At 51.3% G+C, this 57,671-nt stretch carries 42 protein-coding genes and 1 pseudogene (2 of these 43 running past the window's edge); 9 read left to right on the top strand and 34 right to left on the bottom strand.

Annotated features, from left to right (window positions below; translation table 11 throughout):
* The 3 genes in view from AC0YNV_RS04530 to AC0YNV_RS04520 are tightly spaced (at most 21 nt apart) and all read right to left on the bottom strand, a layout consistent with a single transcriptional unit that may run on beyond the window.
* On the bottom strand, positions 1 to 722 hold the beginning of the coding sequence (locus tag AC0YNV_RS04530) for an NHLP family bacteriocin export ABC transporter peptidase/permease/ATPase subunit (RefSeq protein ID WP_475766209.1). It extends 1,453 nt beyond the left edge of the window; only the first 722 of its 2,175 coding nucleotides appear in the window; the start codon lies at positions 720 to 722; its stop codon lies off the left edge, out of view.
* A gap of 21 nt (positions 723 to 743) precedes the next feature.
* Positions 744 to 1,709, bottom strand: coding sequence for an NHLP bacteriocin system secretion protein (locus tag AC0YNV_RS04525; protein WP_475766207.1), 966 nt, complete (start codon positions 1,707 to 1,709; stop codon positions 744 to 746).
* Between the two features lie 15 nt (positions 1,710 to 1,724).
* The gene (locus AC0YNV_RS04520; protein WP_475766205.1) at positions 1,725 to 2,792 is read right to left on the bottom strand and encodes an ABC transporter substrate-binding protein; all 1,068 of its coding nucleotides are present in this window, start codon (positions 2,790 to 2,792) and stop codon (positions 1,725 to 1,727) included.
* 667 nt (positions 2,793 to 3,459) lie between these two features.
* Here AC0YNV_RS04520 and AC0YNV_RS04515 point away from each other — a divergent pair.
* Positions 3,460 to 4,338, top strand: coding sequence for a GNAT family N-acetyltransferase (locus tag AC0YNV_RS04515; protein WP_475766203.1), 879 nt, complete (start codon positions 3,460 to 3,462; stop codon positions 4,336 to 4,338).
* Between the two features lie 60 nt (positions 4,339 to 4,398).
* Here the strand turns inward: AC0YNV_RS04515 and AC0YNV_RS04510 are convergent, their stop codons facing one another.
* Complete coding sequence (locus tag AC0YNV_RS04510; protein WP_475766201.1) at positions 4,399 to 5,502, bottom strand: DNA alkylation repair protein; 1,104 nt, start codon at positions 5,500 to 5,502, stop codon at positions 4,399 to 4,401.
* Between the two features lie 308 nt (positions 5,503 to 5,810).
* Between AC0YNV_RS04510 and AC0YNV_RS04505 the strand changes: the two genes are divergently transcribed.
* Positions 5,811 to 6,185, top strand: a complete 375-nt coding sequence (locus AC0YNV_RS04505; RefSeq protein WP_475766199.1) for a winged helix-turn-helix transcriptional regulator — start codon at positions 5,811 to 5,813, stop codon at positions 6,183 to 6,185.
* A 274-nt stretch (positions 6,186 to 6,459) separates the two neighbouring features.
* The gene (locus AC0YNV_RS04500) at positions 6,460 to 7,626 is read left to right on the top strand and encodes an MFS transporter (RefSeq protein ID WP_475766196.1); all 1,167 of its coding nucleotides are present in this window, start codon (positions 6,460 to 6,462) and stop codon (positions 7,624 to 7,626) included.
* Between the two features lie 58 nt (positions 7,627 to 7,684).
* Here the strand turns inward: AC0YNV_RS04500 and AC0YNV_RS04495 are convergent, their stop codons facing one another.
* The 13 genes and pseudogenes from AC0YNV_RS04495 to AC0YNV_RS04435 form a co-directional block, all read right to left on the bottom strand.
* Positions 7,685 to 7,879 carry a hypothetical protein gene (locus AC0YNV_RS04495; RefSeq protein WP_475766194.1) on the bottom strand — a complete coding sequence of 65 codons (195 nt, stop codon included), beginning with the start codon at positions 7,877 to 7,879 and terminating at the stop codon, positions 7,685 to 7,687.
* Positions 7,880 to 7,888: 9 nt separating this feature from the next.
* Positions 7,889 to 8,092, bottom strand: coding sequence for a hypothetical protein (locus tag AC0YNV_RS04490; RefSeq protein WP_475766192.1), 204 nt, complete (start codon positions 8,090 to 8,092; stop codon positions 7,889 to 7,891).
* Between the two features lie 141 nt (positions 8,093 to 8,233).
* Entirely contained in the window at positions 8,234 to 8,641 is a 408-nt protein-coding gene (locus tag AC0YNV_RS04485; RefSeq protein WP_475766190.1) for a MerR family transcriptional regulator, read from the bottom strand.
* A 162-nt stretch (positions 8,642 to 8,803) separates the two neighbouring features.
* The gene (locus AC0YNV_RS04480) at positions 8,804 to 9,898 is read right to left on the bottom strand and encodes an oxidoreductase (protein WP_475766188.1); all 1,095 of its coding nucleotides are present in this window, start codon (positions 9,896 to 9,898) and stop codon (positions 8,804 to 8,806) included.
* A 104-nt stretch (positions 9,899 to 10,002) separates the two neighbouring features.
* Entirely contained in the window at positions 10,003 to 10,584 is a 582-nt protein-coding gene (locus tag AC0YNV_RS04475; RefSeq protein WP_475766186.1) for a TetR/AcrR family transcriptional regulator, read from the bottom strand.
* 99 nt (positions 10,585 to 10,683) lie between these two features.
* Positions 10,684 to 10,869 carry a DUF2524 domain-containing protein gene (locus tag AC0YNV_RS04470; RefSeq protein WP_475766184.1) on the bottom strand — a complete coding sequence of 62 codons (186 nt, stop codon included), beginning with the start codon at positions 10,867 to 10,869 and terminating at the stop codon, positions 10,684 to 10,686.
* Between the two features lie 286 nt (positions 10,870 to 11,155).
* Positions 11,156 to 11,788: pseudogene (locus AC0YNV_RS04465) on the bottom strand (spore coat protein).
* A 120-nt stretch (positions 11,789 to 11,908) separates the two neighbouring features.
* Positions 11,909 to 12,607, bottom strand: a complete 699-nt coding sequence (locus AC0YNV_RS04460) for an MgtC/SapB family protein (RefSeq protein ID WP_210044044.1) — start codon at positions 12,605 to 12,607, stop codon at positions 11,909 to 11,911.
* Between the two features lie 373 nt (positions 12,608 to 12,980).
* Positions 12,981 to 14,705, bottom strand: a complete 1,725-nt coding sequence (gene cysI, locus AC0YNV_RS04455) for an assimilatory sulfite reductase (NADPH) hemoprotein subunit (RefSeq protein WP_475766182.1) — start codon at positions 14,703 to 14,705, stop codon at positions 12,981 to 12,983.
* A gap of 36 nt (positions 14,706 to 14,741) precedes the next feature.
* Positions 14,742 to 16,577, bottom strand: coding sequence for an assimilatory sulfite reductase (NADPH) flavoprotein subunit (locus AC0YNV_RS04450; protein ID WP_475766179.1), 1,836 nt, complete (start codon positions 16,575 to 16,577; stop codon positions 14,742 to 14,744).
* 156 nt (positions 16,578 to 16,733) lie between these two features.
* Positions 16,734 to 17,468 (bottom strand): MOSC domain-containing protein, encoded by a 735-nt coding sequence (locus AC0YNV_RS04445; protein WP_475766176.1) that lies wholly within the window; start codon positions 17,466 to 17,468, stop codon positions 16,734 to 16,736.
* Between the two features lie 41 nt (positions 17,469 to 17,509).
* Positions 17,510 to 17,959, bottom strand: coding sequence for a YdeI/OmpD-associated family protein (locus tag AC0YNV_RS04440; protein WP_475766173.1), 450 nt, complete (start codon positions 17,957 to 17,959; stop codon positions 17,510 to 17,512).
* A gap of 272 nt (positions 17,960 to 18,231) precedes the next feature.
* Positions 18,232 to 19,431 carry a serine hydrolase domain-containing protein gene (locus AC0YNV_RS04435; RefSeq protein ID WP_475766171.1) on the bottom strand — a complete coding sequence of 400 codons (1,200 nt, stop codon included), beginning with the start codon at positions 19,429 to 19,431 and terminating at the stop codon, positions 18,232 to 18,234.
* 299 nt (positions 19,432 to 19,730) lie between these two features.
* Here AC0YNV_RS04435 and AC0YNV_RS04430 point away from each other — a divergent pair, with 299 nt between their 5' ends.
* Complete coding sequence (locus tag AC0YNV_RS04430) at positions 19,731 to 20,804, top strand: M42 family metallopeptidase (protein WP_475766169.1); 1,074 nt, start codon at positions 19,731 to 19,733, stop codon at positions 20,802 to 20,804.
* 113 nt (positions 20,805 to 20,917) lie between these two features.
* On the opposite strand, the gene AC0YNV_RS04425 is transcribed toward AC0YNV_RS04430, so the two are convergent.
* From AC0YNV_RS04425 to AC0YNV_RS04365, 13 genes are all read right to left on the bottom strand, one after another.
* The gene (locus tag AC0YNV_RS04425) at positions 20,918 to 21,649 is read right to left on the bottom strand and encodes a hypothetical protein (protein WP_475766167.1); all 732 of its coding nucleotides are present in this window, start codon (positions 21,647 to 21,649) and stop codon (positions 20,918 to 20,920) included.
* A gap of 21 nt (positions 21,650 to 21,670) precedes the next feature.
* Positions 21,671 to 22,321, bottom strand: coding sequence for a hypothetical protein (locus AC0YNV_RS04420; RefSeq protein ID WP_475766165.1), 651 nt, complete (start codon positions 22,319 to 22,321; stop codon positions 21,671 to 21,673).
* A 386-nt stretch (positions 22,322 to 22,707) separates the two neighbouring features.
* Entirely contained in the window at positions 22,708 to 23,514 is an 807-nt protein-coding gene (locus AC0YNV_RS04415) for a response regulator transcription factor (RefSeq protein ID WP_475766162.1), read from the bottom strand.
* 14 nt (positions 23,515 to 23,528) lie between these two features.
* Positions 23,529 to 25,367 carry a cache domain-containing sensor histidine kinase gene (locus AC0YNV_RS04410; RefSeq protein WP_475766160.1) on the bottom strand — a complete coding sequence of 613 codons (1,839 nt, stop codon included), beginning with the start codon at positions 25,365 to 25,367 and terminating at the stop codon, positions 23,529 to 23,531.
* A 189-nt stretch (positions 25,368 to 25,556) separates the two neighbouring features.
* A complete protein-coding gene (locus AC0YNV_RS04405) occupies positions 25,557 to 32,927 on the bottom strand; it encodes an Ig-like domain-containing protein (protein ID WP_475766158.1) in 7,371 nt (2,456 codons plus the stop codon).
* A 259-nt stretch (positions 32,928 to 33,186) separates the two neighbouring features.
* Positions 33,187 to 34,863 (bottom strand): extracellular solute-binding protein, encoded by a 1,677-nt coding sequence (locus AC0YNV_RS04400; protein WP_475766156.1) that lies wholly within the window; start codon positions 34,861 to 34,863, stop codon positions 33,187 to 33,189.
* 142 nt (positions 34,864 to 35,005) lie between these two features.
* Complete coding sequence (locus AC0YNV_RS04395) at positions 35,006 to 35,881, bottom strand: carbohydrate ABC transporter permease (protein ID WP_475766154.1); 876 nt, start codon at positions 35,879 to 35,881, stop codon at positions 35,006 to 35,008.
* Positions 35,882 to 35,898: 17 nt separating this feature from the next.
* The gene (locus AC0YNV_RS04390; RefSeq protein WP_210043914.1) at positions 35,899 to 36,852 is read right to left on the bottom strand and encodes an ABC transporter permease; all 954 of its coding nucleotides are present in this window, start codon (positions 36,850 to 36,852) and stop codon (positions 35,899 to 35,901) included.
* A gap of 431 nt (positions 36,853 to 37,283) precedes the next feature.
* Positions 37,284 to 41,906: an Ig-like domain-containing protein gene (locus tag AC0YNV_RS04385; protein WP_475766151.1), complete on the bottom strand. Its 4,623-nt coding sequence runs from the start codon at positions 41,904 to 41,906 to the stop codon at positions 37,284 to 37,286.
* A 197-nt stretch (positions 41,907 to 42,103) separates the two neighbouring features.
* Positions 42,104 to 43,669: an extracellular solute-binding protein gene (locus AC0YNV_RS04380; RefSeq protein WP_475766149.1), complete on the bottom strand. Its 1,566-nt coding sequence runs from the start codon at positions 43,667 to 43,669 to the stop codon at positions 42,104 to 42,106.
* Positions 43,670 to 43,756: 87 nt separating this feature from the next.
* On the bottom strand, positions 43,757 to 44,647 hold the full coding sequence (locus AC0YNV_RS04375) for a carbohydrate ABC transporter permease (protein ID WP_475767299.1): 891 nt from the start codon (positions 44,645 to 44,647) through the stop codon (positions 43,757 to 43,759).
* A 57-nt stretch (positions 44,648 to 44,704) separates the two neighbouring features.
* Entirely contained in the window at positions 44,705 to 45,616 is a 912-nt protein-coding gene (locus AC0YNV_RS04370) for an ABC transporter permease (RefSeq protein ID WP_379112641.1), read from the bottom strand.
* A gap of 310 nt (positions 45,617 to 45,926) precedes the next feature.
* A complete protein-coding gene (locus tag AC0YNV_RS04365; RefSeq protein WP_475766146.1) occupies positions 45,927 to 48,170 on the bottom strand; it encodes a cache domain-containing protein in 2,244 nt (747 codons plus the stop codon).
* 239 nt (positions 48,171 to 48,409) lie between these two features.
* Between AC0YNV_RS04365 and AC0YNV_RS04360 the strand changes: the two genes are divergently transcribed.
* Both AC0YNV_RS04360 and AC0YNV_RS04355 read left to right on the top strand, forming a co-directional pair.
* Positions 48,410 to 48,904, top strand: coding sequence for a C40 family peptidase (locus AC0YNV_RS04360; RefSeq protein WP_210043918.1), 495 nt, complete (start codon positions 48,410 to 48,412; stop codon positions 48,902 to 48,904).
* A gap of 195 nt (positions 48,905 to 49,099) precedes the next feature.
* Positions 49,100 to 50,269 (top strand): MFS transporter, encoded by a 1,170-nt coding sequence (locus tag AC0YNV_RS04355; RefSeq protein WP_475766143.1) that lies wholly within the window; start codon positions 49,100 to 49,102, stop codon positions 50,267 to 50,269.
* Between the two features lie 188 nt (positions 50,270 to 50,457).
* Here AC0YNV_RS04355 and AC0YNV_RS04350 read toward each other — a convergent pair whose 3' ends face one another.
* Positions 50,458 to 51,291 carry a helix-turn-helix transcriptional regulator gene (locus AC0YNV_RS04350; RefSeq protein WP_475767296.1) on the bottom strand — a complete coding sequence of 278 codons (834 nt, stop codon included), beginning with the start codon at positions 51,289 to 51,291 and terminating at the stop codon, positions 50,458 to 50,460.
* A 350-nt stretch (positions 51,292 to 51,641) separates the two neighbouring features.
* Between AC0YNV_RS04350 and AC0YNV_RS04345 the strand changes: the two genes are divergently transcribed.
* From AC0YNV_RS04345 to AC0YNV_RS04335, 3 genes are read left to right on the top strand one after another with little or no spacing between them, the layout of a single operon-like run.
* A complete protein-coding gene (locus AC0YNV_RS04345) occupies positions 51,642 to 52,340 on the top strand; it encodes a response regulator transcription factor (protein WP_475766141.1) in 699 nt (232 codons plus the stop codon).
* On the top strand, positions 52,337 to 53,812 hold the full coding sequence (locus AC0YNV_RS04340; protein ID WP_475766139.1) for a sensor histidine kinase: 1,476 nt from the start codon (positions 52,337 to 52,339) through the stop codon (positions 53,810 to 53,812). Before AC0YNV_RS04345 ends, AC0YNV_RS04340 begins: the two co-directional genes overlap by 4 nt.
* Entirely contained in the window at positions 53,805 to 54,977 is a 1,173-nt protein-coding gene (locus AC0YNV_RS04335) for a WD40 repeat domain-containing protein (protein ID WP_475766137.1), read from the top strand. Before AC0YNV_RS04340 ends, AC0YNV_RS04335 begins: the two co-directional genes overlap by 8 nt.
* A 19-nt stretch (positions 54,978 to 54,996) precedes the next feature.
* On the opposite strand, the gene AC0YNV_RS04330 is transcribed toward AC0YNV_RS04335, so the two are convergent.
* The 3 genes in view from AC0YNV_RS04330 to AC0YNV_RS04320 are tightly spaced (at most 45 nt apart) and all read right to left on the bottom strand, a layout consistent with a single transcriptional unit that may run on beyond the window.
* A complete protein-coding gene (locus tag AC0YNV_RS04330; protein ID WP_475766135.1) occupies positions 54,997 to 56,142 on the bottom strand; it encodes an efflux RND transporter periplasmic adaptor subunit in 1,146 nt (381 codons plus the stop codon).
* 45 nt (positions 56,143 to 56,187) lie between these two features.
* Positions 56,188 to 57,066: a carbohydrate ABC transporter permease gene (locus AC0YNV_RS04325; protein WP_475766133.1), complete on the bottom strand. Its 879-nt coding sequence runs from the start codon at positions 57,064 to 57,066 to the stop codon at positions 56,188 to 56,190.
* A 14-nt stretch (positions 57,067 to 57,080) separates the two neighbouring features.
* Positions 57,081 to 57,671 carry the 3' portion of a carbohydrate ABC transporter permease gene (locus AC0YNV_RS04320; protein ID WP_475766131.1) on the bottom strand. It continues 291 nt past the right edge of the window, so the window shows 591 of its 882 coding nt (coding positions 292-882); the start codon falls outside the window, past its right edge — the gene reads right to left on this strand; its stop codon occupies positions 57,081 to 57,083.

Here is a 57,671-nt window from a genome sequence, read left to right as displayed (position 1 = left end):
AAAAAAGCGCTGGACGTGCTTAGCGAAAATTTCGTTTCGAGCCGCAGCAGATAATATCTCTGCAGCCAGGTCAGCGCCGCCCGGACGAATGCCGTAATGGCCATTCCGACCAGCAGCGGGATCAGCCAGCTTTGATTATTTCCGAGCAGTATATTATCGATGAACATTTTGGTGAAAGTGGGAATGACAAGTCCCGGAATGATTAGGAAAAGTCCCGCCAGAATGACATAAAGCAGCGCCGTTTCCGAGCCTTTCAGCCGTTTCTTGAGAGACCCGGCAATACCCGTTTTCTCGCCATGGCGCTTGTATTCGGGTGACGGCTCAAAGCTTAGAACAATGCCGGTATAGGATTTATCGAATTCCTCATAAGTGACAACCCGCGGTCCCGAAACCGGATCATTCAGAAAAACCCGGTTCTCCTTGAAGCCCTCGAGCACAAGGAAGTGATTGAAGTTCCAATGAATTATCATAGGCCCCTTCATGCTGCGGAGCGCCTCCGGTTCCTTCTTCAGCCCTCTTGCCGTCAGCCCGTATTTCCTTGCTGCTTTCAGCACATTGCTGGCTTTGCTCCCGTCCCTTGAAACACCGCATTCCACACGCAGCTCCTCCAGAGGAACATAGCTTCGGTAATAGCCAAGAATAATCGCTAAAGCTGCCGCACCGCATTCCACCGCTTCCATCTGCAGAACGGTCGGCGTCTTGACGCGTTTGGGTGCACTCACCTTAAGGTTCAACTCCATCTCTTACTTAATCTGAGGTATTACGGATGTAATCGGTTTTTGCCGCTTAATCGTTATGGATCCCGAGGTAAAGGTTCCGCTGTCTATCAGCTGCGGCGGACCTTTGGGCGTAGACCATTTGTAGCCGCTTATTGTTGACGGGTCCGGCACGAGATCGACCAGAACCTCAAGCAGCGCGGAGCCTCTTCCCGCAAGCTCCTGCACCAGCGCTTCGTTCCCGAGAGTGAGCAGCATGGTCTGCGCCGTTACCGGGAATTCCGAAACCGACGTTACGCGTCCAATCAAAAAGCCGTATTCCTCCTTATTTACGGAGCTGGGAGAAATATCAACCGTCATCCCGGGAATAATGGTCTTCCCTTCCTGGATCGGAACATACATCACCGTCTTCAAATCCTTGGCCTGCTCCTCGCCTGATTCGACCGTAATGATCGGCAATCCAACGCCGATTGAAGCGCCCTTCTTGACTTTCACTTCCAGGACCCGTCCTGTATAAGCACTTACGACTCTCGATTCGTTGAAGTATGCCGTCTTGAGCGCAGCTAACCCGTTCCGGATCTTGTTTATTTGCTCCTCTAATTCCGCTGACGGCGTACGCTGATTGGCCAGCTCGGCAGCCTTGAGGCTCTCTGCCAGCTGCTCAAGCTGCTGTACCATGGCCGGTTGTTCAATTCTTGCTATGACGTCACCCTTATGTACGTAATCATTCTCCATCACGCGAATATCGGTAATGGGGCCGCTCGACGAGGAATAGATATTTTGCAGCCCTCCTGGCCGGATTAAGACGCCTTGTGCCTGCATCTTGGTATTCAACGTACCGTAAAATCCCCAAACTATCGCGGAGACCAGCAGCAGTCCGAGGGCGCTCAAAGCGAGCCAGCCCTTTGGCGAAGTCACCTTCATTAAAGTGTCGAGCTGCTCGGGCGAAGATAATCTTTCTATGGATACCTTGCGAAAAACGTCATTGTTCATTCCCGGGTTGCTCCTTTATTTCAGGTATTCGAACTGTCCTTGTTTAACCTGTTTCATCACAATGTGCATATCATTCACATCTCCGCTCGCGTCAAACGATCTGTCACCGGACACGCCCGGCCATGTTTCCTGTTTTCGTAACGCAGCCGCAATATCGGCAGGCTTGCGTGAATCAGCCTCCGTCATGGCAGCGGCCAGAAGATGCAGAGAGTCATAGGCTTGCGCCGCATATTTATTCGGCTCTGCCCCGAACCTGCTTTTATAGCTTTCAACAAAATCACGAACCTTGGGATCCGTATCATTGGGGTTAAAGATAGATGCTACAACGACCCCTTCTACTGCTTTTTCACCTATTTCAATCAAGCTGTCTGAATCCAGGGCGTCCCCGCCCATCACCGGCAGGTTCAATCCTGCTTTGCGAAGCTCCAGAATGAAATTCGCTCCATCCGGCATCGCTTCCGCCACAAAGACAGCATCGCATCCCAAGGCGTTCCATTTATTGACCAGTCTGCGGAGATCATCGATGTCCTTATAGTCAGAGACACGATCTATGATTTGAATATCGCTTATTTTGGCGCTGTCTTCAAAAGAATTGGCCAAGCCGCGGCCGTACTCGTCATTCGCGTAAAAGACAGCAATGTTCTTATACATTTTGGAGTTGGCGTAATCCGCCATCTCTGCGCCGATTTGTGTATCATTCGGAATCAAGCGGAAAATATGGCTGACCCCGCCCTCCGTCAGCTTCGGTGAAGTCGACGTTGGCGCAAGAAACAATACGCCTGCTTGTTCATAGACCTTGGAAGCCGGCACCGTCACGGCCGAGCTGCGGTCGCCGATAACAGCTGTCACATTCAAATCATTGGAGAAGTTTTGGGCAATGGTCAGACCGTCCGTAACGGAAGATAGATCATCCTTTTGCTCCAGCTTTATTTTTGAGCCTATTACCCCGGTTTGATTGATTTCCTCCAGAGCCAATTCAAGCCCCTCTTTAAATCCGTCGTTCCGGCCGGCAAAAGGCCACGCCGCGCCGACTACAATTTCATCCGATGATTTGCCCAGCTTCATTGCTCTTTCTTCGCTCATACTCATGGAACTTCCGCACCCTGTTAACAGCAAAAACAGGAATGAAGCCAAGATGATCATTCTCAATCTCATTTGTGTATAGCTCCCGTATCATAGTTTAGTCGTGATATTATGTCAGTTATTGTATAAATTATAGACGCTGGTTTCAAAGTAACACGGCATTAAGTCAGGAATGTGTCGAATTTCGAAAATGATGTCGATCAACGGGCAGAAAACCGGGGCCAAGCCCTCTTTCAGTTCATGCAGAGGCAACCGTAGCGGTATAAAGAACCCGGCTAAATGTCGAATTGCGCTGCACTGGTTAGTTTTTACTATCCCGACAGAGACCAGGATGACAACCAACTTAAGTCTACCAGCGGCCAATAAAAGAATAATGAAAGATTTTAGCAAAAAAAAGCCCAAAACCGCGCAGCATCAAGCCTTTGCGGTTTTGAGAAAGATAAAAATTATTTTTCGCAGAAAATTTTCATAGTAGAAATTAGGAAATAAGGACCAGTTCCTTGGACGGATAATATCCTGTCAATAATCCGAGCTTTACCTCGTCTGAACGTGCCCGGCTCTTCGTTTTCCCTGCCGCCGGACTACGGATTGACAATTCAAATGGCCCAAACTATCCTTTTAAACAGGCAGGTCACGGATTGCATGCCGGTCATTAGGAGGAATCCTTATGCTGGATAGTCAAATGCTCAAGAATCAAAGTAAATATAGGGCAAGCTTTAATCGGTTAGCGGAGCTTGTATTTGGGATTCATTTTGAGGAATGGTACCAGAGGGGATATTGGGGGGATCGGTATATTTGTCACTCCATACTCCACGACAACGACGAGATCATTGCGAATGTATCAGTCAACAGGATGGATTTGGTTCTCAATGGGATCAATAAGAAAGGCATTCAGATTGGTACCGTCATGACTCATCCGGATTTTCGGGGGAAAGGTCTATCCAGCCGGTTAATGAGGTATGTGCTGTCGTTATACGAAAATAATTGCGATGTTCTGTATCTGTTTGCAAACAGATCTGTCCTCGACTTTTACCCGGGATTTGGTTTCACTCCGATGGCAGAATCACAGTTCCTCCTGCAGCTGGACGGCCCGCAGGCAAAGGATGGATCACTTCTTAAACTGGATTGTTCACGGAAGGAAGATATCGCATTATTAAAACGCTTGCTCAACTGCAGGATTCCGGTTTCCCGGAAATTTGGCGTCATAAATGACGAGGAGCTATTCATGTTTTATGCATTGAATGTTTTCTCCGGGCATTTATATTACTCTCCAAAGGATGATGCCGTTCTCGTATTCGAGCATAAAGGCGAAGCGCTGCATCTATATGATATTGTCAGCTCTGATATCATCGACTTTGACCGGCTGCTTTCCCGGATTTCCAATCCGGATACTAGAAAGATCCGCTTTTATTTCGTGCCTGAACGGTTAACCGCGAAAGCGGAATTGATACCCATGGATGAAACGGAAGATATTCTATTCGTAAAGCCTGTCTCTGCTTTCGATAATTTGAAGGATTTTTGCGCGCCCAAATTATCTCATGCCTAAAAGAGGCTCCGGCAATGCGGCTGCCTGGGTGAAAGGCAGCCTTTGTCTGATCGTTCATAATCAAGCTTCCAGCCTGATTACTGTTGATGCTGTTTCAACCCCATTCAAGGTCAGCGTAATCCGGTGCTCGCCCGGATAATGACGGCGGGTCGTCAGATCCGCCCAGCGGTGCTTCCTGGTGCCTGCAAGCCTCGTACCTCCCGGCACCACTTTGTCGGACAGCAGGAATAGCTTGCGGGATGTATGTCCTCCTGCCTTCACGAAGTCGATTCCGTATTCCATGCGAATACGCACCGGTTCGCCCGGCCGGATATGAAGCTCGTAGCTCAGCTCGCAGCTTCCGCCGATCGGCAGCACATCCGGCTCCGCCGACAAGGAGGCATAGGTTGTCAGCGCCGACTCTTCTCCCGCTTCCGCATAGCCGAACAGCGCCATGATCTCGGGATCGGCTTTGCGGATCAAATTACGGCAGGCATGCCTGATTATCCAGTCCGTATCCGGATGGACTCCCTGCCAGCGGCGGGCCGTATCCAGCACGATTGACGGGTGATCCTTGGCGATGTCATTCAGATTGTTGGCGACGCTCTTGCGCACATACAGCGAAGGATCCGCTTTCAGCTGCTCCAGCACGGGGAGCAATGGAGCAGGGTCCCGCTTGAAAAGCGGCAGCGCCTGTCCCCACGGCAGCCTGGGCCGGCAGCCCTCGCTGGCAAGCCGCCGGACATGAGCGTTCGGATGCCTGGACCATTCCTCCATCTGACGCATCATCCGCTCCGGCTCACGCAAAATAAACGACCGAACGGCGAACTCCGCCGAGGACTTCGAAGTAAACCGCTCCAACGCCTCCATAGACAGACCCCAATGCTCCTCTGACTGGCCGTACACTTCCACGAAATCAGGAAAAAATAAATAGGGGAAACCGACGCAGGCCGCGTCAATCGCATACAAAACGTCGAGCGCGTCCTTGTACCGTGGCGGCAGATATGTTCCGAGCACCATGGAGATCCGCCTGATCCGCTGCTTCAGCTTTAAATCATACCAGCCGTCCTCCATGACCGCCGCGACGAATGCCTCCGTATTGAAAGCCTTATAAACAGCATGCACTTTCTCGCCGAATTGACGCAGAAATTGTTCATGATACATATCTTTTAATGGTTCTGCCATTCTCTCTCTCCTCCTGGTTATAACCATTCAACGATGATTCCACGATAATCGCCGCCTTTAAACCGGTGCTTGCGCGCCTCGCTGATGCGATACACTAGACAGCGTAACATATTAAATATGCCAACTGTTTGTCATATTTATTTAGCGGATCAAACTTTTGAATATCGCAATTTCCTGCATACGCTCATCACAGGGCATTCGCGGATTGACATAAGCAAAGAAACAGGACCATAATGTAAGCATAGTATAGGCATCGGATATCCTTCTGCTGTTACGGCCATAGTCATTTTATAAGGAGGTTCATTGTAATGGACGAACAAACCGGCACGAACAACAACTGCAAGGAGAGCGCCGGCTCCAGTATTTGTGAAGTTCTGCAGATCCTGGGTGCCAAATGGGCTTTCCTTGTTCTTGAAGAACTGCTGAAAGGACCGCAGCGATTCAACCAGCTTCAGCGGAATGTATCCATCGTCAAGACCCAATCCCTTACGGATACGCTCCGCCACCTCGTGAATAACGGTCTTGTCCTCCGCAAGGTCTTTCCTACTGTACCTGTCACAGTGGAATATTCTCTGACGGAGAAGGGCAAGGATTTTCAAACCGCATTGCTGGAAATGGACAAATGGGTCCAAAAATGGGGTAACCTGGCGCAAACCGGTGAAATTGTCGTCCAATCCTCATAATCGCATAGCGCCAGATCATAACCAATTTAACCGCCAAGGCTCTTAGCCCTTGGCGGTTATTTGTCTTGGATGCGCAATTTGCAACTCACTATACAATAGGTTAGTTGGTCCAAATAAATGGATTACATCCAAATGATTTGCGTTCTTACTTAATGGAATCAGCTTGATTATAATTCGATTAAGCCGCTTAGCCGGACGCGGCCAAGCGCACATACAATCGCAATGGGCTCCGAACAAGACAGAAGCCCAGGAAAACGGAAAGGAATGGTTGTTTATGAACCGAATTGTCATTTACATTTTAATGATAGCCGTCTTCTTCACGGCTACTTCAGAATTGGTCGTGGCGGGCATTCTGAATGTGCTGGCTGAAGAGATGCATATCTCTGTCGCACTTGCCGGACAGCTCATAACCGCCTATTCGCTCGCATTCGCGATAGGAACTCCGGTTATTGTGTCTCTGACGGCGCGAATGGGCCGGAAAAAATTGCTGCTCATTGCCTTATCCGTCTTTATTATCGGCAATCTCTTCTCGTTCGCCAGCTCCGGCTTCATCCAGCTGATGGCTGCCCGCATGATATTGGGCATGAGCTCCGGCGTATTGATGGTAGCCGCCTTCAGCGCTGCAGCCAAGATGGTGCCTCCCGAGAAAATCGGCAGCGCGATCGGCACCATTATTCTCGGCTTCAGCAGCGCCATGATTCTTGGCGTGCCCGTCGGGATTGCGCTGACCGGTATGTTCAGCTGGCAGACAATCTTTCTCTTCCTCGCCGCCGGCAGCCTCATCATTCTGATTGGCATGGCCCTCCTGCTGCCGGAGATCGAAGGCGATGCTCCCGTAGCCTTCAAGCAGCAGTTCGCGGTGTTTGCGAATCCGGTCATTTTGTCCGCGCTGCTGCTCGTTCTGTTCAGGGAAATCGGCAACTCCGTCATGTTTACGTATGTAACCTCTTTTCTCGGAACAATCCTGCAGCGCAGCGCTTCGGATATCGGATTCATCATGCTCGTCTTCGGAATTGCCGGCGCTTTGGGTTCACGGCTGGGCGGCTCCGCTATCGATAAATGGGGAAGCGTAAGGATCATCGTCATCAGCTTGACCGGTCATGTCCTGACGCTGGCTCTGCTTCCGCTGGCCGTTCATTCATTTCCTCTTGCCATGGTGCTTCTGTCCCTTTGGGTGATGTCCATGTTTATTATGGGCCCTGCTACGCAGACCTACTTCATCGAGAAGGCCCCGCAATCGGCGAATCTCATCATCAGCCTGAACACCTCCGTGACGCAGGTCGGTTTGGCAGCCGGTGCGGGAGTCGGCGGTATGGCTGTCACCTTGAATTCGACTGTCTTGTACAATCCATGGGTCGCCAGCATTGCGCTGCTTTTGTCCTTCGCCGCAGCCGCCGTTTCTATCCGGAAGAGCAGGAAGCCCCTGGCTGTCGCAGCCTGAGGAGAAAAATGCGATATGCGATATAATATTCCTTGTGTTGATTCATCCCATTCTTATATCATTCAGCGGACAGCATGTATTGTGTCGATCCGACATATTCACGGAATGAGCGAATCCTTTCATTCTCAAATTCAAAAAAAATCGTCAGCTCATTGTTGTAGGGCGCGCCGTTCAACGTTCCTTCCGCGCTGAATACCACGATCCCATGATTGGCATCCTCGAGCTCCAGCAAAGACGTTAACCGGACAGCCAAGGCTTCACGCTACATGAGTACCAATTCTTCAAATCGTTTCTTGCCGTACTGAATGCCCTTCCATTCGACGAAGGGCATTGGAACGGTGAAGCGCAAATCATCGGAAGCCATCAAAAGGAATTCTGTCAGCGATCCCTCCTCGATTGCATGGCGAAAAGCTTGAAAAGCCCTGCTGCTTCTGGTAACTCCAAATTGTTCCTGTCGGTCAGTCATCTAAAATTCCCGCTTTCTTGTTACCGTTTTTTGTTTCATGAGTGACTGTACCATATGAACTGGACAGCTTATGTCCTGTTTAGAGTTAACAAGAAAAAAACCGGACTCCCTTCATTAAAAGGGAATCCGGTCTTTCGGTTTTTAGCTTCTCGGCGGATTCAGCATCAATTCGTTCATGGGACTTGAATCGGGAATTTGACGGGTGTTGTATATCGACAATTTTTGATTAACCGCTTCAAATGCCCTGTCCAGCTCCAGCTGTCTTCGCTGAAGCTCCAGCTTATGATTTTCCAATATCGCTTTTCTTTCCGGTATCGTCTCATCGCCCATGATAGCAAGATCGACAATCCGTTTCAAGGCCGCTACCGTCATCCCCGTCGCACGGAAGCATGTCATCAGGTTGATCCAGTCCAGGTCCTTTTGTTCAAACAGCCGGTTCCCGTATTGATCCCTTTGTATAAAAGGAAGCAGCCCTTCTTTCTCATAATAACGGATCGTATGAGGAGGAAGCTCGAGCCGTTCGGAGGCTTCTTTGATTGAAAATGACAAATCTCCACACCTCCCTGATCATCAGAAATGATTTCTCGAGCTTTAACTATACACCTTAAAGTGGACTTTAAAGCAAGCATTATATATAATGCTGCAATTCCGCTTCTGGTATACAGGTTCAGTCCTTCATGCCAGAAACCAGGGCGATGCTTGCTTCTGTTTTCAGATCAATAATTCTTTTTCCTTCAGGGTTGGAGTCGGCGTCAGCACATCACCCGTGAAGGGTTCGATTGGCTGCCCGTTTTGCACTTTTTTCGGCCAGTCATGGTTAGACAGCGCCGCTTTGGCAAGCGCAATCAGATCGGAGCCCTTCTCCAGCATCTTCGCTGCATCAGTAGGCTGATCGAGTCCGCCGTTGGCAATGACAGCAGTATTGCCGTATTTCTTTGCCAGCTCGGCAAGCGTAGGACCAGACTCCCCGAAAGCAGGGTCCAATGCGCGGTATTCATACGTATGGATGTAATCGGCTTTGGCTGCTCCGATGCTTTTGAAAATAACACTTGCATCCTCTTCCCCATGCTCCCACTTGTAGGTAAAATTATTCACTTTCGCTTGCGAAATGCGGACACCGACTACAAAATCTTCGCCTGTTGCTGCTTTGACAGCTTCTATAGTTTCAATAAGAAACCGGAGGCGATTCTCCAGGGATCCGCCGTATTCGTCCGTCCGCTGATTCGTGTATCCGGTCAAAAACTGGTCCGGCAGACAACCGCTCGCAGAGTGAATTTCCACACCGTCGAAGCCGGCTTTCTCCGCATTCGAAGCAGCTTTCGCAAAGTTGCCGATCAGCTCCTTGATTTCTTCAATATCTAATGCTCTGGCAGTCGGAAATTCGCCTCCCTTGCCATAAAGCGGACTTCTCTCACCCTCCGGCTTCAAAGCGGAAGGAGCAACCGTTTGTCCACTATTAGGATTCTCTTGGGACAGCGCACCAGCATGAGCAAGCTGTAAAATGATTTTTCCTCCTTGTGCATGAACCGCTTCCGTAACGCCTTTCCATGCCTGGATATGCGAATCCTTCGTAATACCCGGCTGGTTCAGCAATCCTTGACTGAAGGTGTCATCCATGTAGCCGGATTCCGTAATAACAAGTCCAAAATCGCCAGAGGCAAAGCGGGCATAATAACGGGCCATATTTTCCGTCGCCCTGCCATCGGACTCTGCGGATCCCCTTGTCATGGGCGCAAGAACCACCCTGTTTTTAAGCGTGAGGCGGCCTAATTGATACGTGGACAAGATTTGGGGGAAAGTAGACATGATGAACAGCTCCTCTTGTATAGTTTTGGTGTTTTTATTGACTGCGAAGTCAATAATTGAACAAAAAATTTTTGACTACGAAGTCAAAAATCAGACAAAAAAAATTAGTTTTTTATCAAATCGAAAGCCGTGTTCAGCACCATTTCGATCTGATCTGGAGGCGCGCCTGTTTTCTCTAATATTCGGATGCCGCGCAAAGTATTGGCCAGGTGGGCCGCTAATTCCTGACTTGTAAACCGGTTCGTGATTTCTCCTGCAGCTTGTCCGTTTCGAATGACCTCCTCAAGAACAAGCCGTACTTCACTGAACATAAGGTCGAACTCGGTCGCAACTTCCCGATCATCCATGCCAAACTCCATAGCAGAGTTAACCATGAGACAGCCTTTATGAGCCTCCTCGCTTGAGGAACAAAGCGATGCTGACTGCAGAGCGTCCAGAATACGGGTTGGCGAACCGCCTTGGTCGATCATTTCTCTAAGCTGTGAGAGGCTTTGCGTCCGATAAAGAGCGAGTGCCTTTAAAAAAAGCGAGCGTTTGTCCTCAAATACGCCATAAAGACTCTGTTTCTTCACATTGGTTTTGTTCGTCAGATCCTCGAAAGAGGTCGCTTTATAGCCTTTGGTCCAAAAAACCTCCATCGACTGACTCAAAACCTTATCCACGTCAAATTCTCTTGGTCTGCTCATGACGTAATCCTATCATATTCTTGACTATGTAGTCAATATCTAAAGTTCAGCATATAAAAAGCCGACCCCAAAGGCCGGCTTACAATGATTTCAGTTCAATTAACGAATATCGCATTTGTTATGGATAAAATGTATTTGGTTTTGAAGCCGGTTTAACGTTTCCTTTTCCCCGGTTGAGTGTTCGCTGCTGCTCTTGGACATCAATTGTTCCATTTCCTGCTTTAATTGATGCAGATCCTCGCCTGCATTCGAGCAATCATAATTGCTTTCCAGCTGATTAAACAAATGGAATCCCCCTTTCCTGGTCTATTTGTCTCCGCCTTTTTTGCCTTTGTTTCCCTTTTTATCGGATGTGCGGGTTGTTGTATTTTGTGCGGCATGCCCTTGTTGTTTAGCCATATAGATCCCTCCCTTCATATCTGCCCCGGTTATTTTCCGAAGATTGAGTTCTTTTTATTCACCTGAGCTTTAGACCTCAATAATAATCGGGAATGAGATTTTTCTAAATAAAAAAACGCCCGGTATGCATTTGCATATCCGAGCGCTCTTGGAAGCATTTATTGAATCAGGGTTAGTGCAATGCCGCTTTGTTAGGTTCCGGCATTTGCGGCGTTCCGGCTGCCGGTGCGTACATATTCAGCATTTTTTGCATATCGGCAGTATCAAACTGCGGCACCTGGTAGTAGCCATGTTTGTTTTGATACATGAAGATCTCGTAAGACATTTCGATGAACTGCTGTATTTGAGATGCCAGCACGCGGCGAACGACAGGATTTGTAACTTCTGCCGCTGACATGGTCAATAATGAAGCATGGGATTTAACCAACCCCTGCATATAATCGCATATGCCTGCATCCTTTACGTCAGCGAGAGATTGATTCGGTTTTGTCGGCTGGGTCTGTTTGATGCCGTATACCGGCTGTGTTACTTGTTTAATCATATAAGTAGCTGTTTTCTGGTTTGGCTCCTGCCCGGTCTTAAAGCATTCAGCCGTCAGATTTTATTGGGAGAGCATGAAATTATACTGCCGGTCCAGAATGTCCAAAAGCTCCTGATCCTGAACGAATTGCCTGAAAATCATGAATTGATCCAACGTATTGACGGCACAGGACAACACCTGATGCACATCAAGCAGTTCATGACCTCCATGATTCATGTTCATTCCGTTCTGCGAACGATTATTTGATGGTATTTGCTGCTGCATCGTCATATTCTCCTTTGTTGTAAAAACATTTTGGGCAACCTACTTTAATATGCAGGGTTGAGGGAGAATTTATGCAATCTGATGCAGCTTGCAAAGCAAAGCACCGGCTTATGACTCAGGTTATAACTCCTCGATTTCGACGGTGATGACGTTATCCGTCAGCTTCACCAGATTGTATACATCGGTAACATAATGTTTGTGGGTTGCGGATAGAATCAAACCGATTTGCCGGTTGCCGGATTCCAGATCCTTGAGTTTAATCTCACGGATATCCACGCCTTTTTTCCCTGTCAGCTCACGTTCGCTTTCGAGATTTTTAATGATTTGCGTCAAATCGCAGGTCGGATTCACGATAAGCTTGACGGAAATATCCTTTTGACTTAATTTTTCAGGTCCGATGCGCCGGATCAGGAAGGGCAATACGTTAACCGCAAGGATAATAATCAGAACAGAATAGGAAGCCTCCCAATAAAATCCTGCCCCAACCGCTATGCCGATTCCGGATGCCGCCCAAATCATCGCCGCGGAGGTCAATCCCGAGATTACATCATTGTTTCTTCTCAGAATAACGCCTGCGCCGAGGAAACCGACCCCGCTGACAATTTGAGCCGCTAACCGCATGGGATCACGGTTTGTCGTGAGAAGATCACCGAACTTTTCGATCGACTCAATGGAGATCACCGTAACCAGGCAGCTGGCCACTGATATGACCATACAGGTTTTCAAGCCAAGGGGCTTATGCTTTAACTGACGGTCAATGCCAATCAGCAATCCCAGAAATAAGGCAAAGGTTACTTTCAGAAAGAAATCTAAAGGAATAGTAACAGCAATCCCTCCTTTACAAATATTTCGGATAAAAGAAAATGACAGAGGGACTTTCCTGGCAACATACTGTGCGATTGCGGCATCAACGTCCGACCTAACCGGAATACTTCACTGGTTGAGTCGTTCATTCCATGCAGGGCGTCCACTATATTTCCATTTTTTGTATGTTATTTTCCTTGAACTGCGGCTATAGTAGATTGTATGCGGAGGCAGTCCTTTAATTTCCACTAGCTGGTGTTTCCCATCAATCTCCTCACCGGCACAAATCCATCGACAGCTGACTGTATGCAAATAGAAACAGCAGAATGACCGCCCTTTCAAGCGGTCGTTCTGCTGCCTTGATACCTATTCTACGGCGCAGGCACCTTTACGAGTGAAAATCCTGTCCGTCCAGAACCTCTTTCACAAAGCCGGCGCGAATGACAAAATCACCGAAGTGCTCGCCTCTTTGCCTTTCCTTTGCATACTGCGTCACAATCGGCTGGAGAGTACCGAGAATCTCCTCTTCCCCGATGTTTTCCTTGTACAGCTTGTTCAGACGATTGCCTGTAAAGCCGCCCCCCAAATACATATTGTATTTGCCCGGTGCTTTGCCGATGAACGCGATTTCCGCAAGCATTGGTCTTGCGCATCCATTCGGGCAGCCGGTCATGCGGATGACGATTTCTTCGTCGCGCAGTCCAGCTTCCTCAAGCATCGGCTCCATTTTATCAATCAGCGAAGGGAGATAACGCTCCGATTCGGCCATTGCCAGTCCGCAGGTTGGCAGCGCCACGCAGGCCATGGAGCTTCTGCGCAGAGCCGAATGATGGGCTCCATCGGTAAGTCCGTACTCCTTGATCAAACCTTCGATTTTTTTCTTCTTATGGCTGGTTACATTGCCAATGATCAGATTCTGGTTCGGCGTAAGCCGGTAGTCGCCTGTATGAACCTTGGCGATTTCCCTTAAACCTGTCATCAGAGGATAGCCAGCTTCGTCTTTGACACGGCCGTTCTGGACAAACAGAGTAAAATGCCATTTTCCGTTATTTCCTTTTACCCAGCCATAGCGGTCGCCATTGCTGTCAAAATGGTAAGGACGCGCTTCCTCAAGCTTCCAGCCCATCCGGTCGCTTAATTCATTAATAAACCATTCGATCCCGCGGTCGTCGATCGTATATTTGAAACGGGCATGCTTCCTGACCGCACGATCGCCGTAATCCCGTTGAATCATTACCGTTTTCTCGGCTACATCGATAATTTGCTCCGGTGTACAGAACCCGATCACTTTGGAAACCTGCGGATACGTTTTCGAATCGCCATGCGTCATTCCCATTCCGCCGCCTACCGACACATTGAAGCCCTTCAGCTTTCCATCTTCAATAATAGCGATAAAGCCCAAATCCTGGGAAAACACATCAACGTCATTGGATGGAGGAACAGCCATACCAATTTTAAACTTGCGCGGCAGGTAAACCGGTCCGTAGATCGGTTCTACTTCTTCCCCGTCATTTTGGCTGTCCAGTATTTTCTCGCCATCAAGCCAAATTTCATGATAGGCTCTTGTCTTCGGATCAAGGTGATTGCTGACTCTGCTGGCCCACTCGTACACCTCGGAATGAACCTCCGATTGGTACGGGTTCGGATTGCACATCACGTTGCGGTTGACGTCGCCGCACGCGGCGAGCGTCGTTAGCAGCGCATCGTTCACTTCCCGGATGGTCTGCTTCATATTCCACTTGATTACCCCGTGGAGCTGAAAGGACTGGCGCGTCGTCAGCCGGATCGTTCCATTGGCATTCTTCGTTGCGATGCGGTCCATCATCAGCCATTGCTCCGGCGTGACGACACCTCCAGCCGCGCGTACGCGCAGCATGAACTGATAGGCAGGCTCCAGCTTTTGTTTCTGTCGCTCATTGCGCAGATCCCGGTCATCCTGCATGTAGCTGCCATGGAATTTCATCAATCGGTTATCGTCTTCGGGAATGGAACCCGTAATGACATTTTCCAAAGTCTCTTCAAGGCTTCCCCGCAAATAATTGCTCCGGCGTTTGATGTCCTCAACATCGCTATGCGGCGCATTCTGTGGGTGAAGAAGTTGATTTTGTGCCATACTTGCTATCTCCTCTCGCAATCTTCGGGGCGCATCCTAGTAAACATCCCGCTGATAACGTTTCTGCTGCTGCAATTGAATCAAATAATCGGAAGCTTCCTCAGGGCTCATGCCGCCCTCCTGCTCAAGAATAGTCGCCAGAGCTGCATGTACGTCATGGGCCATTTTCTTCTCGTCGCCGCAGACGTATACGCAAGCTCCCTTCTGGAGCCACTCATAGAATTCGCGGCTCTTCTCAAGCATCCGGTGCTGGACATATACTTTCTTGTCCGTATCCCGCGAGAACGCGACATCCAGCCGTGTCAGCACGCCGTCCTTGAGCCACCGCTGCCATTCAATCTGATACAGGAAATCTGTGGAGAAATGCTGATCGCCATAGAACAACCAGGATTCCCCTTCAGCGCCCGTCTCTTCCCGTTCGCCCAGGAAGGCTCTGAACGGAGCGACGCCCGTACCCGGTCCAATCATAATGATTGGAGTAGCCGGATTCTCGGGAAGCTTGAAGTTCGAATTATGCTGAATGTAGACCGGAAGCGTATCGCCAAGCTGTATACGCTCCGCAAGCTGAACGGAGCAAACGCCGTAGCGGTCGCGGCCCTGTGCCTCGTAACGGACCGTCCGGACGGTAACATGCACTTCATCCGGGAAAGCTTTCGGACTGCTGGCAATCGAGTACAAGCGGCCGGGAATCTTCCGCAAATGGGATACGAACTCGCCCGCAGGCACACCCGCTAGGGAATAATCCTGCACCAGATCCAATAGGTCCTTGTCGTTCAGATAAGCCCGAAGCTCCTGCTCGCGTCCCGTGGCCAGAAGCTCTCTCATCACGCTGCCTGAAGGCAGATTAGCCAGCTGCTCGAACAGCGGCTTCGTCAGAACGGTTATTTCAAAATGCCGGAGCAGTGCTTCACGCAATGACCGTGTCTCGCCGCTCTTGTTGATTGCCACGGATTCATCCGCATTCCAGCCCATGAATCCGATCAACTCGTCCACAAGGCGGGGATGGTTCTCCGGATAGATGCCCAGGCTGTCGCCCGGTTCATACTGCAGATTTGATCCCTCAAGGGAGATCTCGAGATGGCGTGTTTCTCGATCCGATCCGCGCCCGTTCAAATTCAGATTCTCAAGAACCTCGGCCTGGAATGGATTCGTCCTGGAGTATTCGGATTCCGATTCGGTTACGCTCACAACCGCCGCAGCTCCATTAGCTGCAGATGCAGGTGCTGCAGAAGCCGTGCTCAGGGATCCCAGAACATTACTGATCCATTCCGCAGCAGGCTCGTCAAAATCCACATCGCAGTCGACACGGGGGATAATTCGCTTGCCGCCCAGCTCTTCCAGACGCGCATCGAGATCCTTTCCTGTTTGACAGAAAAACTCATAGGAGGTATCTCCCAAAGCAAGCACGGAGAAACGCAGATCCTCCAGTTGCGGCGCTCTCTTGCTGTGAAGGAATTCATAGAAAGAAATTGCGTTATCCGGCGGATCTCCTTCCCCATGGGTACTTACCAACAGAAGCAGGTCCTGGACCTTCTTCAGGTTATTCGGCTTGAAATCCGCCATGGAGGAGAGTGAGACCGTGAGGCCCTGCTCTTCCAGCTTCTTGGACAATTTCTTGGCAAGTCCATTGCAGTTCCCGGTTTGAGACCCGAAAAGCACGGTTACCTCCCTGGCGGCGACCGGCTCTGCAATCGCTGCCAAAGCTGCTGTCGGCACTGCTGTCGGCGCCGCAACTGCTGCTGCTGTCTGAGAAGAAGCCGCCAGATAACCGCTCAGCCAGATCCGTTGTGATTCTGTCAGCGAAGGCAGCAATCGATTGAGCAGCTCTGCCTGTTCCTCATTAAAAGGACTGTTAAATACTTGAAATTCCACCCATTTCCACCCCGTTAGCATGCAATGATATTCTTATTATCGTATCTGAAGCAATTTTCGCTCTCTTGAACTTATCAGAGCGGGAAGACCCGGTCAACAAGAATGATCTTATAACTTCTATCAGCTATTCTGATAAAGCATGAATTTATGACAATTTCACCCTGAAATGTACACCGGATCGCCGCTGTTTGCCTCGCCAGTCTGAACAACCGACGCGTACACGCCGAATTTCAGGTTCATCTCTTCTTTCACTGTCTTTAAAATCCCGACTTCCCGTTCGTAAGTGTCGGGATCAATGGTAATCACGGAACAACGCTCGCATTCTTGAGAGACCTCCAGAACGGCGCTCCCCACTGACAAACGTTTGCCTATCAAGGATGCATCATCCCGGCAGCTTTCATCATTCAAGGAGATCATCAGATTGGCTCTGAACCGGCGCGGATCCAGCTCCTTGCCCAGCAGCTTCTCCAGCTTACGCAGAGTGCGGTCCGTGATGATTAAAATTCCGCCCGTGTCCACTGCCAGCAGTTCCCGGCTGTCCGGTTCATGACGAATCATGGATAATCCGGGTCTGGAGGCGCTTTGGATCTCTTGCAGCAATTGGCCATCCCAGCTGAATTCACGGCCGTCAGGCGAGGTTATCCGCAATGGGGGAAATTCGTCCTGCGCGGTGCTTGCTGTAAAGCTTGCTTTGTATCCTAACAAAACGGGGAGCTGCCGTGCAGTGAAATACCTGTCCCAGCCTTCCTTGGAATCATCAATAAAAGCATGGCTCCGATCGCCATATAATCCGTAAGCTGCAATATGCGTGTGATTCAGATGCTCTCCGGCCATCGATTTTACCGGATATCTTGTGATCTGTGTGACATGCCCGATAGTCTGCGGGTTCATTTTCTCGCCTCTCTCTGCTCGCGCGATCGTATATGCAAACCTCAGGAAACAATTATTTTCTCAACAATGCCGGCGATCCGCCGTTCACGGGTTTCCTGCGTTTTGGCATCCTCCACCTGCCTGACAAATTCTTTGCGTTTCGAGTACGACAAAGCATTGAAGACCTCCACCGCTCCGGTCTGGGCTGACAGCGCCGTTGTGAGATCATGCGGAACGTCGACGGTCCGAGGCTCCAAATCAAGCTCAAGCGTCACTTCTACCCTGTCGCCGGCAGCTACTCCCGCCGCTTCCCTGTGAACCGCGTTCAAGGGGAGAAAGAACTCACTGCCGTAAACCGCGACAGTACTGCGATAGGTATAACCATTCAAACTGACTGTAACACTCGGTTTCATCTTCTTGCCAAGCGCAGCTACTGCTTCCGCAGGCACCTGAATTCCGGTAGCGTTCTTCCCTTCCGCTTTCATTATAATGGTGTTAAACGTTACAGCCATTCTGGATTGCCCCCTCATTCTGGTCATCGTTTGAAAGGTTGAACACGGAACAAAGCTAAAATCCAAAACCCTATTTTGTCATTATTCGTGAATAATGGCGATTATCCTGTCCAGCGATATCGTATTGTAAAATTATTTGCCGCGAGGGCAGAGTTCGATTCTTCCATCATTCCATAAGTTAAAAGGGAATGTCCCGAAAGCCCTATCTACAGCTTTCGGAATATTCCCTTGTTTGGCGAAGCATTTGAAAAGGCATGCCGTTTGAAACCGTCTCAATCGTCAATGGCCTGGTATGCCGAGGTCCAGAAATCGAGGAGTACATTGGGGGGACCCGGATTATCCATCAAACGCTGGGTCAACAAGAGCCCTATCAGGTCTTCCTTGGGATCCGAATATGCGGATGTGCCCATGCTGCCATCCCAGCCGAACCTCCCAGGGACCCCGGCCAGATCACTTCGCCGGACAGAGACGCCGACACCGAAACCCCAACCGCTGCTGCCGCCTAAAAAAACATGGGCCTCCGCCTTCTGCTCCGGCGTCAGATGATCCATGGTCATCAGTTCGACCGATGGGCGTGACAGGATGCGCATACGTCCGCTGCTCCCCTTGTTCAGCATCATCCGGCAGAAGGCCAGATAATCGTCAGCGGTTGAGACAAGGCCGCCACCGCCGGATGGAAAGACGGACGGTGACCTCCATAGACTGCTTTGCGGTTCGTCATGGACCATCAGCCCTCCCCTTTCACGATTGGTCATGTAGCTTGGGGGCAGCCTGTCCAGCTCGCTATCCGGCACATGAAATCCGGTATCCTTCATTCCAAGCGGCTCGAAGATGCGTTCGCGGGTGAAATCTTCCAGCGTCCGGCCGGCTGCCCGTGATATCAGGACGCCCAGGACATCGGATCCGGTGTGATACATCCAGGCTTCTCCCGGCTGATGGATCAGCGGCAGGCTGCCAAGACGCTTCATCCACTCATCCGGAGCGATGGATATCGGATTGGGCCCCGGAGCAAGTCCCGCTTGCGCAATCGCCTTCTGGATCGGGTACTTGCCGGGGGGAGCCATAACAGCTCCTATTCCCAATCTGAGGGTCAGCAGATCACGCAAGGTGATGGGTCTGCTCGCGGGAACAGTATCGTCAACCGGCCCGTCCAGCCGCTTGAGAACCCTGCGGTCAGCCAGTTCAGGCAGAAATTCATCAACCGCGTCGTCAAGCCTGAGCTTGCATTCCTCAACCAGAATCATGGCTGCTGCAGCTGTGACCGGTTTCGTCAACGAGGCGATGCGAAAGATCGTGTCGCGGCGCATCGGATCGCTTCCCCCAATCCCCTTCATTCCGATTGCTTCGACATGATGCTCTCCCCGCCGGCTGACAAGCGTAACCATACCGGGCAGTTCGCCACGTTCCACATAACCGGTCATGACGCCGCGCATGCGGCCGAGCCGCTCTTTCGATAATCCGCCATAGCTCATCGTTTGCTGCCCCCAATCTTTAACTGATATTTCCTGCTGTTCATTTTATCATAATGGCGAAGCACCCATTTCTCTTCAATTGCTGCCTTGGTCAACTGCAAGCTACATCACCGGTTCTGTTGCATAGGCATTATTCAATTGCTTACAATATAAAAAGCAAATGAAGAACCGGCTTCGCTGCACTCCGGCGGCCGAAGCAGGCTGCTTCCCGTCAATCTAATAGAAATTTATAGACGCGAATCTTAAAAATGCTATAAGGTTATAAGATAGCCCAACAATAAATGCGAGGTGGAATTGATATGGATAAGGACACATTGGAATTATTCCGTACCCTGACCGAAATGCCGTCCGCTCCCGGTTTTGAGCGCGAGCTCAGGGAGTTTGTGCGGGGGGAGCTGGGGAAATATACGGATGAGATCGTACAGGACCGGCTTGGGAGCATTTTCGGTGTGGTCCGCGGCGATTCGGAAGGTCCGGTCATTATGGTAGCCGGTCATATGGACGAGGTTGGTTTCATTATCAATGGCATCACGGACACCGGGATGCTCAAATTCCAGACGCTCGGCGGATGGTTCAGCCAGGTGCTGCCTGCCCAGCGTGTGCAGGTCATCACTGATCGCGGTCCGATTGACGGCGTAATCGGCACAACTCCTGTCCATCTGCTTAATGAAGCTGCGCGCGGGAAGCCGCTGGATGTCAAACAGATGTATATTGATATCGGTGCGGACGACCGGCAGGGCGCCGAGGACATCGGCATTCGGCTCGGACAGCCGGCGCTGCCTGTCTGCCCCTTTACCCCGCTTGCCAATCCGAAGAAGATCATGGCTAAAGCCTGGGACAACCGTTACGGCGTAGGGCTTGCCATAGAGCTGCTCAAAGAACTTCGTGGCGCGAAGCTGCCGAATGTGCTGTACGCAGGAGCCACTGTGCAGGAGGAAGTGGGCATACGCGGTGGACGTACTTCTGCTCGGATGATCAAGCCTGATTTGTTCTTCGCTCTGGACGCCAGCGCCGCGAATGACATGACAGGCGACCGCCAGGCGTTCGGGCGGCTGGGTGCGGGAGCGCTGCTGCGCATCTTCGATCCTACGATGATTACGCATCGCGGGATGCTCGAATTCGTCCGCGATACGGCCTCCACCCACAGGATCCCCGTCCAGCCTTTCTTTTCCGCAGGCGGGACAGATGCCGGTCAAGTCCATGTGGAGGGAATCGGCATTCCTTCCGCTGTCATCGGCGTCTGCGCGCGGTATATCCATACCGCAGCTTCGATCCTCCATGTCGATGATTATGCCGCTGCGAAGGAATTGCTCGTCAAGCTGGTGCAGACCTGCGATGCGACTACTTTCCAAACCATATTGGAGCGTTCATAATCAATACTTGTCCCTCACGCACAACAACAAGACCCCTGGTTGAAGAACCGGGGGTCTTGTTGTTGTGCAGTCAAACGAGTTCCTCGCAGCGGGTTGTAACGGACTGGGAAGATTCAAAGGACGTTCGGGCCTATTACCTCTCCGCTAAAATGAACCTCATTGATCGTCGGATTAGTGAAATTAGTAATGGTGGTGGGCGAACCGTTAATTCCGACACCGAAGCCTGAGGCTGGACCAGCTGCTGCTGTCAGATAATAATTTACAGAGGGGCCGGGCACTCCTGTATCGGTGCATTCAAATGTTGTAGTAAAAGTTCCGCTGACAAATGTTGTTCCCATTCCCTCCACATTAATTTGCGTTACGCTTCCAGCGTCAATGACGGTACTTACGCGTTCACCAATGAGCGGCGCATCGCGGAATATGCCAAAGCGCATCACTTGGCTCGCGACAGCAAGCTGGGGGGCTAATTCGGTTATAAAAGTAAAACTCCATACAAAGGTTGCTCTGAGTACGACCCGGCTGTTGACATTGACATTGGCCAGCCCAACGGACTGATTGCTAATTTGAAGTTCGGGTCCAATTGTAGCGGGAGCCGCCGGCAGCACAACTGTGGTGATTACTGGACCTCCTGCGACCATGGGATCAGGGATTTCAACGAAATTATAGGATGTCAGAAGGCCACCGCCAGGCGTCCCCGGCAAACCTTGTGGACCTGCTGGACCCTTAGGGCCTGCTGGTCCGGGAGGCCCTACGAGCCCTTGCGGGGCAACTACATTGATTTTTAGCGTACGGCGGGATTTTTTACGAGGACATTTTTTTTTGCGGCGCGGAACGCTGCATTTCATTACCTACACCTCCAGAATTAATCATCCGGGAAGAATAACCCTCCCGCTGAAATGAATTTCGTTGATTGTCGGATTCGTAAAGTTGGTAATAGGCACGGGAAATGCGTCATCAGGCACACCAAATCCTGAAGCAGTTCCTGCAGCAGCGGTCAAATAATAGTTGGCTGTCGGTCCAATCACTCCCGTATCGGTGCATTCAAACGTCGTAGTATAAGTTCCGCTTACTAATGTTACAGCCATTCCATCCAGGTTAATTTGCGTTACTCTCCCGGAGTCGATAACCGTACAAACGCGTTTCCCAACCAGCGGCGTATCGCGAAAAATACTGAACTGCATGATTTGGCTCGCGACAGTTAACTCGGGAGCTGTTTCTGTAACGAAGGTAAAGCTCCATACGATAGTTGCAGTCAATGCGATCCTGCTATTATGGTTAATGCCTCGAAGTGAAATGAACTGATCGCTGACTTGCAGCTCTGGCCCGGTTGCCGCAGGCGCTGCAGGCAGCGTCACTGTAGTGATTGCCGGACCGCCAGGAACCATAGGATCCGGAATTTCAAAGAACTGATAAAAATGGAGCAGACCGGCTCCCGGAGCTCCCGTGACTCCTTGCAGACCGGGAATTCCTGAAGAACCCGCTGCCCCTGCCGGACCGGAAAGACCTTGAGGAGCCAATATATTTATTTCCAGCTTGCGGCGCTTTCTTTTTATAGTAGAATTTTCCTCGCAGCATTTAAGGCGTTTTCTTTTTAGTTTTTTACGATGACATGGAACGGGACCGCTCAATAACTGCACCTCCTTCGGTAACAACTACTTTTTTCCACTTATCATATGTGTTACAGATTGATGAGTGATAGGCAGTTAACTAGATTCAGAGCCTATCCTGAGTGATTGCCTTCGGCGGTTTTTGACAATATGAACGAAATAACGCCAAAATACAACAAATAAACATCAGAACGGCAGGAAGTCATGACGACTCCTGCCGTTCTGATGTCTATGAATTTCCAATCGATTCAACCGCCGACGCGATACTGATTGCAGCAACGAGAGATTCATCAGGCTTACAAAAACTTGTTGCGGTACTCAGTTGGCGTCAAGCCGTACTGCTTCTTGAAGGTTTCCCGGAAATGATCCTGGTCCGCATAGCCGATCCAGTCGCAGATTTCGTAGATTTTATTCGCGGGTTCCTTCAGCAGCCGCGCCGCTTCTTCCATCCGAAGCCGGATAATCGCATGATTGATTGTCGTGCCGGTCACTTCCTTGACCAGCAGATTCAAATATTTATCGCTTAAGCCAACCGCGGCCGCTACTTCCGAAAGCGCCAGCTCCTTGCGCGTATACCCTTCCTTCACGTAGCGGATTGCCTGTTCCACCAGCTTCTTCTTCTTGATGCTGCCGGACCAATCATGGGGAGACAGCGCTTCCGAGAGATTGGGCAGCGTTTCTTTCACCGCCTGCTCCGCCAGCGCCATTCCCCGGCGTTCTTCCCGCTCTTTGCGAAGCTCCTGCACCGCAATTGACATCACCCGCTCGATCTCGGCAGGATCGATCGGCTTCAGAATATATTCCAGCACCTGCAGCTTGATCGCCTGTCTCGCATGCTCAAATTCATTTAATCCGGATAAGATGATGCAGCGGATATCAGGCTTTCTCGCTTTTACAGCTTCAATTAGCTCCAGACCGTTCATCCTCGGCATCCCGATATCGGTCAGGAGCAGGTCCGGCTCCTCCCGTTCCAGCCATATGAGAGCTTCCTCCCCGTTCTCCACGGCGCCGAGCAGCCTGATTCCAATTTCCTCCCAGCGGATGGAACGGATCAGAGCTTCGCGGACTGTTCTTACATCCTCCGCAATAAGCAGCTTGAACATGCCAATGCCTCCTATCATTGTAAAACCAGATCCGGTCGAAAGGGCATAACAGCTTCGACGCAGGTTCCTTCATTGACCTCCACGTAACGCAAACCAAACGGTTTCCCGCAGTGCAGCTGGATTCTCCGATGAACATTCATGGTGCCGTATCCGGTTCCGCTTTCGCTTAATTTACCGCCGGCATCACCGGCTGGCTGTTCCAGAAGAGCGTGGTTCATCCGCTGTGCATCGCAGCCCTTTCCGTTGTCTTCGACACGAAGTACGAGCGCTTTTCCTTCCAGTCGGGCTGAAATCGCAATCCGGCAGTCGGCCGGCTGGTCGGCAAATCCATGGATGATGGCGTTCTCCGCCAGCGGCTGCAGGCATAGATGCACGATTGTCGCGGATAAAAGCTCATCCGGCACATTTATGGCAACCTGCAGATTATCCATCATCATCTGCTGGATATGAAGATAAGCTTCCACCTGCCTGATTTCATGCTCCACGGTGATCCAGGCCTGCCCGCGATTCAAGCCGTAACGAAATACATTGGCGAGGGATCGGACAATCCGGCTTGCTTCCACATCTCCCGCCATTATCGCCCGGCAGTTGATCAAATCCAGCGTATTGTACAGAAAATGAGGGTTGATCTGGGCATGCAGCAGCTCAAGCTGGAGCTGGCGGCGCTCCATCTCTTCCACGAACGATTTTTCGATCAAACCGTGAATGGTCACTAGCATGGATGCAAATTTCTGGTGGAGCTCATCTACTTCGTAGATCCCCGAATTTTGATTGGGAAGCGGTTCTTTGAATTCCACTACCTCCGGACGCTGAACAGCGCTGACCAGTCTGGTGATCGGAACCGTGACCCGCACGACAATTCTGCGGAGCCAGAAGCCTGCAACAAGCAGAGCAGCAGCAGCGGTAGCGGCGCCGATGGCCGAAATCGCAATGGTATACCGGCTGAAATGGCTCTCCGGGACGACAGTCAGAAGCTTCCAGCCATTCTCCAGCGTTTCGAACATGACCCGGTCCTTTTCCCCGTCCACCTTCGCGACAAGCGACCCGCTTGCGCCTGTCAATGCCTGCACGTATGGAAGACCGCTTACATTTTCAAGAAAATCGTAGCGCTCGCTGAAGATAACCCGGTCGCTTTCGTCCAGCAGCAAATGATACCCTTTCTCCAGCGGAGCATTATCAAACACGCTCTTGATGCTCCCGGTATCCGCGCCGATGATGATCGTCCCAATGCTGCGCCCGTCCTTGATGCTGCTCTTCTTTCTCGCTGAATAAATCATGGCGGCGTTGGCCTGGCCTGACTTCTGACCCCACCAGACGGTCCGCTGCTCTCCTTCACCCAGGCTGCGGTACCATGGCTCGCTTTGCAAATCCCCGGATTTGAATATCCCGGTCACCGGGTAGAAGTGATCCGTCGCCATCTCATAAAGTCCGACGCCCGGATCGAGCGCCAGGGAGACCACATAGGACTGCTGCGCGTCTCTGCGGGAACCGAAATCATTGAGAAGCGACAGCAGAGACAGATTTTGAAGATTGGACTGCAGCGCGAAAAAATCGCCTACGGCCTCGAAGGATTCCTCATAATTGTTTTCCAGCAGGCTTTCAATCGATTGGTTCGTGGACACGAAAGCTGCCACATTATTCATCGTATCGAATTGATACCATACATTCCGGTAAACAAATTTCATCGACTGCTCCGCCATCTTGTGGGTATGGTCGTTCTGTACCCGTATAAGAATGTAGCTCGCCGCTGTTGCAAATAGCGCAATGAAGGTGACGATGAGTACAAAGATCGGAAGACTGAGCTTTGACAGCAAGCTCGAACTGCCGCTCCGCATTCGTTTCCTGATGAGCATTGTCCCCTCCTTCTGCCGGACATCAGGCCATTGCCGGGAAGAAGCCCCTTCAGACGGCATGCAAGTCCGAGGGGCTCTCCCTGATTGCTATGGCTTCTGTAAAACTTCGATAAATCCTGCTGAGGCCTAATAATAGGCATATGCGCGATCAGGATACCAGACTGATAGAACCCTTTCCGGCAATTCAGCCTAAGGGCTGATTAAATTGTACAAGACCTGTGCGGCTTCCGCACGCGTTGAAATTCCTTTTGGCTCAAAAATGCCCTCGGCACGGCCGCGGATCAAATGGAGTTCTGCCGCTTCCTGCACATATTGTGCGGCCCAGGCCGAAATCTCGGAACTATCCGCGAACAGCGCTGGTACGGACGGAGTTACTTCCGCATCTGGAAGCAATTTGTACGCCTTCATCAGCATAGTGACCATTTCTTCCCGTGTGATAAGGCCTTCCGGATCGAAAGCTCCGGCGCTCCTGCCTGTGACAATTCCGGCCTCATAAGCGATGGAAACCGCCTCCCTATACCAATCGCCCTCCGATACGTCGGCAAACTTCACCTCGCCCAGCTTCGACAGCTTCAATGCGTGGACCAGCATGGCCGTGAATTCGGAGCGCGTTATGGGACGGCCAGGCTCGAACAACATGCCGCTTGTTCCCTGAACGATTTGTTTTGCGGCAAGCTCTTCAATCACATTGTAAGCCCAATGACCCGCTGAGAGGTCGGAGAAATCTCTCTTTACTTCCAGAACCGCATATTTGCTAAGATGATGGATTTGCGCGGTCAATCGGCCGTCGGCATATTCCCCGCCGATGTACTCGAGCCTGCCTTCATCAGAAATGAAATAAATACCCGCCAGCCTTGGATTTATGGAATCATCGACCTTAAGGCTGATCGTAACCGGCTCATCCAACTGCGTGAGCTTCCCGGTCGTGCCGTCGGCAGCTGTGATGGTAAGGCTTATTTCATAGGTTTCGCCGCCCGGCTTGATCGCCATATTAGGGTCCTGCTGCCCTTTTGCCAAAATATCGTTCACCGCAGACGGCGTGAGCAGCTCCAGCTTCAGCGATATTACACTGCCCTCCAGCTTCTCCGCCGGGAGCTGGCCGGACAGCTTCCTGATCAGCTCGGACGGAATCTCAAGAACCAGATTATCCGTCTTCACTTCAAGCTTATTCTGCGCCAGCAGCTCGGCGGCATTGGCCGGCAGCTGGACTGCTGTTGTATCCGCCGGAACTTCCACTGTAACGGTGCCTTCAGATAAGTTTGTGAACGTATCCGGCGGTACAATTACAGTCCCGGCAGCTGGAGCAGCAGGCTCGACCGGTGTAACTGCCGCTGGCGGCGGAAAGTAGATATAAGCATTCGTCACGGTTACCGTGCTTACTGCGGTATAACCGCCATCTGCTGTCACGGCAGTAATAACGGCTGTACCCGCGCCTACCGCTGTCACATTGCCGCTGCTGTCTACAGCTGCGACATTCGTGTTGTCCGACGACCAGGTCAACGCCTTGTTCGCCGCGTCCGCTGGACTGACCGCTGCAAGCAATACGCCGGTTCCGCCAACAGTGAGCGGCAGCGAGCTTCGATCAAGCGCAACGCCTGTAACGCTGACTGCTGCTGCTGTCACCGTTACTTCGCTGGCTGCAGTGAAGCCGCCATCCTGCGTTGTTGCCGTAATTACGGCAGTACCTGCTCCCACCGCTGTTACATTTCCGCTGCTGTCCACTGCGGCAACAGTAGCGTTGTCCGATGACCAGGTTAGCGCCTTGATCGTCGCGTCCGCCGGACTCACCGCTGCAAGCAGCACTGCGGTTCCGCCAACTGTAAGTGACAGTGTGTCCGGATCAAGCGTAACGCCTGTGACGCTGACCATTGCCGCCTCCGATACCGTTACTTCGCTGGCTGCTGCGAAGCCGCCATCTTGCGTTGCTGCCGTAATTATGGCGGTACCTGCTCCCACCGCTGTTACATTTCCGCTGCTGTCCACTATGGCAACAGCTGCGTTGTCCGATGACCAGGTCAGCGCCTTGTTCGTCGCGTCCGCCGGACTCACCGCTGCAAGCAGCGCTGCGGTTCCGCCCGCCGTAAGTGACAGTGTGCCCGGATCAAGGGTAATGCCAGTTACGCTGATTGGCTCCGCAGTTACAGTAACGGTGCTGACTGCCGTCATGGAACCATCTGCCGTCGTTGCCGTAATGACTGCCGTTCCCGGCTCTACTGCCGTCACTTTGCCCGCAGGGTCAACGGTTGCGGCCGCCGTGTTATCCGAGCTCCACGTCACCGTTTGATTCGTTGCATCTGCCGGTTCGATGGCTGCTGTCAAATCAGCGGTCATACCGGGCACCAACGAAAGTGTCGATGGACTCAGCGTAATGCCGGTGACTCCAATCGTTAGAGGAGTTACGGTCACCACGCAGGCTGCGGAGAAGCCTCCATCAGCCGTTGTGACTGTAATAACCGCAGTCCCCGGTCCTGCCGCCGTCACTTTGCCAGCCGCATCGACGGCTGCGACGGCGGCATTATCCGAATTCCATGTCACCGCTTGATTCGCCGCATCCATGGGCTCCAAAATAACCGATAACGGGAATTCCTCTCCAGGCTTCAGCGCCAGCTCTGCGGAATCCAGAGAAACGCCGGTAACCGGTATCTGCGAGTCGTCATCTATGAAAGCAAACGAGTCATAGAAGGAGGTGTTCTTAGCATCAGCCGTCCCGTTGGTCCATTGGATAAAGTTATCTCTTCCGTTCTGGAAGTCCGCATCGTTAATAGCGATGTTAAAGCCTATGCTTCCGCCCGGCTCCGGATTCAAGTCCTTGACATGAGCCGCTGGAATCTTGAACTCATACAGCGTTTTGCCTGCCGCTTCATCACGAACCGCTTTGAAGGGAGTCTGGCCGCTCACCTCACCGCTTGGATTCGGCGGCGTCGAGTTAAAGATATTCGTAAGCAGCCTGCCGTCATCCGCCAGGGCAAAGCCCCATTCAACATCGTCGACTCCGTAAGGAGCCTCACGGTTGCCCAGAGGATCCAAAGTCACCTGGACCGAATCGTTCTTCCACATATTCGCCGCATTCTCGGATTGCTTGTGCACGTTATCGCGAACCGCTACCGCAAAATAGAGGCCATCCTCCGCCCACTTGGCGTAAGCGGTCGCTTCCAGATTGGCGGGATCGTGGAATCCGCTCGCATTCTGGGCTTTCGTGCGCAGGTGGAACGGAAATGCGTCCTGCCATTCGCCCAGACTGCCGTCGACCGTCACAGCCGACGCGTGCTGTACCAGGTTGAATTCAACCGGCATGAGCGAATCGTGAAAAATCATCTTGCTGCTTGCCGCTTCATCAACCTGCAGATCCACTGAATATTCATTGAACGGGGCTTGCGTATGGTACGTCCAATGGAAATCCATCCCGATGACATCGCCCTTCTTCAATCCGCTGAAAGCATCGGTCGTAACTGGCGCAAGCACTGTCCCGTCCGGACCTTTAACGGTCACCTTGCCGGATTTGACAGCTGATGAGGTGCCGGTCAGCTGTACCGTCAGCACATCCAGCTCTTGAATCGTCTTTTTGACGGGGACGAGCCGGACTTGAAGGCCATCTTCGACCGTGAGCTGAACATCCTTCGTGTCGAATACGGCTCCCTCATGCATGATATCGAAACCGATATCGTATCTTCCCTTGATCGTGCCTTCCGGTACGAGTACAGGATAAGGGACATCCAGCGAGCCATGCGCAGGAAGCGTCAATTCACCCGGCGTTGGACCGGTCTGTGCAGCGTCCCAGCCTTCCGGCAGCCTCGCCTCTATTGATACCTGCATGGGAGCATCCGTATCGTTAACGAGCGAAAGATTGAATGTGTTGACATAAGCCGCTTCTCCAGTTGCCTGCGTCGGTACGACGTTCACCATCACACCGATGAATTTGGGCGTCTCTGAAGCGGAAATCGCCCCAGCCGCACCGGCAAATTCCCGGGCCAGCAAATTATAGGCATAGCTGTTTGCGTAATCTCCCCGTGCAAATGCATCTTCCGCCAATCTGCTGTACCGGTTCATCCGCAGCACTGCAGACGCGGTTACGGGCATAACATTGTAGCCGCCTTTCTTGACATTGAATGAATCTGTCGCGGCTTGCGCTGCTGCAGCATAATCCAGAATATTGGCCCCGGATCCTTCATAGGCGTAGGACAACGCGACGGATGCATTTTCCGCCATATTATACAGCGTTTCCAATGCGACGTAGCCGGGAGACGGTTCCAATGATCCGGCACCGATCTGGCCGGCTATCTGTTCCATCAGCGCATAAATATCCTTGATCCCCTGCTCCAATCCCGCAGCCGGGAGCCCCCCGGCAGCTGCCGCCGCAAGAGATGAACGGATACGGCCAAGTTCTGTCAGATCAGCGTCTATAAGCTGAGCGTTCTCCGGCGTCCGCAGCTGCGTAAGCCTGGCTGCGGCTTCCTGTTCTTTTCCTTGAAGAAGCGTGACCGCTGAGTCGAACACAAAACCGGCAGGCGCTCCCGTAATATAAACGGGTGAGCCGGATACCGTAAGCTGAACGCTGCCGCCCGCTCCCGATACCGGAACTTCCACACCGTTAATATCCTTGACCTGCAGCCCCGCTGCTCCGAAAGGAAGCGTAATTTCGCTTGTCAGCGGCTTGACAGCCGGATTATCCTTGTGGTCGACCTTCTTCCAGGCCACAATGACCGGCTCGCCGTCATTAAGAAATACATGTACGGCCACATCCGGATTCCCGGTATCCATGGTTCCAATATAACGCGATTTATCCAGGGTGGTCATCAGATTATTGACAGCGGCGTAGGCCAGCTTCGGTCTGCCGTCGTTGTCCGTAATCCCCCAGAAGATATCATAGTACCTGTCATCCGTGCCATCGTTTTTGTAGTTGTAATATTCATAAGCCTTTACTTGATCTGTGATCAGGTAATTCAGGAAGGCGCGGACGACATAATCCCGCTGGGTTTCCTCCGTAACGGAAGGATATCCGGCATTGGCCGTCGGCCAGCCTCCCTCTGTCAAATAATAATCCTTCCAGCCCCCATAGGCGTTGACAAGATCCTTCACTCCGTCCATCATGCTCTGCAGATTGCCATCCGGCATGGAGTTGTAAACATACGGGTGATAGGAATACGCATCGGCATAGTCGTAGGAGCCAAGCTCCAATTCCTTCGGCAGCACGCTGCGCACGCTGGAGGTATGGTCACCGGCGAGCAGCATGGCGTCCGGGTCCGCCTTTTTCATATTCAGGTACGCGATCTTCTGCATCTGCACGAACTCCGCCGGAATATACGGCTTGGTGAAAATCTCGGGTTCGTTCGGCATCTCCCATTGACGGATCTTTCCTTTATAACGGCTGACGGTATTGTAAACGAAATCGCCCATCGCTTTCAGGCCAGCGGTCGTATTGACGGTACCTTCCTGATAGTACGGGTTTCTGTCAATGCCCAGCACTGTAATTTGATTAAATCCGTAGGAGAACAGCTTATCCAGCCTGGCATCGACATTCGTGTAATCGTACACCTTGTTTCCCGACGTATCCGTCACATTGCGGTCTGCCTCCTCCCAGGTAATGCCTGAGCGGTGATGACGGGCTCCAAGCTTGCGCGCACCGTCGATAATATCATCCTTCCAATTGAGCGCATAATGCGTATTGAGACCGAATTTGCTCTCGTTGTCGAGATCAAGATCCTGAACCTCTGCGGCTTTTTTCACAACGACGAGGCGCATTTTTTTCGCTTTGTCAGGCTGCGCCACCCCGTCCACGGTAAATTCGGCTGACACCTCATAGGTGCCAATATCATGCAATGCAGGGTCAAAAGGAAACTCATCCGCACTCTTCGCATACTTGGCCACGTTATAGGTTTTCGTTCCCGAAGCAACAACGGCCTTGTCTCCATCTGCCCTGCGTACGGTATAATCCATCCGGAACTCGCGCGCCTTGGCGCCTGCATCCAATGCCAGCGATAGTCCCGGTGATTCCTCTTGCGTGTAGATGCCGGCGTAATTGCCGGAAGGCTGAAGATCCAATACATAAGGCGCAGGTATCGGATCAATCGAAAAATTGTCAATCATCAGATTGATTCCGCCTACCACATTCCATTGAAAATAACCTTTCTGCAAAGCCAGCGGATCGGAATCGTCTCCGCTTGCCACTTCTACGCCGTCAATAAACAGCTCATGCGTGATGCCGCTGATGCGCAGCTCATAATCATGCCAGTCGTCGAGCAGCGACTTTACATGGTTGGCGATATAGTAGTTGCCTCCAAGCGTCGTCTTTCTCATCAGAAAGTACTTGGAGTTATGCGTAGCCCATTCCATCGCATTGTTGTTCATATCGTCTACAGCGCGGTATCGAAACCGCCATGTGTTCTGTACCGCCGTACTCGTCCGTTCATATTTCGCCTTGAATTTGACGACGAAATTATCTGCGTTCAGGTACATGGGAAGGTTCAGCTTGGCGCTGCCCGATCCATTCAGATTAAAGACTTTGCCGCCGCCGTCCGGCAGCTGGATCACTCTTGTATTGCCTCCGGTCGTCCAGCCTGCGGGAGCGGAACCGGTCGTCTCCCCTTCAAAATTATTCACATAAGGCTGGATCTCATCAACGATGACGGCAGCCTCCCCGGACAGCGGATAGCGGGCTGTGCTGCCGTCCTCATCATGCGCGGAAATATAATAGCGGATAAGTCCCGCCCGGTTCGTTCCCGGAATAACTGCCGTAAAAGAAGCGCTTCCATTTTCTTCCGCTTCAATAACTTGAGCAGGCGCATCCTCCCCGTAACCATAGTAGACCGATGCCGTCACGGAGGAAGTGCTCTCCCCCAGTGTGAAGGAAACAGGCAGGTTCGTATTGTATGGCACACTGGCAACCGGTGTATGATTGATTGTGAACGTGCTCGGAGTGGCAATCGTTCTGACCTCCACATCGCCGACACTCAAATTGACAGCGCCACCGACGCTTTTCAGGGAAAAGCCGACTCCGCCTGCCGTGAGATCGGAATCAGTGAAAACGGTTACGGGTGTCCCGTCGATAACAAGCTTGAATTCGGCACCTTTAACCGCCAATTCGTATTGATGCGAATCCGCCATGTTGAAGCTCGGCAGCACGGTCCTGATATCAAATTGGCTTCCTACCTGCACATTGGTTGAGGAATTGGAAAACTTCCAGAATTCAACCGATTTAGCATTTTTGAATTCCAGAAAATAATAATTCGTACTGGAGCTGTACCGGAACAGCGTACGGAAGCGGTCGGACCGGGCGTCAAACGACAAGGTATAATCCTGTGTGCTGTATGGCAGCGAAGATGCCTTCACGACCGCACGCTGCGGAGCCCCGGTCGATGTCGTTGTGCCGATCATGCGGGCTTCGGCGCCGCTGCCCTGCGTCTGCCAGGCCGTACTGCCGAACATATCCCATTTGCCGAGCCCGCCGGTAAAACTGTCCTCAAACAGCACTGTCGAATTCTGCGCTCCCGCCGGTGCGGGAAACAACTGCAGCAGCATAACTGCAATCAACAATAAGCTTATATTTCTGACCCTCATGACCATTCATGAATCCCTCCGAAAATGGCAATATAGCCCCCGCCAATACAGTTCACCTGTATTGGCGGGGGTTTTTAAAAGTTCGGTGATGAACCGGCTGAGCAGGCGGAAATAGTCTGGAGAAGCGTAAGCGTTCGCCTTTGTACCCCGAATTTACCATTTAAAGATATCCAAATTCGAAAATTCAGGGCTACAACAGCGATTAGAAGACGTTTCCGCATGCGCAGCCACTCTTTCTCACCGGGGCTTAAAAGACTAGCCGGCTTTACTTGCCCGATTTCTTCTTGAAGGATTCCTCGAGCTCCGCAAGAATTTGCGTACCGCCCTGGGATTTCCATTTTTCCACGAATTCATCGAATTTCTTGATGTCGCCGCCCATGATGATTTGCGTAAATACAGCGTCGCGCATCGTGTTCAGTTCAACCAGCTTGGCGATTTTCGTAGGTGAATCCAGATAGTTGGATGCGTCCGTGATCTGGTAAGGATTGTTGATTGCTACACCCAGCGCCTCGGAGAAGCGAAGCGGGAGAGACTCCAGATAACGCGGCCAGCCGTTTAATCCAGGTGCGAAGGTGTAAGCTTGTGCGCCCCGGAAATTGCCATTCTTATCCTGCTGTGTCTTGGGATCTACCAGTTCGGTTACCGTTACGTTTTTCATCTTGCCATCTACAATCGTGTAATCCTCGCCTTCGATTCCCCAGACAGTCAGCATCTGATTTTCCGGGGACAAGGATTCTTCAATAATGGACAGCACTTTCTTCGGATCCTTGGTCTTCGCGCTGATCGCGCTCATTTGAGAGAAAGGAGCGCCAGATGGTGCAACCGCCTTGCCGTCTGCCCCGACAAGCGATCCTGTCAGTGTCAGATACTTGAATGGCTGCTCGGCCTGGTTTTCCAGCTTGCCGTCTGCAGCCAGCTTGCCGCTTTTAATCAGCTCGTTCGTCTCGATCTGCATATCGTAATCATTTGGCGTTGACCACCAGCCCATGTAGGAGAACAGCTTGCCGCTGTACAGCTTCGCACGCAGCTGCTCTTCCTTGATGGTTGCGAACTCCTTGTCAATCAGGCCTTCCGCATACATTTTTTGCAGGAATAACAGCGCTTCCCTCATTCTTGGATCAATATCATAATTGCTGAACTTGCCATCCTGTTCGGTGAAATATCCAGGTGTTACGCTGAATGCGCCAAAAATATTGTCAAAGGAGTTGTTGGCATATTTCTGTTGCCCGATCTGAGCCGTATAGCCTCCAAGCGGAGTTACATCCGGTTTTGCCTCTTTAATTTTCTTAAGCAGGTTGTAATACTCATCAAGCGTTTTCGGCACAGTGGCGCCTGCTTCTTTCAGATAATCGGTACGCATGGCCAGATCCCAACGGTAGCCCGCGCCCGGTCCTCCTTGATAAGGAATCCCGTAGATCTTGCCGTTTACCTTCGCCTGCTCGAAAATTTCCATCGGCACTTCTTTCAAAATATTCGGCGTATCCGTAGGGTTGATCATATCGGTAAGGTCGACAAAAGCGCCCTGCTGCGCATATTTTTGGAAGTCATCGGCAAAATCGATACGGGTGACATCCGGAATGTCGCCGCTGGACATTTTCAGATTCAACTTGGTTTTATACTGCTGAACATCCACCATTTCAGGAATAATTTTGATATTAAGCTTCTTCTCGATCGCTTGCTTGATAACATCCTTCGATGGGTCGTACGGCAGAGAAATATCCTGGCCTTTCAGCCATTTGAGCTCGTAAGGCTGTGAATCCGCTGTGGCTTCCGGTGAATCTGTGGTTTCCGCTGCTGCCGCCGGTGTTGTTGTATTGGCCGGCTGATCATTCGTTCCACCATTTACCCCGTTGTTGTTGCTGCCGCACCCTGAAATTGCCAGAGTTCCGATCATTACGGCTGCAAGTACTCCGAATGACCATTTTTTCTTCTGCTTTGACATGAGCAATAATCCCCCTTCAAAATATCTGATCTATATTTACCCTGGAGAAGCCGTTCGAAAAGTCCAACCCTGTCATAGGTGAATTCACTTTTTGAGCATGCGTCTTTTAGGGGTAAACCGATGGTTATGGACGATCTTTCGTCTACCCTTTGACCGAGCCGATCAGCATACCCTGTTCAAAATATTTCTGGATGAACGGGTAGATGACCACCATCGGCAGAGCGACGATAATGATGGCGGCCATCTGGATGCCGATTGTTGGCGGCGGTTTGGAGCCAGCCGCTTCGAGCAGCTCCGGCGGAAGACTGGAGCTTGCGATTATGGTCCGCAGCACGAGCTGTACCGGCGCTTTGTGCCAATCCGTGACATACAGCAGAGCATTGAAGAAATCGTTCCAATAGGTCACCAGGTAAAGCAGTCCGACGGAAGCGATAACCGGCATCGAAAGCGGGAGCACAATCTGCCACAGGATTCTGAATTCAGAAGCCCCGTCAATGGAGGCGGACTCCTTCAAGCTCTCGGGAATGCCCTCGAAAAATGATTTCATAATGATCATATTGAAGGCGCTGTAGGCCATGACGAGAATGAGAACGTAATCGGAGTTGAGCAGCCCCAGATTTTTGATGGTCAGATAGGTGGGAATCATCCCGCCCTTGAACAGCATGGTGAATACAAAGAACAATATAATGATCCGCCGTCCGGGCAGCTTCTTGTCCGCCAGGGCATAAGCCGCGGTAGCGGTGAGAAGCAAAGCCAGCAGGACGCCGCCCAGCGTGTTGCGGAGAGTGATTCCGTAAGCGCCGTAAATCAGGGATCCTTTGCTCAGCAGGTACTCGTAATATTCGAAGCTGATCGAAGCCGGAAACAGGATCAGTCCGTCCTTTTCGCTGAAGATATGATAAGGCGTAATCGATACGGTCAGGACGTACCAGAATGGAATAATAATGATCAAGGTCAAGATGGTGAGCACGATATAGTTGGTTGTGACGAAGGCGGTCTCGCCTCTCGTGAGCTTCATAGTCCGCTTCCCCTTCTTTAGAAAATGCCGGAATCATTGATCCGCTTGGCAAGATGATTGGCAATGAGCACCATTGCAAGGCCGATAACGCCTTTGATGACATCTGCCGCTGCCGCCAGACTGAGGTTGAACTGTTCAATACCAACCCGGTAAATATAGGTATCGAGGATATCCCCCACTTCGAATACCATCGGGTTGTACAGATTGATAACCTGATCCAGCCCTGCGCTCATGATGTATCCGACTCTCAGGATGAAGATGACTACGATGGTCCCCGTAATTCCCGGCAGCGTGACATGGATGATTCGTTGAAACCTCGTCGCACCGTCCACAATAGCCGCTTCATAAACCTCCGGGTTAAGCCCGGCAATCGCAGCCATGTAGATGATAGCGGCCCAGCCCATCTCTTTCATCGCATCCGTGACGACGAGAATGGTCCGGAAGTAACCGGGTTCAACAAGCAGATAGGCCGGCTCCCCGCCGAACCATTCAATGATCTTGTTGATGACTCCCGTTTCAGGCGAGAGAAGTACGGTGATGATGCCTCCATACACAACCCATGACACGAATCTTGGCAAATAAACGGCGGTCTGCAAAGTCTTCTTGAACCATCTGGCCCGGATTTCGTTCAGTGAAAGCGCCAGCAAAATCGGACAAATGAATCCGCTTATCATCTTGTACAGACTGATGAGCAGGGTGTTCACGAAGGCATTGCGGAACATCTCGGATTCGAAGAGCATCCGGAAATATTTCAGCCCCGCCCATTCGCTTCCGGAGAAGCCTTGAATCACGTTGTAATCCATAAAGGCGATGCTAATCCCGTAAAGGGGAAGGTAATCAAATATGAAAACCCATACAAAAGCGGGCAGCAGCAGGATATAAAGCAATTTGAACTTCCAGATCCTTCTCAGCTGCCTCTTGAGAGGCGCCTCTCCTTTCTTCTTGGCAGTTACAGCAGTTGCCAGTTCCATCTTTCCCTCCTCCGATCCTTCTCTCTCTATCCACTTTCCTTCAAGAAAGTGCTTACATCTGTAAGCTTACTTGATATCTAAGGAGTGGAAAACCGGAGCAAAGTACAATTATACCCGGGAAAAGTCGCATTGGACGGCTAAATGGCTGAAGGCCATGGAAAAGCAAAGCCCGACCGCCGCACTGCGCGATCGGGCTTTGCTTTATTAGTCCGGTGAAACATGTTGGCTGCGCATGCGAAAACGTCTTTCGATCGCTGTTGTACCCTGAATTTTTTTAATTTGATACCGCTGGTGCAAAGCGATCAACAATAGATACCGTTGATCACTTTGCACCGCTATCTGTTAAATTCGGGGTACAAAGGCGAGCGCTTCGCTTCTCCAGACTGTTTCCGCCTGCTCCGCCAGTCAATCACCGGACTATTAAAGCTGTGCTAGCTGATTGGATTCACTTTCACGTCATCGATGTTAACCGTAACGGCTGGCCCTACGCTTTTGATGGAGAAGCCGACTCCGCCAAGCGTTACATCGGAGTCCGTGAAGACAGCCGCCAGGGCGCCGTCGATCAGGAGATTGAATACATTTCCGTCGACTTCGACGGTATAATCATGCCAGACGTTCAGATCGAAGCCCGGTATGGCCGCACTGATGTCCACCAAAGCTCCAACCTGCGCAGGAGTCGATGAATTTGGATATTTCCACATCTCTACTTCCTTCGTATTTTTGAATTCCAGGAAGTAATAGCTGGTGCCTGACGTATAACGGAACATCGTCCGGTAGCGGTCTCCCTTGGCTTTATAATTCAGGCTGTAGTTCTGGGAGGAATAAGGCAGCACGGATGACTTCACTACTGCACGCTGAGGGGAGCCCGCCGTCGTCGTTCCCCTCAATTCCCCGTTTTGCACCTGCCAGGCGGTCGTGCCGAACAAGTCCCAATTGCCCAATCCGCCCGCAAAGACATCCTCATACAGAGGCTGCAGCGTGACTGTTACGATGCTGGCTGCCGTGAAGCCGCCATCTGTCGTTACAGCCGTAATAACAGCCGTTCCCGGCGCGATTGCCGATACTTTGCCGGTCGGGTCAACGGTGGCGGCCGCCGGATTGTCCGAGCTCCAGATCACCGTTTGATTCGAAGCGTCCGCAGGCGCAAATAGAGCCGTCAGATTCGTGCTTGTGCCTGATCCCATGGAGAGCGTCTCCTTATTGAGAGTTATGCCGGTTACAGGAATATTGGCTTGTGTTATCAGCTCCGCATCATCAAACCAGACCGTTCCCGTTCCTTTCAGGCTCAAGCCAAGACTGATCCTGGCTGCGTCGGCAGGCGCCGCAGCAGTTACCACGATTTGTGTCCAACCGCTTGTTCCTTTCAGGCTGCCTGATGAATACGTGCTGCCGGTGACAGTCGTCCCGTCGCTCTTATAGTAGGTGATGTCCGCAGTCGCCCCATCGGTCTGGTTGACGCTATCGGACCTGGCCCATGCCCGGAGCGTATAGGCCGCTCCCGGATCAACATTGATCATATTGCTGCCTGACAAACTCCAGCTGCCGTTGTCTGCAGCATTTGCGCTGCTGATTTTCACAGAGCTTCCATAAGTTCGGGAGGTTACCGTGTCCTTCGTCAGGACGGGTGTTCCGCTTAATGTGCCTGCCGTCCAGTTATCGGGACTTGCTGCGCCATTCTCAAAGCTGTTGTTTGGAACAACCACGGGATCCCCTGTCTTGGTGGTCGTCCAGTTGGCGAAGTTATAGGTCCATACCTCGCCGCCCTGAGAGGCGGTAAAGATATCCGAGTTCTGGTCCTGCTGCAGCCAAGGCGTATCGAATAGCTTGAATGAAGCGTAATCGATCGGCGTATTGTTGATTTTATGTGTGCCGGTATATGCAGCCGCACCCTGATCAAAGGTAATATCCATGGCATCCCCGCTCAGGCTGGTATAGACAAGACGCGGGTTTGCGTCATTGATATGGGTGGCGTCCACTGTCGTATTGCTCAGAACGGAGTTCTTGAAGCTGTTCAAGTCGGCATACTCGGAAACGTCCGCGGTTTGGATAATCCAGCCGTTCGTGTCAGCCTGACTGCGAAGAATATTGTAGCTGTAGCTCAATTGATTGGTCGGATGCAGCCTCGCTGTTGTTTTGACTTTATTCGCCGGGTCGGTAGGCGTCTGGTAATACCAGGAGTACGGCTTCACCATTTTGAAGGCAAAATATATGGGACCCGTATCGCTGAATATCCATCCTGATTGTTCCTGCCTGCTTTTAATCGAACCGGTATCCGGGAACATCGCATTCACATAATTCATGGTTGGGCTGTTCAATAATTTATACACGCCCACGGCAGCTTTACCATCCTGCATGACGCGGTGATTGGCTGGCTGATCATAATTTCCTATCGGGAGGTCGCCCTGATCGGCATTCACTCTGAAAACAGAGGCAGGCGAATCCGATTTCCAGCGCAGAACCATAGGAAGATCCTCAATCCAGTTATCGACCCGGTTGTACGTCACCTCAGTGGAAAGGCCCCAGTCGGGTTTCACCAAAGCCTGACGGTAGGTCTTCAAATTATTGCCGCTTGAATTCTGCAGATTGGTCTTGCGGGAAGAGTAGTCCTTGTGCGTGGACTGCCCGATTCGCAAAGCCATCTCCGGTGGCGTGTAATCCATTCCGCGATAAACCACCATGCCCAGATACTCCAGGTAAGGACGATAGGCCGCCGGAACCATGGCGTCGGAATCGCCTATCCCCTGCTGTGCGCGGTGCTGGCCAAAATACGCCCAGGATAAAGCGGTGTGGTCCGCCCCTCTCCATGACGGGCCGTTCGCCGTAACGCTGTCCCCTTTTGCCCGGCTTGTAGTGGAGATGATATTGCCGTCCGTCCAGTCATTTGCCCACTCGAACCACATGACATCCATGGCCATTTTGACCTTCTGCTTCAAGTCCGGCTCATCCGTATACTGATAGATGGCATTCAGACAGAAATAGGTCATGAAGGTGTATTCGGCGCTTTCATATTCAGCCCAGCCTTCATGTACGGCAGCTTCGATCATTTCCTCAATATTCGCCCTGTTCATGCTTTTCAGAGCAGCTCCAGAGTTGCCGTTCAAGTCGACCAGATCCGGAAAATACTGGCCTACCAGATAGCCCGCCGTATAATTGCTCATCCGCAGGTTCTCGGTCTGCGACAGCTTGGTATAGGCATATTGGGAGAAATACCATTTTACATGCTCCAGCATCGTGCTGCTGAACAGATCGCCCACCATCAGATAGGCATACATTTTGGAGACGGTTTTATACTGCTCCCAGTCATAGGTCTGGTACATATTGTCCAGCTTCTGGAGGTTGCCCGCTACATTCTGCCCATCCAGAATCTGCGCGACATACTGGGCAATATTCAGAGGCAGGCCCCCCATTTCGGAAACCGCTTTCGTCTTATCCCACAGCCATTGCTTCCTGCTGTCAATTGTGCCGGGGTAAGGCGAATAGTTGCTTTCCTCAGGCGGAACCTCGCCGATTGTAACCCCGTCAAAACCAGCCGTGCTTAGCCGGGAATTCTCGTGGCTTGTAAGAGCAAGCCCGAAGTAGACGGTATTCGGCAGGTTAATCGTCTCTTTCTTGACCATCGTCCAGATTGCTCCGTCAGTCGACTCGTAAGCGCTGATCACATTGCCCACACGCGCCAGCTTCACCCAGGCCGGCGCCGGCGCTCTCATTCCTGCCGTCAGCGTCGAAGCTCCCCCGGCTTGCAGGCGATCCTGGAAATTAACCCCGTTCAATGGCGTTACAGCCATCATGGCATAGGGCGATTGTGCCGATATGTTCCCGCGGATCATAATGCCGGCCTTCGTCCAAGCCACCGAATTGCCTATGCTTGCAACGCGCGCAACGATCTGGCCGTCGCCCGTCCAAGGCCGGTACACATAATGGAATGCATCCGCCGTTCCGTAGATGTCGCTGCCGGAGCCTTGAACGGTGAATGTGCCGGTCTCCTCGTTATAGCTTGCGCCGCCTGGAACCGCAACCGTGCCGATATCCCGGTCGCCGAACGGCTCAGGCAGTCCGTTTGCCGATGGATCCGTCGTCACCGTTACCCCGTTGCTTGCATCTGACAAATTTCCCAGTCCGTCTCTTGCCTTTACGGTAAAATCATAGGCCGTATTCGGCGTCAATCCGACTACGGTATCAGCAGTCGTGGCACCGCTTACAGAGGATGCCAGAATACCATCCTGGTAAATGTCGTAGCGGGTAACCGCCACATTGTCTGTCGAAGCCGTCCAGGACAGGGTGACGTCAGTATCCGTCTTCCCGGTTGACACCAAACCTGCAGGCGCTGTCGGCGCTTCGGTATCCTGCGCCGGTCCCGTATTGACTTCATACACCGCCAGATCGTCGACGATATAGGCTTCATCCGTCCCGTTGTTATTGACGCGGGCGGTGAACCCCAACCTGATATTCGTAATGCTGCGCTGCCCGCCATTTGGTATGACTTGAAACCGGTATCCGGGAAGATCGACATCATTAACCGTCTGCAGTGTATCCGGCACCGTGTTTAGATAAGCTGCCGTCCCCGTGATGCTCGGTGTGCCTGCCGGGAAACGGGGAATCAGGTTATTGTCGAAGTTGCCGAACTGAAGATAGGCATAAACATCCTTGTCTACCACCTTGTCGCTGGCTGCGCTCCGCCTGACCTTGTATTCAAAAACAAACTCGACCGGGGAACTGCCTGCCGGCATATTATAGATGGCGTTAATGCGGTCCTTGAGGCTGCCGCTGTTCAACTGGTAATAGAAGCTGCTTGCCGCATTCGTGCCGAGCGAAGCGTCCCTGATCTCGAGGGCGTTGTTGCCGTTAACCTGGACAATTTGCTGCGACCCCCCGCTTGTGCTTGCATCCTGAGTAAAGGGACTGATACCGCTGTCAAATTGAGTATCCATGTCCGCTGCCAATAAATTGACCAGCTGAACTTCATCGTCCTCGTCTGCATGCAGGACGGACAAATTGCCCAGTGAAATCAGCAGAACCAGAAACAAACTTATGAGCTTTTTGCTCCTTACTGCCATCTTCTAATCAACCTCCATTCAGGTAAGCGTTTGCATTTCTTCCGAAAAAGTAAATCATGATTCATTTCAGACTCCTCCTTCGATAATGAAAAGCGATTTGTGATTCCATCCAATCCTCATAAAAAATCGCACCGGGCAAGCGCGATCAATGATCACCTCCTCTCCGGCTTGCCTGGTGCAACAGAATGAATCCTTATTTACTTCTTGGCCAGGAACGCATCAATTTGTTTTTGCAGCTCAACCTGGATTTTCTTGGCGTAGCCCTCGCCTTCGCTTTTCAGCTTGTTCCACTGCTCGGTCGGATCAAGAACGCCGTCGAACAAGGCATTATAATATTTGTCCTCAACGGCATTGTACAAGGAAATTTCATTCATAACCGGTCCCGGATCAAACGAGAAGCCGGTCAAAATGCTGGAGGTCAAGTTATCGGCATTTTTGTTGAATTCATAGTGCTTGAGCGTATCCTCATCAAACCCGGCATTCAGACGGTCCATCGTCGGATTCCAAATCCAGGCGTACGGGAAATAGGAATAGTTCGATCCGATCTGCTTGTATTGATCTTCGCCAACCGTTTCATAGTGCGTACCTTCGATTCCGTAAGCCAGGAGATCATAATTTTCTTTCTGTGCGGTCCAGTTCAGGAACATCATCGCGCGTTCCTTGTTTTTGCTGACTTTCGGGATCGCCTGGAAGTTCGCTTGCTTGAAGTTGGTGATGTTTTGGCCCTTTTCCATTTTAATGAACGTTACCGCTTCCAATTCTGCGCCCGGAACGTTCTGGGCTACAGCGCTGCCCAGACTGGACGGCACGCCGAATTCATTATAGACAGCCACCGCCACTTTACCGGAATTAATGACGGAGTCAATATCCTTCAGTGCGAGAATATCCGGGTGAATCAGCCCATCCTGATACAGCTTTCTGGCTTCTTCAATCCAGGACCAGATTCGCGGCTCCATTTGGTCAAACAGGTTGTAGACTTTGCCGTCGTTGTTTTTGTAATACAGGACAAGGCTTTGGCCCAAAGCGTCCGATCTCAGGAATTGGGGATCGTATTCCATGAAGGCTCTGAACGCGCCCCAGGAAACATCCTTCTGTCCAGGCTGGCCATATGCGAGAAGCGGAATAACATCCTGCTCGTTCTCTTTTACCTTGTAAGCAAATTTAATCAGATCATCATAGGTTTTAATGGGCGGCAAGCCATACTTTTCTCGCAGATCCTTGCGGACCACATACGTTCTTCCTGCCAGATGCGTGTTGCCAAGGGGCAGGGCATAAATTTGGCCTTGAAACTTGTTCGCATCAAACATCTGCTGGGATCTGACCTTTACAGCGTCCTGACCGTATTTGGCCAGCAGATCTTCCAGCGGTTCATAATAACCGGCACTGACCATCTGCTCCATATGAAGCCACGGCGCGTCAAAGATCAGGTCGACATTCTCCCCGGACGCCAGCATAACCTGTGTTTTCTGGGCAAGATCGGAGAACGGCACGAATACGATATCCAGCTTGACGTTAAGTGTATCCGCCATTCTTTTCTCGGCTTCTTTGATAATGAGGTCCATATCCGCCGGACGGTCCCCTGGCATCACAATCTTCAGCGTCACCGGATCAAGCTTGGTGCCCTCAGCCGGTTCCCCTCCCGTGTTCGCCGGTGCCGGATCGGCTGCGCTGCCGGATTCTTTCGCATTGGATGCGCACCCGACCGCCACCGCCATCATCAGCGATATAACCATAATCATTGCCAGCATCTTTCTAATTCCCATTGACTTGACCCTCCTATAATGTTTGTCTGACTCCCGTATGAAGTTTATCGGAAGTTGTATTCTTAACCGGAAGATTCCGGATCAAGACTATCCTTTCAACGCGCCGATCGTAATCCCCTTCACGAAAAACCGCTGAATAAACGGGTACAGGAAGATAATCGGCCCGATGGTCAGGCACACGGTCGCCAGCTGCACCCCATAAGTCGGCAAAGGCTGCGTATAAGTCGTTTGACTGCCGCCTACGTAAGCGCTGATGTTGATGCTGGAAATGAGCTGCCGGATCATCATTTGCAGCGGATGAAGCTTATAATTGTCGATGAACAGCAGCGCCAGGAAGAAATCATTCCAGTACTGAAGCGCGTAGAACAGCCCTACGGTGGCAATAACCGGTTTGGAAATCGGGATAATGATTATAAAGAATATCGTCAAGTCATTCGCGCCATCAACCGTTGCCGCCTCATTGATTTCATAAGGCAGAGTCCGGAAGAAGGATACCATGATGAAAGCGAAAAACGGGTTCAGCATATAGGGCAGAATTAACGCCCACAGGGAGTCCTTCAGACCTAGCCAATTGGCGATGAGGATATAGAAGCCGACCAGACCAGCCCCGAAGATCATCGTAAAATAAGTGAGAAAGCTCAGAATGTTGCGGTACTTCACCTTTGGATGAGCCAGCACGTAGGCATACATGGAGGTGAGCAGAAGAGCGAGAATCGTACCGCCGACCGTCACCGTTGTGGACACGACGTAGCTGCTGAACACCTGCTTGCCCTCGAGCAGAAATTGATAAGCCGAGAGCGAGAAGTCCTTCGGAATCAATTGATAGCCATGCTGCTTCATCGTCGCCTCCGTGGCGAATGAATTGATCAGCACCAGCCAGAACGGAAGCAGGCAGATTAGAGCAAATACGCCGGTGAAGGCATAAACGAAAATAATAAACAGTTTTTCGGAGAGGGATCTGTCCGTCTTGACCCTCATCGCTTTCATCGTTTTAACCTGACGGATTGAATTTTCCATTCGCTTACCTGCTTTCTTTTAGAACAAGCTGGAGTCCTTGTCGATTTTTTTGGCGATGGCATTGAAGACCACGATCGTAATGAGTCCCATAACGGACTGGTACAGGATAACAGCCGATGATTTGCTGAAATCTCCCAATTGGCGAAGCGCTCTGAACGAGTAGGTGTCGATAACATCGGTTGTTGGATACAGCGGAGCGTTGTCACCCACTATTCCGTAAATCATGCCGAAATCGCCATAGAAAATCCGTCCGACGCCAAGCAGTGCAAGAACAATGACGACGTTGCGGATCAGCGGAATCGTGATATGGATAATCTGCTGAAACCGGCTTGCCCCGTCAATCCGCGCGCTTTCGTAATAATCGCCCGAAATGCCCGTAATCGCAGCCAGAAAGATAATCGAGAAGTATCCGGCAAACTTCCAGATATAGATAATGGTTAGAATGGCCGGCCAAAGTCCGGGCTTCAAATACCAGTTCTCCCCTTCTACTCCGTAAGACATTAAGGTCCGGTTCAGTATGCCGTCCGACGTATTCAGAAAAGCGAACACCATCATGCTGACAACGAGCCAGGAAATAAAATACGGCATGAAAATGAAGGACTGGGCGATCTTCTTGAATACCAGATTGCGGATCTCATTCAGAAAGATCGCAAGAATCAGTGCGATTCCAAGTCCGCATACGATGAACAAGCCGTTCAGAAAAATCGTATTGAACGTAACCTTGTACCAGTCGCTGCTCATAAAGAAGAACTTGAAATTATCAAACCCGACCCACTCGCTCCCCCATAATCCATCGGCCAGGCGATATTTTTTGAAAGCAATCAAGTGCCCTGCCATAGGAATATAGGCAAACACGATCAAAAACAGCAATCCCGGCAGTGCGAGAACATACAAATACTTGTTCTTCACGATTTCTCTAAGTATGGCCACCTTTGCTTTCGTCTCCTCTCCTGGTGTGAGATGATTTGTTTTTCTACGACCAAGCTTATGATGCCGGCCTCTCCCCTGTATAGTTCTGATAATGGAATACGGGTACTGAAACCGCATGGAATCAAGGTTCTCAATACGGAAGTAAGGTGCGTAAACCGGAAATGACAGGCTGTCGGGGGCAGAACTGCACATAGGACCAGGCTCCTGCGTGATCGGATTTTATAGGCTTAAGGATACTTGTTTGCTGGTAACGACAAAGAAACCTCCGGCTTGTTCAGCCGGAAGTCCCTTGTCAGAAAGAATCGCATCATCACTGCTTCTCCCGGTATTGACTCGGCGTCATCCCGGTTGCTTTCTTGAATACCGTAAAGAAATGGCTTTTCGTCTGAAAACCGGACCGTTCCCCGATATCCGTCACCGTCCAGTCCGTCGATACCAGCAGCTCTTTCACCTTGGCAATCCGTTCCTGAAGGATGTAATCCGAAAGCGTCTTGTCGAATACCTCCTTGAACAGCTGCCGCACATGCCGTGTCGACAAGGAAAGATGCTCGGATATTTCTTCGATGGTCAGCATCGGATCATGGAGATGGTTCTTTACGTATTCCACGATTTCCGTAACGACCTCATCGCGGCGGCTCGCGCCCTTCTTGCTGCTCATATCGTCGATGATACCGAGCAGCTCCTGCTCCAGCCAGCCCCTTACTCCGCTGAGCTTGTCGAACGACTCCAGAATATTCTCAATACCCTCAACCGATTCCACGGAAGGCAGCTTATTGAACGTTTTGAACAGCGTGTAGAGCATTAAGGAAAGCTGAAATTTGCTTTGTGTATAATGCATCGTCTGCATATGGGCGAATATCAGGTCCAGGCTTGCCGCAATTTCCTCTGGCCTTCCCATTCGCACCTTCTTGATCAGCTCATCGAGCAAATTATCATCGGCCAACGGTTGAACGCGCTGCATATAGTCTTCAAAATCGCGCTCGATAAAAATCTTTTCCGCGCCCGAAACAAAATTGAGCATGGTGAGCTCATGAATATGCTGATAGATACTGCGCACATCGTCGCTTAACGACTTCTGACCGCTCACGGCAGCAGTGATGTGTATTTGCGTCCACTGTCTGATTTGCTCCCTGACTTCCTCCAGTACCCCGATCAATTCGTTCATGGGAACATGATCTCCCGATATCAAGAGAGCCAGGTGGTCGCCGCCAAGGTCGACCGATTCCGCATACCAGCTGCGGTTGATAACCTCTTCGGCAATATTGCCGATCGCATATTTCATCAGCTTTCTCGAGGCAAAATTATACTGCTCCTTGAACCGGCTGAATTCATTGATCCGGATGACGCTGACATAGAGCTCCTCGTGCTCGAACAGACTGGATTGTTCGCGGAGATAATGCTCCACAGGCGTGATCAGCTTTCCTTGCAGAATCCACTGCCTCAGATATTCGGTCTTAATGACATTCCGGTGCTCGCGCATGGAGGAGTCAAGCTGCCCCATCCGGTCTTCCAGCATCTCGATCCCGTAGCGGATGACTTTATACTCAGCCATGGAGCTGTCGTCTTTATGATTATTTTTCAAATGAAGGCCGAATTTCATCTCCAATTGATCGGCAATCTGCGAGAATGGCTTATAGGTGCGGCGGGAATTCCAGAACAGGATGGCAATCAGCACGACAACGAGGCAGGAGACAAATATGATCATTTTCAAACGGAAGGAAATAAAATCGGCCCGGATGCCTTCCAGCTTGGCCATATGATAGATATACCAGCCCTGCGGCTCGATCAGCGCATATTGAACAGACCAGGACTCGCCCTTATGATCCTTCGTGTAGCTGCCTGAACCCTTCACCGCAGTCGCAGCCAGCTCCATATTCAATTGCGTGGAGTCGGATGCTCCCAGCATGAGATTGCCTTCATTGTCCAGAATAAACGACTGGATCTCCGAATTGGCGTCCTCCTTGAGCAAATACTGCTTCATCAAGGCATCATTCAGGAGCAGGACCAGATACCCGAACGATTGCTGACCGGACGGGACGGTAGGAATGATCATCGCAAGCTTCGTTGTACCATTGACCTGATGAACGAAGAACCGCTGATAAGAGCTCCTTTTTTGTTTCGCCATCTCCAGCATCGGCTGGTCCCGGAATTGCTGAAACGAGGATAAGCCATATTTGAGGTCGATCGTATGCTCAGTCCGCATGTTAATTAAATAGACATTGTCCAGAAAGGGCTCCGTTGTCATATATTTATTGGCCGCCACAATGGCATCGACCTGGGTCCCCTGGGATTCTTCGCTTGCCATCAGCCAGGTGCTGATGCTTTTGTCCGCATACATATTAAATCCGTACGCAATCATCTTGTTGAAAATAAATTCGGCATTATCCCGTGAATGTGCTATCTCTGTCTCATTCACCTGATCAATTTGTTTCATCGCGTAGATGGAGAACTGATGGGTCATCATGTACACAAAAGGTACGGAGACGACCGTGAACAGAATGCATAAACTCAAGAAAATCCGGATGTACGCCTGCTTAGGAATAAAACGATTCATATGGCTCCCCCTTCGTCCACTCGATCAAATTTTATATTCAATAAGCTGTAAACGCAATCATTTTCGGCATGTCCGAAGAGATGAGAGGTTTTTCATTCTCTTCTCATAATCGGGTTTTTTCCGTTGAAGATACAGCGGTTTCCTTCTTTTTGGGAAATCCTGGTGAAAAATAAGTGTGCTATAGTAAGAAACAGTTTACAGTTTATTAACACCTACGCTTGGAGGGAAAGTATACGATCATGACCAAGAAAAATCTCAAGAAGAAACCATTCCTGAAAAACATTATGGTCACAGCCATTTGCGCTGCGATCGGATTCTCAGCTACCGCAGCCGTCCAAACACCATCGGCGCATGCCGCTACGCCCGCGGCTCTAAGTCTCATCAGCTCGGGTACCCAATTTCTTGGTGTTCCTTACCGTTTCGGCGCGCCGGCAGGCGTTACATACGCATTTGACTGTTCGTCTTTTATTCAATATGTGTTTAAAGCCAGCGGCATCAAGCTTCCCCGCACATCGGTCGCGCAAGCGACGGCAGGGAAGAAAGTGGCAAAGGGCTATCTCAGTACAGGCGATCTTGTATTCTTCAATACGGGAGGCGCCGGAATCAGCCATGTTGCGATCTATGCGGGCAACGGCAAAATCCTGCACAGCTCGAGCACCAAAGGGGTCACCATTGCGAGCATGAACACAACCTATTGGCAGAGCAAATACGTTACCGCACGCCGTGTGCTGTAACTTCAGTCTTACGTAGAACCCGATCCGTGCAGCGTTTGCACGGACCGGGTTTTTTTGTTGCGCCTCCCCGGCCTCCTCCCTGATCCGGCTCACTGGCGTAATTTTGTAGAGGAATCCTGAAACATTCATCGAACTACTCTAAGAGCCCGTCTTATAGCACCAGGATGAAGTCAATACGAGTAAAGGATGGAGAGCATGCCTGTTAATCTTGCGTATTTTCTGTTTTTCTACGTTTTTATCTATATGAGCAATGCGGTATACGGTACGTTCATTCCGCTGTACTTTCAACATGTCGGATTCTCGCAGTCGCAGATCGGAACGCTGCTCAGTCTCGGTCCGCTGATTGCCATTCTCGCCCAGCCGGTCTGGGGTACGCTGAGCGACCGTGCCAGAACCAAGAACAGCATCCTGCTGCTGCTGATCGCCGGAAGTGGAATATCCATGCTGCTGTATCCTTTGTCCAATCACTTCGTTTATCTTCTGATCATGATCTGTATGTTTACCTTTTTTCAGACCTCGATTTTTGCTGTCAGCGACGCCGTGACGCTGGAGGTTCTGGACAAGCGCAAGCGGGGCAATTACAGCCATATCCGGTTGGGCGGAACAGTCGGTTATGCGATCATGTCTATCCTGTTCGGTCTCATCGCGCAGAAGCGCATTGACCTGATGTTCGGCATTTACGCTGCCATTCTTGCAGTCTGCTTTTTGCTGGTTCTGCGTTTTCCCGCAATAGAGGGACATCAATCCAAAGGGAGGAAAATGAGGGTTTGGGTGCTGTTAAAGAACCGGAAGCTTGTGGTTTATATGGCCGCCAATTTTGTTCTTCAGATCACTCTCGGCTATTACTATGGATTCTTCCCCCTTTATTTCAAGGAATTGGGAGGCAGCAGCGCATGGCTGGGATGGTCGATGGTGATCTCTTCGCTTAGCGAGATTCCGTTCCTGCTTCTGTCGAACCGAATCTTCAAGCATGTCAAGATTCCTTATATATTGATGGGGGCTGGAGCTGCTGCCGCACTGCGCTGGTATCTGTTCTCCGTCATTCAGAATCCATACTGGACCCTGCCGGTTCAGGTTCTGCATGGACTGATCTTTATCGTATTGTCCGTGACCATGGTAACCGTTATTAACAAGGAAGTACCGAATGAGCTGAAAGCAAGCGGTCAAACATTTAACGGCCTGCTCAGCCTGGGAATTGCCCGGATCATAGGAAGCATTGCGGGAGGCGTTGCCAGCGAAGCCTTCGGCATGCGCAGCGTGTTCTTCTATAATTTCATTGTCGCGCTGGTCTGCATCGTCGTTTTCTCCGCTGTCTTCTGGCTGCAGGGCAATCGGGAGAAAGCCAGTATCGGCGCAGGCTCCTGAACGTAAGGATCAGCAAGCCAGCCGTAAGGCGCAGCTGATCCTTATGTCTTCCGGCATACAAAGAACGGTCTTCTTCGCATCCATGCGAACGAAGGCCGTTCTTTGTTTCGTTCGATGAATGCTGTGCGGATGCGCTGAGGATTATCAGGCGGGCTGTTGCGCTGAGCATGCAGGAAGGCAGCCTGGTTTTATTTGATATGGATTAAACCGGATTTATTGGTATTGTTTTCTTGTTGATCATTGTTCTGATGAACCCGATTGAGGAACACATTCATCAACAAGGGAAGGGAAATAAGAATGGGCGGATCGTCCAGACGGGGAACGTGGAGCATGACTTGCTGATGGGGGACGATCGTATTGGGGCCGACGAATATAGGCTTCTTCGAGCGGGTTCGCAGCGTAGCTTGAGGAAGCAGAAGATCCACTCCCTGCGTTCCCCAGGAAATCGTAGTTGCCATCAAATAATAGGTTCCCGGCTTGACTCCGGTAAAGCAGAAGCCCCCTAGTGAAGGCAGTACGGTTCCGTACAGCGGGAATCCTTCCGGAATAGGCTTGGCAAACAAGCCGATCAAAATGATGCCCTCAAATGGAATCTCCGCTTGAATGGACCCTTCTACCCGGTCATGCCGATCGGAAACAGGATGCGCCGTCTGCCAATCTTTAAGCTTTTCCAGGGAATTAAAATGGCTGTTCGCCTGCTGCGTCGAGTTGCGGAAATCGGACGGTGTCATGCCTACCTTCTCGGTAAAACGGGTGGTAAAGGTTCCCAGGCTTTGCTGTCCAATCTCCAGACTGATGTCGCGTATGCTCAAATTTGTGCGCAGCAGCAGATCCTTGGCCTTCTGAAGCCGGAGCGAGGAGACATAATATAAGGGCGGCAGACCGATTCTTTCCTTGAAAATGCGTGTGAAATGATATGGACTGTAAGCTATGTGGCCGGCCAATAAGGAAAGCGGAAGCGGATCATAGATGTTCTGATGTATGAATGCGATCACCTCGTCTATTTCTGCGTACCGATCCATTGCCATACCTGCATCTTCCTTCCGTTATTTATCCATCTCCTTGATCAGAACATTTGTTCTCATTAAATGATAACACATATTTTATTCCCTGGGAACTGTCTATTTTTAGTTTAATTGTAAAAAATGGAGGAGGCAATGGCACACCGCCCTAACCTTTCTCTAACTGTTGAACATGTATCCGGCTCCCGCTTACATGTATCCAAAATGTAAAATCAGCCGGTAAACTCTGTCAAAGAAGCTATGGCCTCTGTTCATTTGCTACAATAATAAAAGACAGACAACCCGATCATTTACTTCGGCACCTCGAAGGGTCCCCTCGCGAGGCGCCGAAATTAAGGAGTGCAGCATAAATGCTTAAGCAAAAGATTCTTGTCGTAGAGGATGAGGAGGCCATCGCGGAGCTGCTGGTCTATGCCCTGGAGAGAGAAGGATTCTCCGTCATGCGCGCAAGCACCGGGAATGAAGCTGAATCGATGGGCCGTTCCGGCCGGCCGGATCTGATCCTGCTTGATCTGATGCTTCCCGACGGGAGCGGATTCGAATTATGCAAGATTGCGGCGAAGGAGGACTGGAATATCCCCATCATCATGCTGACAGCGAAATCCGATATGGTGGACAAGATCCTGGGAATGGAGCTCGGAGCCGACGATTATATTACGAAGCCCTTTGACGTGCGCGAAGTCATTGTGCGGATCAAAGCGATCTTCCGCAGAATCGGGCTTGTTATCAAGCAATCCCAGAGCAATGCAGCGGAACGCCTCGCCATCGGCGGACAAATTGAAATCGCCAGAAGGCAGCGGAAAGCGTGGAAGAACGACGAGGAAACGGATCTGAAGAACAAAGAATTTGATCTGCTGCTGTTTCTCGCCGATAACCGCGGCATCGTATTCACGCGTCCGCAGCTGCTGGATCAGGTTTGGGGATTCGATTTTGCCGGCGATACCCGTACCGTCGACATTCATGTCCAGCGGCTGCGCAAAAAGCTTGACGACGGCGACGGGAATTCCGTTATCGAAACCGTGTTCGGCGTAGGGTACCGGATGCCATGAGCAGCACCGGCGGAATCCGGTTTCCCATCCGGCATAAGCTCCTGTTGTCTTTTACCGTCGTTATATTCGCCGGCTTGTCCGCCCTGCTCCTTGTATCTGTGAGAATCACGGAGCAGAATGTCTCGGGCATCATCAATCAGGACATGATTCAGGCCAACAAGACGATCGAGCTTTATGTCAAACAGTATTTTCTGACCCGAAATATCGCAATGGATCAGGACTCTATCCGTTTCGAAGCGGATGGTCTTGTCAAGGAGCTGGGCGCTGCCGTCGGCAGCCCGATATCGGTGTACGATCCCGCAGGCAAGGGTTTATCCGATCTGAACGCGGATTTGATGCCTGCAACCAACGACTTCGCCGAGTCCCTGCATGGCAAAATCGCCTATTCCCTGCGGCAATCCGGCACGGAAACCACTGTCCGTCTGTCAAGTCCCGTAGAGTCCGGCGGTAAATTGATCGGCGTTATCCATATGGTAAAGGATTACTCGGGCTTGTATGATTTTACAAGCCGCTTCCTGTCGACCGTAAGATGGTTTGCCGTCGGAATTTTCCTGCTTGTCTTCCTGACCGCCGCCCTGCTCGCAGTCCGGATCACGAAGCCCTTGGGCAAGCTTGCGCGCAGTCTTGAGCGTGTTTCCGAAGGGATCTATGAGACTGCACCCCCGGCCCTCAGCCGCGATGAGATTGGCGATTTATCCCGTTCATTTATGATCATGGTCAAGCAGATCAAAGCGCAAATCGCCATTATAGAGCGGGAACGGGATACGCTTCAGGAAACCCAGGCGATGAGCAAAACCTTTTTCGATAATGTAACCCATGAGCTGAAGACGCCTCTTACGACGATCCGCGGCTATGCGCAAATCATGATGGAGAACGGATTTACGGATCCCGTTTTTTTCAACAAGGGCATGAAATATATTCTGGACGAAAGTCAAAGGCTGAACGACAAGGTCGTGCAGATCATTGAATTTTCGACTGCCGCTTCGGAAGGTTTTGATTACCGGCTGGATGAGGTCGACTTATCCAATCTGGTAAGGGACGTCTGCGAAGACATGAGGGTCAAAGCCAGAAAATACGGCATCCGAATTGATTGCGCCGATGAGCCGGGTCTTCAGCTTATCGGCGATGAGGTCAAATTGCGGGAAATGCTCATTAATGTGGTGGATAACGCCATCAAATATGGAGGCGTGAACACGACCATTCATGTTACCGCCGAACATGCGGCGGATAACCGGGTCCGCATACGGGTGGAGGATCAGGGGCCGGGCATTGCCGAAGAGCATCTTCATCGTCTGTTCGATCCGTTCTATCGTGTAGCGGGCACCAAAAAAGAAGAACGCGGAAGCGCTGGCCTTGGCCTAGCGATCGTCAAGACGATCGCGGAACGTCATAACGGGCATGTAACCATTGACAGTCAGCTCCATCAGGGTTCGACAGTCACGATTGAATTGGGAGGTCATGATCATGAGTGAACGCAGCCGCGCACCTTTCTTCCGAATGATGGCGCTGGCCGTTCTGATGGCCGTCATCATTGCAGCTTTTCTGGGGGTGGGGGAGCTTGCCTTACGGACGATTGACGGCGACAAGACGGTCGTGCTGGACCCTTCGCTGTTTCAGGAAGCCGCTGGCGGAGGCCTGCGTATCGATACCATCATCAAACGCCATGTAGACAGCCCCATGAAGGAGGCCAAGCTGCTGGACGGGGATCAGATATTGTTCCACGCTTCCGGAAGCGGAGAAATGAATGACGCGACCGCACTTGCCGTCTTTAGCATCGACAACAACCAGATCCGCGATATCGTCCATAATCAGCCGATTCTATCCAGCAGCTTGTCCCCTGACGGGACCAGGCTTATTTACAGCACTGTCCAGGGCGGCAAAGACATCATTACCGTCTGGTATGATCTTGTGAACGACAAGACCATCGACATCTGGAATGGATACTCGTATTGGGCGACTTTGCTGAACGATAACCGGTATATTGATTTATCTGGAAACGGATATAAATCAGAAATCAGAATGTATGATTTAAAAACAGGACCAAAAAAGTATAAAACAATTGCCATGATAAACGACTCTATTTATGCAAAATACGCCCAATCGATTGACAAATCGATTGAATACCAAAAGAAGGTGGCAGCCAAAACTATAAAGCCAATGCTCTCCCCCAATGGCCATTATCTCTCCATACAGCTGATGGTGACATCGGGTCTCTCGGCCATTCATACCATTAACCTGGACGATAATACGGCATCTGATACGGTTGAGATGGAAATTTATGATTTTACAACGCTCCGGGACGGCAGACTGCTCATATCCGGCCGTATCGACGGTGTCGAGGGACTCTATCTCGCTTCCGGCGCTGACGCTCCCGTTCTGCTGAAGGAAGGCGTGTTCAGCAATCTGGCGGCAAGTCCGCAGATGGATGCCGTTTCCTATCTCACCCGCACAGGGGATGAGCGTCCGAAGCTATTGGCCGGAAAACTGGACGGCAATCGGCTGACCTCCGAAATTACCGTGTATGGCGATCCCGGCTATGTCGGGCTGCTGCAGTGGAGCAGCGATGGCAAAGCGTTGATCTGTACCGCAGAAGGCCTTGAAGGGACGGAAGTTTACAAGTTTCAATTCGCCTCCTGATCCCTCGCCTGCCGGCTTCCTACAATCTCACCCTGCTGCCTTCCTGAATCGGCTCGCTGCTCTCAATAATGATTTGCTCCTGGTCGAACAACCCGCTCACAGCGGTTTGAAATTCATTGGAATCGGTGACCTTGACGGACCTGCGCGCTGCGTAAAAAGCGTTCCCGAGCGGCCCCTGCCGTTCTTCAACCACATAGACATACGCTCCCGAGCTGTCCTCCCGGATGGCCTGGCTTGGAACGAGCTGCGAATCATCATCCTGGCTGGATTGTGAAATATCAACCTGAATCCGCTCGCCTCCATGAAGAGACTTGTCCTGAACCTTGATCACGAGCTGGTTTGCCACAGCGGGCGTCTGCGTTTCTCCGGAAGCGTCCTGGCCGCCATTATCCGGCACGACGGTGTCTTTAATTTCCGCGATACTGCCCTGGATGGCCCGGTTGTCATCTTCAGAGAGCTTCGCCTCAAGCTTATCTCCAAGCTTGAGCCCGGATGCAATACCAGCGGGCACCTGCAGTTCGAATTGGAAGCCAAGACCGGTGTTGGAGAGCTGGATATCCGGACCTGCAGGAGACCCGGACAGGCCTTCCATGGCGTTGACATGAGTTACGATCCCGTCGAATGGCGCGAGCAGCTGCTGATTTTCCCCTATGGTCTTCTGCAGCGCTTCCAGATGCTGCTCCTGTGCAGCGATATCGATTTGGGCGCTCTCCAGGGCGTTTTGAGCGTTCAGCTTGGCCGCCTGATCTTCACTTTGAGCAGCCTGAATATAGTTAAACTGCAGGATGCTGACGGATAGCTTCAGCTTCTTCATGGCGGCCTGCGAATCCTCAAGCTGGCTCTGGGCATCGCTGCTGTCATAGTTGACGAGCGCCTGGCCTTTATGAACCGCATCGCCTTCCTTCACCAGCACCTTACTTACTTTCCAGCCCGCCGGGTTCTGCAGGTCAGCCTCCTGTACAGGCCGGACGGTTGCATTGCCCTGATACGTATGGGCCAGATTTCCCGCCGCAGCCTGTCCGGTTATCACCTTGGGCAGCGTCAGGTTCAGCAGCGTGTTGCTGTACAGGGTAACGGCAATGAGCATGCCGAAAAACAGTATGGCGATCAACCGGATCCTGCGTTTGCGTGCCGCAAGCTTTTGTTCGTCAGTCTGATTGTCCACTTTCATCACTCCTAAGGCTCTCCACGGAAATCTTGATCCAACCTTCTATCCTTTAACTCCCGACAGCTGCACGCCTTGAATAAAATAGGATTCAGCATACAGGAACAACAGAACCATCGGCGTCATATACAGCACGGATGCTGCGAATCCGACACCCCGCGCATTCTGGTTAATCTGCGCCAGATACAGCGATAGCGGCTGCTTATCCAAATCCTGCAGAAATATGATCGGCTGCTCGACCATATTCCAGTAATCGACAAACAGGAGAACCGTCAATGCGGCAAGTCCCGGCTGAACAAGCGGAAGAATAATCCGGATGAAGATGATCAGATGCCCGGCTCCGTCCATTTTGGCCGCTTCCATGTAGGAAAACGGAATATGCGTCATAAACTGGCGCAGCATGAATACCCCGAATGCGCTGAATATTCCCGGCAGTATTATCGCAGCTGTCGTATTCAATAATCCCAGCTTCTCCACCACCATATAATTCGGAACCAGCGTGACCTGAAACGGCATGAGCATCGTCATCAGATAGACCAGAAACAGCTTGTCCCTTCCCTTGAAGCGCAGCTTGGCGAAGGCATAGGCCGCCAGAGATGCGATTACCGTTTGGCCGGCGATAATCGGCACGACCATTCCTGCCGAATTCCAGAACATTTTCATAAACTTCGGATTCTGGATCAGCACCTGCGAGTACTGCTCGAACGAAAGCCAATCCGGAAGGATCTTCAGATTCACGAAGAGGTCCTTCCCTCCTGCCGCCGCGTCCAACATCTTGCCGATTAAATCATAATTCCGGCCGATCTCCTGCTCGGTCATGAGTGAATTTGTAAAGGTAAGAAGGATCGGCGCCACCGTTGCCACGGCTATGATCCCAAGCAGGAGAGTCAGCGCCAAACGGGGCAGCCATCGTGGTTTTATCATAGGCCCTCCCTCATCTACTCCATAAATTCCCGGAATCGGCGCTCTACCGAGAGCAGCACCGTCACCAGCAGGACGATGCATCCCACCATGAGCGCGGCTGCTGCGGTCAGGCGCTGGATATCCAGTGTAAAAAACATATTGTTCATATAATGCTGCAGCATATAGATGCGGTCGTAGGGATAATCGCCTGCGAGCAGGTAGGTCTCCCGGAACACCTTGAAGGAATTGATAATCGAGATTAATAATACGAAGAACAGGGTCGGCGTCAAATAAACGAGCGTAATATGAAACAGCTGCCGCAGCTTGCCTGCCCCTTCAATGCGGGCGGTCTCGTAGTAATCCTGCGGGATCGACTGCAGCCCGGCCAGAAACAGGATCATATCGTAGCCGATATTTTTCCAGATATACATAATCACCAGCACCACCATGGACCCGTCCGATTTCAGCCAATCGATCCGTCCTAAGTGAAGACCGTTCATCCAGGCATTCAGGCTGCCGTTCCAATCGAAGAGGATCTGCCAGATCATAACGACGGACGCAACCGGCACAACCAGCGGCAGAATAAAGGCGGTCTGGAGCCAGTTGCGCAGCCAGACGCGCTGATT

Source organism: Paenibacillus sp. JT31N11 (assembly GCF_056269285.1).
The sequence above is the reverse complement of the archived record's forward strand: the minus strand, read 5'-3'. Positions and strand labels throughout refer to the sequence as shown.

Excerpts from the sequence above, each read along its gene's own strand:
- AC0YNV_RS04445 (WP_475766176.1), bottom strand. The coding sequence starts at position 17,468 with ATGAACCCGCAGACTATCGGGCATGTCACACAGATCACAAGATATCCG.
- AC0YNV_RS04375 (WP_475767299.1), bottom strand. The coding sequence starts at position 44,647 with ATGAGGGTCAAGACGGACAGATCCCTCTCCGAAAAACTGTTTATTATT.
- AC0YNV_RS04435 (WP_475766171.1), bottom strand. The coding sequence starts at position 19,431 with ATGAGCTATGGCGGATTATCGAAAGAGCGGCTCGGCCGCATGCGCGGC.
- AC0YNV_RS04335 (WP_475766137.1), top strand. The coding sequence starts at position 53,805 with ATGAGTGAACGCAGCCGCGCACCTTTCTTCCGAATGATGGCGCTGGCC.
- AC0YNV_RS04520 (WP_475766205.1), bottom strand. The coding sequence starts at position 2,792 with ATGAGCGAAGAAAGAGCAATGAAGCTGGGCAAATCATCGGATGAAATT.
- cysI (WP_475766182.1), bottom strand. The coding sequence starts at position 14,705 with ATGGCACAAAATCAACTTCTTCACCCACAGAATGCGCCGCATAGCGAT.
- AC0YNV_RS04365 (WP_475766146.1), bottom strand. The coding sequence starts at position 48,170 with ATGAATCGTTTTATTCCTAAGCAGGCGTACATCCGGATTTTCTTGAGT.
- AC0YNV_RS04440 (WP_475766173.1), bottom strand. The coding sequence starts at position 17,959 with ATGGCTGTAACGTTTAACACCATTATAATGAAAGCGGAAGGGAAGAAC.
- AC0YNV_RS04425 (WP_475766167.1), bottom strand. The coding sequence starts at position 21,649 with ATGAAATGCAGCGTTCCGCGCCGCAAAAAAAAATGTCCTCGTAAAAAA.
- AC0YNV_RS04505 (WP_475766199.1), top strand. The coding sequence starts at position 5,811 with ATGGACGAACAAACCGGCACGAACAACAACTGCAAGGAGAGCGCCGGC.
- AC0YNV_RS04405 (WP_475766158.1), bottom strand. The coding sequence starts at position 32,927 with ATGGTCATGAGGGTCAGAAATATAAGCTTATTGTTGATTGCAGTTATG.
- AC0YNV_RS04360 (WP_210043918.1), top strand. The coding sequence starts at position 48,410 with ATGACCAAGAAAAATCTCAAGAAGAAACCATTCCTGAAAAACATTATG.
- AC0YNV_RS04355 (WP_475766143.1), top strand. The coding sequence starts at position 49,100 with ATGCCTGTTAATCTTGCGTATTTTCTGTTTTTCTACGTTTTTATCTAT.
- AC0YNV_RS04475 (WP_475766186.1), bottom strand. The coding sequence starts at position 10,584 with ATGAGCAGACCAAGAGAATTTGACGTGGATAAGGTTTTGAGTCAGTCG.
- AC0YNV_RS04510 (WP_475766201.1), bottom strand. The coding sequence starts at position 5,502 with ATGGCAGAACCATTAAAAGATATGTATCATGAACAATTTCTGCGTCAA.
- AC0YNV_RS04395 (WP_475766154.1), bottom strand. The coding sequence starts at position 35,881 with ATGAAGCTCACGAGAGGCGAGACCGCCTTCGTCACAACCAACTATATC.
- AC0YNV_RS04345 (WP_475766141.1), top strand. The coding sequence starts at position 51,642 with ATGCTTAAGCAAAAGATTCTTGTCGTAGAGGATGAGGAGGCCATCGCG.
- AC0YNV_RS04400 (WP_475766156.1), bottom strand. The coding sequence starts at position 34,863 with ATGTCAAAGCAGAAGAAAAAATGGTCATTCGGAGTACTTGCAGCCGTA.
- AC0YNV_RS04340 (WP_475766139.1), top strand. The coding sequence starts at position 52,337 with ATGAGCAGCACCGGCGGAATCCGGTTTCCCATCCGGCATAAGCTCCTG.
- AC0YNV_RS04325 (WP_475766133.1), bottom strand. The coding sequence starts at position 57,066 with ATGATAAAACCACGATGGCTGCCCCGTTTGGCGCTGACTCTCCTGCTT.
- AC0YNV_RS04410 (WP_475766160.1), bottom strand. The coding sequence starts at position 25,367 with ATGCTCATCAGGAAACGAATGCGGAGCGGCAGTTCGAGCTTGCTGTCA.
- AC0YNV_RS04350 (WP_475767296.1), bottom strand. The coding sequence starts at position 51,291 with ATGGATCGGTACGCAGAAATAGACGAGGTGATCGCATTCATACATCAG.
- AC0YNV_RS04430 (WP_475766169.1), top strand. The coding sequence starts at position 19,731 with ATGGATAAGGACACATTGGAATTATTCCGTACCCTGACCGAAATGCCG.
- AC0YNV_RS04525 (WP_475766207.1), bottom strand. The coding sequence starts at position 1,709 with ATGAACAATGACGTTTTTCGCAAGGTATCCATAGAAAGATTATCTTCG.
- AC0YNV_RS04480 (WP_475766188.1), bottom strand. The coding sequence starts at position 9,898 with ATGTCTACTTTCCCCCAAATCTTGTCCACGTATCAATTAGGCCGCCTC.
- AC0YNV_RS04515 (WP_475766203.1), top strand. The coding sequence starts at position 3,460 with ATGCTGGATAGTCAAATGCTCAAGAATCAAAGTAAATATAGGGCAAGC.
- AC0YNV_RS04500 (WP_475766196.1), top strand. The coding sequence starts at position 6,460 with ATGAACCGAATTGTCATTTACATTTTAATGATAGCCGTCTTCTTCACG.
- AC0YNV_RS04380 (WP_475766149.1), bottom strand. The coding sequence starts at position 43,669 with ATGGGAATTAGAAAGATGCTGGCAATGATTATGGTTATATCGCTGATG.
- AC0YNV_RS04390 (WP_210043914.1), bottom strand. The coding sequence starts at position 36,852 with ATGGAACTGGCAACTGCTGTAACTGCCAAGAAGAAAGGAGAGGCGCCT.
- AC0YNV_RS04415 (WP_475766162.1), bottom strand. The coding sequence starts at position 23,514 with ATGTTCAAGCTGCTTATTGCGGAGGATGTAAGAACAGTCCGCGAAGCT.
- AC0YNV_RS04490 (WP_475766192.1), bottom strand. The coding sequence starts at position 8,092 with ATGACTGACCGACAGGAACAATTTGGAGTTACCAGAAGCAGCAGGGCT.
- AC0YNV_RS04385 (WP_475766151.1), bottom strand. The coding sequence starts at position 41,906 with ATGGCAGTAAGGAGCAAAAAGCTCATAAGTTTGTTTCTGGTTCTGCTG.